The organism is Geodermatophilus sp. SYSU D01119 (assembly GCF_054049975.1).
This window is the reverse complement of the sequence record NZ_JBJGYL010000015.1, coordinates 57672-103291: the sequence shown is the minus strand read 5'-3', so window position 1 is coordinate 103291 and position 45620 is coordinate 57672. Positions and strand designations below refer to the sequence as shown.

The following is a 45620-nucleotide window of genomic DNA, read 5'->3' as shown; positions in this document are numbered from 1 at the left end:
AGAAGGTGGTGCGCCGCAGGGGCGGCTACACCTTATTACCGGGCGACGGAGGAGGGGCCGCGGGGACGTGGAGGTCCCGGCGGCCGGTCGTCGTCCCGGGGGACGGCCGCTCACCGGCCGGCACGCACCTCCGGCGGGCGCACGGGACGCCGGGCCCGCGCCAGGCCCACCCCGCCCAGCGCCGCGGCACCGAGGCCGGCCGCCGCGGCCAGCAACCCGCCCACGATCCCCGAGCCGGACCCGGGGCCGCCGTCGGCGGCGGCCACGACGACCGCGCCGACGAGCGCGGCCGCTCCCCCGGCGGCGAGGGCCGCGACGGCGGGCGTGCGGCGGGGGCCGGCCCGTGGAGCCAGGGCCCGCGCACCGGCGAGCAGTCCGGCCAGGGCCAGCGCGGCGGCCACCAGGGACCACGACCGGCCGGGAGTGAGGTACGGCGCGGTCTCGGCCAGGACCGCGGGCGGGTGCAGCGAGTGGACGGTCACGGGGCTCCTCCTCCGACGACGGACACCGCCGATCGTGTCCGCCGGCCGCGCCGCCGTCGTCGTCCCGGCGCCGACACCCTCCGCTGCTGCGGACGCCGCGGGACTACTGCCGGCGCAGTAGTCCGGGAAGCCTCCCCGCGCAGGATCCGGGCGGCGGCCGGGACCGCTAGCGTCGCCCGCATGGGCAGGGACCGGGCCGGTCTCCGGGACTGGGGCGCCGCCGTCGGCGTGACGGCCGGCGTCCTCGTCGCCGCCCTCACCCGGCCACTGCCCGAGCCGGCCCCGCTGGTGCTCGCGTGCCTGCTCGCCGGCGGGCTGTCGCTGGCGGCCCGCCGCCGGGCTCCGGGGGCCGTGCTGGCCGTGACCGCGGCACTCGCGGTCGGCCAGCAGGTCCTCGGTCCCGAGGTGCCCGCCGCGGCCTTCGTCGTCGCCGTCTACGCCGCCGTGCGCTCCGGGCGCCGTGTCGCCGCGGTGGCCGCGTCCGTCCTGGTCGTGGTCGCGCTCCCCCTCGCGCTCCTCGCGGTCGCGCCCGACGGTTCCCCCGGCGAGGCGCTCGCCCGCGCCCGGGACGTCCTGCAGGTGGCGTGGCTGGTGGCCGCGGGCGCGGCGGGCGAGGCCCTGCGGCAGGCCGAGCGCCGCGCGGAGGAGGCCGAGCGGACCCGGGAGGAGACGGCCCGCCGGCGCGCCGACGAGGAACGGCTGCGCATCGCGCGGGAGCTCCACGACTCGCTCACCGCGCAGATCTCGGTCATCACCGTCCAGGCCGAGGTCGCCACCCACCTCGCCGCCCGGCGGGGCGAGCAGGTGCCGGAGGCGCTCGTGGCGATCCGGGACGCCGCCCGGGAGGCCACCCGCGAGCTGCGCGCCACCCTGGAGGCGCTGCGCGACGACCCCGCGGACGCCGGGCAGGGCCTGTGGTCGCTCCCGGCGCTCGTGGAGCGGGCGCGGCTCACCGGCCTCGACGCGCGGCTGACGGTCGAGGGACCGGGAGCCGACGTGCCCCTCGCGGTGGAGCGCGCCGCCTACCGCATCGTGCAGGAGTCGCTGACCAACGCCGCCCGGCACGCCGCCGCCGCGACCGCGTCGGTACGGATCGAGCACCGGCCGGGCACCCTCGTCGTCCGGGTCGACGACGACGGCGACGCCCTGCCCGGCACCGCCCCCGTCCCCGGCACCGGACTGCTCGGGATGCGCGAGCGGGTCGCCGCGCTGGGTGGCCGCCTGCAGGCCGCGCCCCGCGACGGGGGCGGCTTCACCGTCCTGGCCGAGCTCCCCGTCGGGCAGCGGCCGTGATCCGCGTGCTGCTGGCCGACGACCAGCCGCTGATCCGCAGCGCCTTCCGCGCGCTGCTCGCGGTCGAGGAGGACATCGAGGTGGTGGGCGAGGCCGCCGACGGCGACGAGGCGGTGACGCTGGCCCGTCTGCACCTGCCCGACGTCGCCCTCCTCGACGTCCGGATGCCGGTCGTCGACGGGATCGAGGCGACGCGGCGGATCACCGCGGATCCCGCCCTCGCCGGCGTGCGGGTCGTCATCCTGACCAACCACGGGCTCGACGAGCACGTGTTCTCCGCGCTGCGCGCCGGCGCGACCGGCTTCCTCGTCAAGGACGTCCGGCCCGACGACCTCCTGCACGCCCTCCGGTCGGCCGCGCGGGGGGACGTGCTGCTCGCCCCCTCGATCACCCGCCGGCTGGTCGACCGGTTCGTGTCCCGGCCGTTCCTGCCGCTGGGCGCGGGCCCGTCGCCGGCCGGCCTCACCGCCCGCGAGCAGGAGGCGGTCGCGCTGGTGGCCCAGGGCCTGTCGAACGACGAGATCGCCGGCCGCATGGTGATCAGCCCGCTGACGGCCCGGACCCACGTCCAGCGCGCCATGACGAAGCTGCACGCCCGCGACCGCGCGCAGCTCGTCGTCCTCGCCTACGAGTCCGGCCTCGTGCCTCCCCGCGACCGCGACCGGTGAGCTAGAACAGGCGCTGCAGCCGCCAGGCCGCGAGCCCGAGGCCGCAGGCGAGCAGCAGGGTGGCCACCCGCACGAACCAGTAGGACACGTCCTGCGGCTCGGTGGTGTAGCCGATCTGGCTGCCCAGGTCGTCGTAGACCGCCTCGAGCTCGGCACGGGTGCGGGCCTCGTTGTACTGGCCGCCGGTCTCGTCGGCGATCAGCCGCAGCGCCTCGCGGTCGATCGGCACCGGCGTCCGCTCCCCGCCGATGTCGATGGACCCGTAGTCGGTGCCGAACGCGATCGTCGACACCGGCACGCCTGCCTCCTGGGCGGCGGCGATCGCCTGGGTGTTCTCCCGGCCGACGGTGTTGTAGCCGTCGGACAGCAGCAGGATCCGCGCCGGCGGCAGCGCGTCCTCCGAGCCGACGTCGAGGGTCGACTGGAAGGTGCTGATCGCGGTCAGCGAGGTGAAGATCGCCTCACCGATCGCCGTCGCCTCCGACAGCTCGAGGTTGGCGATGGCCCCGCGCACCTGGTCGCGGTCGGTCGTCGGGGTCACCAGTGTCGACGCGGTGCCCGAGAACGACACCAGCCCCAGGTTGATCCGCTCCGGGAGGATGTCGACGAAGTCGCTGGCGGCGTCCTTCATCGCCTCGAACCGGCTGGGCTCGATGTCCTCGGCCTGCATCGACAGCGAGACGTCGAGGGCCAGCACGACGGTGGCGGTCTCCCGCGGCACCCGCACCTCGGTGCTCGGCTGCGCCAGCGACAGCACCAGCCCGAGCAGCGAGGCGAGCGTCAGCCCGAAGGCCACGTGCCGCACCCACCCGGCCCGCTGGGGCAGCAGGCTCGCGGCCAGGCCGGTCTGGGAGAACCGCGCGGCGTAGACCCGCCGGCGCAGCTGCTTGACCACGTACAGCGCCGCCAGGGCGACGACGGGGACGAGGGCGATCAGCCACAGCGGTGACTGGAAACTCACGGGCGGGCCCTCCTGGGGTGCGGGGCGCTCACCGCGAGGCCCCGCCGCTGCCGGCGCGCCGGCGGTCGGCGACGAAACGGACGACGTCCATGAGCCAGTCGCGGTCGGTGCGCAGCTGCAGGTGCCCGGCACCCGCGCGGCGCAGGCCGGCGGCGATGGCCTGCCGCTGCTCGGCGGCGCCGGCGGCGAACCGGGCCCGGAACTCGGGGTCGCCGGTGGGCACCTCGAGCGTCTGGCCGGACTCGGGGTCGCGGACGGTGAGCAGGCCGACGTCGGGCAGCTCCAGCTCGCGCGGGTCGACCACCTCGATGGCCAGCAGCTCGTGCCGGGCGCCGAGGCCGCGCAGCGGGCGCTCCCAGTCGGCATCGCCGAGGAAGTCGCTCACCACGACCACGAGCCCGCGGCGGCGGGGCGGGCGGCGCAGGGTCTCCAGCGCCGCGGCGAGGTCGCCGCGCCGGCCGGTGGCCGCCCGCGGGGTGGCGACGACGGCGCGCAGCAGCCGGTCGGCGGCGAGCCGGCCGGGCTGCGCCGGGTAGCGGTCGACCCGCTCGCCGGTGGTGACGACGGCGCCGAGCCGGTTGCCGCCCCGCACGGTCAGGTGGCTGACCGCGGCGAGGCCGGCGATGGCGAGGTCGCGCTTGTCGCACAGGCCGGTGCCGAAGTCGAGGCTGGCCGACAGGTCGACCACCGCCCACGTCTCCAGCTCGCGGTCGGCGATCGTCTCGCGCACGTGCGGCACCTGGGTGCGCGCGGTGACCGGCCAGTCCATCCGCCGGACGTCGTCGCCCGGGTGGTAGGTGCGCGAGTCGCCGGCCTCGCTGCCCGATCCGGGGACCAGCCCCAGGTGGTCGCCCTGCAGCAGCCCGTCGAGCCGCCGGCGGACGGTGAGCTCGAGCCGCTGCAGCAGGACGTCGGCCGGGCCCTCGCCGAAGTGCGGCGGGGAGCCGTCGCCGTCGCGCGGGTCGACGCCGGAGCCCGGCGTGCCGGCGGAGCCCGGGATGCCGCCCACGCCGGCGGCCGGGGCCGTCGCCGTCGCCGTCCCGACCGCGCCCTCGGGGGTGGCGTCCTCCGCCACCCGGGCGCGGCCGCGCCGCCGGATCACGCCTGGGGGGTGCCCGGGCCGTGCCCGTTGCCGGCGGGCGCGCCGGGACCGGGCTGGCCGTTCTGCGGCTGGTGGCCGGGCTGCTGGCCGTTCTGCGGGGCGGGCGGCGGCGGGAACGGCGGGCCGTACTGGGGCGCGCCCTGCGGCGGCCCGTACTGCGGGGCGCCGGGCGGCGGCACCTGCGGGCCGCCGGGCGCGGCGGGGCCGAAGCCGCCCGCCCGCTGGCGCGGGGTGACCTGCGGCAGCGGCACGGTCTGCAGGATCCGCTTGACGACGTGGTCGGCGGGGACGCCGTCGGCGAGGGCGTCGTAGGAGAGCACGAGGCGGTGGCGCAGCACGTCGGCGGTGACGTCGAGGACGTCCTGCGGCAGCACGTAGTCACGCCCCCGGACCAGCGCCAGCGCGCGGCTGGCGGCGATGAGGCCGAGGGAGGCGCGCGGGCTCGCGCCGTAGGACACCCAGGAGGCGACGTCGTCCATGCCGTGGTCGCGCGGCTGGCGGGTGGCGACGACGAGCCGCACGACGTAGTCGACGAGCGCGTGATGCACGAACACCTGGGAGGCGGTGCGCTGCATGCGGCGCAGGTCCTCCGGGCCGAGGACGGTCTCGGCGACCGGCGGCGTCGACCCCATCCGGTAGATGATCTCGCGCTCCTCCTCGGGGCTCGGGTAGTCGACGAGCACCTTCATGAGGAAGCGGTCGCGCTGGGCCTCGGGCAGCGGGTAGACGCCCTCGGACTCGATCGGGTTCTGCGTGGCCAGCACGAGGAACGGGTCGGGCAGCTTGTGCGTGACGCCCCCGATGGACACCTGTCGCTCGGCCATGACCTCCAGCAGCGCCGACTGCACCTTCGCCGGCGCGCGGTTGATCTCGTCGGTGAGCACGAAGTTGGCGAACACCGGGCCGAGCTCGGTGTCGAAGGCGTCCTGCCCGGCCTTGTAGATGCGGGTGCCGAGGATGTCGGCGGGCACCAGGTCGGGGGTGAACTGCAGGCGGGCGAACCGCCCGCCGACGACCCGCGCCAGCGTCTCGACGGCGAGGGTCTTCGCGACGCCGGGCACGCCCTCGAGCAGCACGTGACCGCGGGCCAGCAGCGCCACCAGCATCCGCTCGACCAGCCGGTCCTGGCCGACGATGACCCGCTTGATCTCGAACAGGACCCGCTCCAGCCGCGCGGCGTCGGCCGACGGCGGCACCGGGGCGCCACTCGCGGCGGACGCGCCCGCGGGCTCGTCGAGAGGGGTGCTGGCGGCGGTGGTCACGGGGCTCCCTGGATGCCGGTCCGCGGCCGCCGGGCACCCGTTGGCCGGGTCCCGGGGAGGCCGGTGACGGGCCTCTCGCCCGTCCCGGCGCCAGTGTCCCACCCCGGCCTGGCAGGTCGTCCTGTTCGCCCGCTCGGCGCCCGCGCGCGCCGTCCGCGGCGCGCCCCGGGGGACACGCCGGGCCGCCCGGACGCGCGGAGGCGCCCGGTGCGTCCCCCTGCACCGGGCGCCTCTCGGCTGCTAGCGTGGGCGGTGCGTCGGGCAGCTCCCCCCGTGGCTGCCCGACGCCCCACTCCTCCTCCGGCCGGTGTCCCCCTCCCGGCCCGGGAAGTCCCGTCCTCAGGCGGTCGGACGCACCGCGCCGAAGTAGTCGCTGCCGAACCACATCGAGCCGGTCCGGACGACGTCGCCGCTCTGCGGGGCGTGGACGATCCGCCCGTTCCCGATGTAGAGCGCGACGTGGTAGATCGACGTGTACGAGCTGCCCGAGCCCCAGAAGACCAGGTCGCCGGGGCGCAGGTCGGCGCGGGCCACCGTGGAGCCGCGGAAGCGCCACCACTGGTCGCGGCTGGTGCCGCCGATCTGGATGCCGGCCTGCGCGTAGGCGTACTGGGTGAGCCCCGAGCAGTCGAAGCCCCAGATGCGCGTGTCCGGCGGGATGCCGTAGCTCGGGCCGCTGCTGCCGCCGCCGCCCCAGCTGTAGGGCAGGCCCTGCTGCGACAGGACGGCGTCGATCGCGGTCTCGACCGCCGAGGCCGAGGGCGCGCCGGCGGTGGTGGCCGGCGGCGGGGTCGGGTTGCCCGAGGACGCCGAGCCCGACGAGGACGAGCCGGACGAGGACGAGCCGGACGACGAGCCCGAGGAGGACGAGCGCGACGGCGTCGTCGGGGCGGCGGTCTGCGGGGCGGGCGCGGGCGCCGGAGCCGGGCGGGCGGCGGCCCGCGCGGCGGCGGCCGCGGCCTCGGCGCGGTCCTGCTCGGCCTGCAGCTGCGCGACCTCGATGCCCGCGGCCTCCGCCTGGGCGGCGACGGCGTCGCGCTGCTCGGCGACGGCGGCGGTCTGCTCGCGAGCGGCGGACTCCTGCGCCTGCGCGCCGGCCAGCGTGACGGCGGCCTCGGCCTGCAGCGTCTCGGCCTGCACGGACGCGACCCGCGCCTGCTCCTGGGCGGCGACGGCCTGCTCCTGCAGCACCTCGAGCTCGCCGACGACGTCGACGCGGTGGCTGCCGGCGGCCTCGAGCAGCGCGGCCCGCTCGATGAGCTGGGCGGGGCCGTCGGCCGACATGAGCGCGGCGGCGCCGGGCGCGGTGGTGCCCTGCATGTAGGTGGTGCGGGCGTAGGAGGCGACCTGCGCGCGGCCCTCGGCGACGTCGGCGTCGGCCTGCGCGGCGGCGGCGGTGGCGGCGTCGGCGGCGACGCGGGCGGCCTCGTAGGCGGCCTGCGTCTCCTCGTAGTCCTGCAGCGCGATCTGCGCGTTCTGGTGCGCCGTCGCGGCGGCGGCCTCGGCCTGCGCGAGCTGGGCGCTGAGCACGCCCACCTGCTGCTCGGCGGCGACCCGCTCGGCCTCGGCGGCGGCGATCTCGGCGTCGCTGGGGGCGGCGGAGGCGGTGCCCGGGGCCAGACCCAGGACGACCAGGCCGGCGACCGCCGTGCCGGCGGCGCGGATGGCCCAGTGGTGATGTCGCGTGCGCGTACCCGTTCCCACGTGCCGACCCCTCCCGGTGCGCCGGCACGCTGGCCGGGCGCTCGCTGTGCGGGCACCCGGAACCGGGCGCCACCCAGGCCGGTCATCGACCGGCCCGGGTGACCTCCGGAGTGATCTGCGGGGGATCTCCCCCCACGGGGGGAGGCCTCAGTTCACCTGGCGGCCGCCGGTGGAGGACCAGAACGGCTCGCGCAGCTTGAACTTCTGGATCTTGCCGGTGGCGGTGCGGGCGAGCTCGTCGCGGAACTCGACCCGCTTGGGCGCCTTGTAGCCGGCCAGCCGGGCGCGGCAGTGGGCGATGATCTCCTCCGCCGTCGCCGTCTCCCCCTCGGCCAGCACGACCAGGGCGGTGACCAGCTCGCCCCACTTCTCGTCGGGGATGCCGATGACGGCGACCTCCGCGACCGCCGGGTGGCTGAAGACGGCGTCCTCCACCTCGATCGAGGACACGTTCTCCCCGCCGGTGATGATCACGTCCTTCTTGCGGTCGGAGATGGTGAGGTAGCCGCCGTCGTCGAGACTGCCGCCGTCGCCGGTGTGGAACCAGCCGCCCTCCAGCGCCTCGGCCGAGGCGTCGGGGTTCTCCCAGTAGCCGGCGAGCACGGTGTTGCCGCGCGCGAGCACCTCGCCGGACTCGCTGATCTCGATGCGGGTGCCCAGCGCCGGGACGCCGGCCCGCGACAACCGCTTCGCCCGCTCCTCGGGGTCGAGGTCGTCGAACTCCGCGCGCGGCCGGTTGACGGTGAGCAGCGGCGCGGTCTCGGTGAGGCCGTAGATCTGGTTGAACTCCCAGCCGAGCTCGGCCTCCACGCGGGCGATGGTCCGCGACGGCGGCGGCGCCCCGGCGACGACGATGCGCACCCGGTCACGGCCCGGGACCTCGCCGTCCCACTCGGCGGCGGCGTCGAGGACGGCGTTCCACACCGCGGGCGCGCCGGACATCATCGTGACGCCGTGCCGCTCGACCCGGCGCAGGATCTCCGCGCCGTCGACCTTGCGCAGCACCACCTGGCGGGCCCCGACGCCGGCCATCGTGTAGGGCAGGCCCCAGCCGTTGCAGTGGAACATCGGCAGCGTGTGCATGTAGACGTCGCGGTCGCTCACCTGCATGTGCATGCCGAAGGTGACCGCGTTGACCCAGATGTTGCGGTGGGTCATCTGCACGCCCTTGGGCCGCGCCGTCGTGCCGCTCGTGTAGTTGATCGTGGCGGTGGCGTCCTCGTCGGGCTCGGCCCAGGGCCGCGGCTCGGCGTCGGAGGCCAGCAGCTGCTCGTACTCCTCACCGGTGCCGAACCGGTGCTCGGCCTGCACGCCCTTGAGCGAGGTCTCCAGGTCGGGGTCGACCAGCAGCACCTTCGCGCCCGAGTGGCCGACGATGTAGGAGACCTCCTCGGGGTTGAGCCGGAAGTTCACCGGCACCGCCACGCGGCCCGACGACGGCACGGCGAGCAGGACCTCGAGCAGCCGCGCGGCGTTGTGGCTGACGATCGCCACCCGCTCGCCCTCCCCCACACCGAGGGCGTCGAGCCCGGCCTGCAGCGCGCGGCCGCGGCGGGCGACGTCGCGCCAGGTCACCTCCCCCAGCGAGGGGGCCGGCTGGTCCGGCTCGTCGACGATCCCGACCCGGTCGCCGTAGACGAGCTCGGCGCGGTCGAGGAAGTCGCGGGTGGTCAGGGGCACGCGCATGCCGGGCTCCCGGTGGCAGGGCCGACCGCGGTCGGCCGCTCGACGTGGTCGGGGTCACGCTATCCGCTGACGAGCACCAGCCACCCGGCCACGAGCGTGCCCGCCGTCGCGGCCACCGCCCGGACGGTGTCCACCCGCAGCAGCCGGGCGAGCACCGCCCGGTCGAACGCCTGCGCCAGGTGCCGGTGCAGCGGCACCGCGAGCAGGCCGGTCACGCCCAGCACGACGCCGAGGCAGCCCGCGGCCGCGACGACCCCGGCCACCGGCGCGCCCTCCGGCCGGGCGGCGAGCAGCCACAGCACCGTGACCCCCTGCCCGGCGAACAGCGGTCCGACGACGGCCGTGACCCGCCGCTGGTGCGCCCGCTCGTACGCGGGGAACGCCCCGGGCGGCACCCGCGCGAACTGCGGGTAGACCAGCGCCCGCACGGTCCACTGGAACCCGGCGTAGGCGGCGGTCAGCGCCAGGTGGACGACGAGCAGGGTCACCGTCGCTGCGGCTTGGCAGGCTTGCCGCGCCAGGCCAGGCTCTGCGCGTCGAGCTCGCGCAGCAGCGGGTCGCCCTCGGCGAGCACCCGCTCGCCCATCGCGACCGCCCCGGCGAGCTGCTCGTCGGACAGCTGGGCGAAGGCCGGGGAGCGGCGGCGGTCGAGCACGTCGTACCAGCGCCCGCCGACGGCGTGGTCGAGCACGATCCGGCCGAAGCAGTGGTCGCTGCTCACCACCCAGCGCCCCTCGCGGGCCCGCCGCGGCAGCTCTCGCAGCACCAGCTCGCGGTAGCGGGCCTCCAGGTCGGCGCGGGTCACGCCGTCCCCAGCAGCCGCGGCAGCGCCGTCGAGATGGGCTCGCGGACGACGAGGTCGGCCAGCTCGTCGTAGGGCGTGGGCTCGGCGTTGACGATGACCACGCGGGCGCCGTGCGCCGCGGCGACCTCCACCAGCCCGGCGACCGGGTACACGACGAGCGAGGTGCCGACGGCGAGGAAGACGTCGCAGTCGGCCGCCGCCTCCGCCGCGGCGGCCAGCACCTGCTCGTCGAGCGCCTGACCGAAGCTCACGGTGGCCGACTTGAGGATCCCGCCGCAGACGCGGCACGCCGGGTCGTCCTCGCCGGCGTCGAGGCGGGCGAGGGCCTCGTCCATCGACGTCCGGTCGCCGCAGGACAGGCACTCGACGGCGTGCACGGTGCCGTGCAGCTCCAGCACCGTGCCCGGCGGAGAGCCGGCGGCCTGGTGCAGCCCGTCGACGTTCTGGGTGAGCAGCGCGCGCAGCCGGCCCTGCTCCCCCAGCCGCGCGAGCGCCCGGTGGCCGGCGTTCGGGGCGACGTCGGCGGCGCGCACGTCCGCCCGCATCCGCCACGCCTTGCGGCGGATCCCCGGGTCGGCGACGTAGTAGGACAGCGTCACGAGCTTCTCGGCGTCGGGGTCGCGGGTCCACACGCCGTTCGGGCCGCGGTAGTCGGGGATGCCGCTGTCGGTGGAGATCCCCGCGCCGGTGAGCACGGTGACCCGCCGTGCGCCGGCCAGCCACTCGGGCAGCGGGTCGGGGACGGCGCCGGTCACGCGCCCCACGGTAGGCACGCTGCCCACTCGCCGCCCCCGCGCACGATTGGCCGGACTCACCTCCGCGCGTCCTGGCTCACCGCCGGCCGTGAGCCAGGTCCCGGCACGACCAGGCGGCCTGATCGTGCCGGGACCGGCCCGTCCGCCGTGAGACCGACGTCACCGGGTGAGGGAAGGGTCGCCTCACCAGCACGTCCGTGCGGACGGCTGGGATGATGGAGGGTGGCATTCAAGCCCGATGGACTCTCGAGGGTGAGGCGCAAGCAGTGGCAGCCAGCAAGGACAGCTTCGGGGCCCGGTCGACGCTCAGCGTCGACGGCACCGACTACGACATCTACCGGCTCGACGCGGTCGAGGGCTCCGGGAAGCTCCCCTTCTCCCTGAAGGTCCTGCTCGAGAACCTGCTGCGCACCGAGGACGGCGCCGACATCACCGCCGACCACATCCGGGCGCTGGCGAACTGGGACCCGTCGGCCGAGCCCGACCAGGAGATCCAGTTCACGCCGGCCCGCGTGGTCATGCAGGACTTCACCGGCGTCCCCTGCATCGTCGACCTCGCCACGATGCGCGAGGCCATGGCGGACCTGGGCGGCGACCCGAACAAGATCAACCCGCTCGCCCCGGCCGAGCTGGTCATCGACCACTCCGTCATCGCCGACGTCTTCGGCACCCCGGAGAGCTTCGAGCGCAACGTCGAGATCGAGTACGAGCGCAACGGCGAGCGGTACCAGTTCCTGCGCTGGGGCCAGGGCGCGTTCGACGACTTCAAGGTCGTCCCCCCGGGCACCGGCATCGTCCACCAGGTCAACATCGAGCACCTGGCCCGCGTGGTGTTCCCCCGCAAGGACGGCGACCGCGTCGTCGCCTACCCCGACACCTGCGTGGGCACCGACTCCCACACCACGATGGTCAACGGCCTGGGCGTGCTGGGCTGGGGCGTCGGCGGCATCGAGGCCGAGGCCGCGATGCTCGGCCAGCCGGTGTCGATGCTCATCCCGCGCGTCGTGGGCTTCAAGCTCTCCGGCGAGCTGCCCGACGGCTCCACCGCCACCGACCTGGTCCTCACGATCACCGAGATGCTGCGCCAGCACGGCGTCGTCGGGAAGTTCGTCGAGTTCTACGGCGAGGGCGTCTCGGCGGTGCCGCTGGCCAACCGCGCCACGATCGGCAACATGAGCCCGGAGTTCGGCTCCACCGCGGCGATGTTCCCCATCGACGAGGAGACCATCGCCTACCTGCGGCTGACCGGCCGCTCGGAGGAGCAGGTCGCGCTCGTCGAGGCCTACGCCAAGGAGCAGGGCCTCTGGCACGACGCGTCGCGCGAGATCGCCTTCTCCGAGTACCTCGAGCTCGACCTCTCGACGGTCGTCCCCTCGATCGCCGGCCCGAAGCGCCCCCAGGACCGGGTCGCCATCACCGACGCCAAGCACGCCTTCCGCGCGGCGCTGGCCGACTACGTGTCCGCCGACGAGGTCGGCGGCGACGACCGCAAGCCCGGCGTCCCGCAGAACGCGCAGCCCTTCGGCGTCGAGTCCCGCGTCGACGAGGCGTCGTCGGAGTCCTTCCCGGCCTCCGACCCGGCCACCCCGGCGCCGGGCAGCGAGGGCGGCAACGGCACCGCCGGACAGCCGCACCACTACGAGGACGACCCGGTCTCCGGCCGCCCCTCGAAGCCGACCCGCGTGGTCATGGAGGACGGCACCGAGACGACCATCGACCACGGCTCCGTCGTGATCGCGGCCATCACCTCGTGCACCAACACGTCCAACCCGTCGGTCATGATCGGCGCCGCGCTGCTGGCGAAGAACGCCGTCGAGCGCGGGCTGACCACCAAGCCGTGGGTGAAGACGACGCTGGCCCCGGGCTCCAAGGTCGTCACCGACTACTACGAGAAGGCCGAGCTCACCCCGTACCTGGAGAAGCTCGGCTTCTACCTGGTCGGCTACGGCTGCACCACCTGCATCGGCAACTCCGGCCCCCTGCCGGAGCCGGTGAGCAAGGCCGTCAACGAGGCCGACCTCGCCGTCGTCTCGGTGCTGTCGGGCAACCGCAACTTCGAGGGCCGGATCAACCCCGACGTCAAGATGAACTACCTGGCGTCCCCGCCGCTGGTCATCGCCTACGCGCTCGCCGGGTCGATGGACGTCGACCTCAACAACGACCCGCTGGGCCAGGACGCCGACGGCAACGACGTCTTCCTGCACGACATCTGGCCCTCGCCGCACGAGGTGCAGCGGGTCATCGACGAGGCCGTCTCGGCGGAGATGTTCAGCAACGACTACGCCGACGTCTTCGCCGGCACCGAGCAGTGGCAGGCCCTGCCCACGCCCACCGGCGACACCTTCGAGTGGGACGCGCAGAGCACCTACGTCCGCAAGCCCCCGTACTTCGACGGCATGCAGGACCAGCCGGCCCCGGTCCAGGACATCACCGGCGCCCGCACCCTGGCGGTGCTCGGTGACTCGGTGACCACCGACCACATCTCCCCCGCCGGCTCCATCAAGGCCGACAGCCCGGCCGGCAGGTACCTGTCCGAGCACGGTGTGCAGCGCCGCGACTTCAACTCCTACGGCTCCCGGCGCGGGAACCACGAGGTGATGATCCGCGGCACCTTCGCCAACATCCGGCTGCGCAACCAGCTGGTGCCCGGCACCGAGGGTGGCGTCACCAAGAACCACCTGACCGGCGAGACGACGACGATCTACGACGCGTCGGTCGCCTACGCCGAGGCCGGGGTCCCGCTGGTCGTGCTGGCCGGCAAGGAGTACGGCTCGGGTTCGTCGCGCGACTGGGCGGCCAAGGGGACGGCGCTGCTCGGCGTCAAGGCGGTCATCGCCGAGAGCTACGAGCGGATCCACCGTTCCAACCTCATCGGCATGGGCGTGCTGCCGCTGCAGTTCCCCGAGGGCCAGAACCGGGAGTCGCTCGGCCTGACCGGCGACGAGGAGTTCACCATCACCGGGATCACCGCCCTCAACGACGGCGAGACCCCGCGCACGGTGAAGGTGAAGGCCCAGGCATCGGACGGTCGGACGACCGAGTTCGACGCCCGGGTGCGCATCGACACCCCCGGTGAGGCGAACTACTACCGCAACGGCGGGATCATGCAGTACGTCCTCCGCTCGCTGCGCAACGCCTGACCGGAGGCTGATCCCCCGATGGACCTGGGCCTGGGCGGTCGCGGGTACCTGCTCACCGGCGCGAGCCGGGGGCTGGGCCTGGCGACCGCCCGGGCCCTCGTCGCCGACGGGGCCCGGGTCCTCGTCAGCTCCCGGTCCGCCCCCTCCGTGGACGCCGCCGTCGCCGGGCTCGGCGACGGCGCGTCCGGGGCGGTGGCCGACCTCGCCGACCCCGGGGCCGCCGATGAACTGGTGACGACGGCGCTCGAGCGGCTCGGCCGCGTCGACGGCCTGCTGGTCAGCGTCGGCGGCCCCGCGCCGGGCAGCGTGCTCGAGACGCCGGAGGACGCCTGGCGCGCCGCCGTCGACAGCGTGCTGCTCGGCCCCCTGCGGCTGGTCCGGGCGCTGGTGCCGCACCTGTCCGAGGGGGCGGCGATCGCCTTCGTCCTGTCCACCTCGGTGCGCCAGCCGATCGGGCACCTGGCCATCTCCAACGGACTGCGGCCGGGCCTGGCCATGACGGCGAAGGCGCTGTCCGACGAGCTGGGCCCGCGTGGGATCCGGGTGGTCGGGCTGATGCCCGGCACGATCGCCACCGACCGGATCACCGAGATCGAGGCCGCCTCCGGCGATCCCGCCGCCGCGCGGGCCCGCACCGAGCGCGGCATCCCGCTGCGCCGCGTCGGGCAGCCCGAGGAGTTCGGCCGGGTGGCCGCCTTCCTGCTCTCCCCCGCCGCCAGTTACGTCACCGGCACGATGGTGGCCGTCGACGGCGGCGTCCTGCGCACGCCGTGAGCGGGGCTCCGGTCGCCGCCCCGGTGCTCGTCGCCTGCGCGCACGGCACCCGCAACCCCACCGGGCGCCGGCTGGTCGCCGAGCTCGCGCTCGCCGCGCGCCGGCTGCGCCCGGGCCTGGTCACGACGGCGGCGTTCGTCGACGTGCAGCCGCCGACCGTCGTCGACGTGGTCGCGGAGCTCGCCGCGGACCGGCGGCCGGCCGTCGTCGTGCCGCTGCTCCTGTCCGGCGGCTACCACGTGCACGTCGACATCGCGGGCGCGGTGGCCGCGCACGAGTCCGCCGTCGCCGCCCGCCCGCTGGGTCCCGACCCGCGGCTGGCCGCGGTGCTCGCCGACCGGCTGGCCGAGGCCGGCGCCGACCCGCGCGACCCGCTCACCGCCGTCGTGCTGGCCGCCGCCGGCTCGTCGGACCCCCGCTCGGTCGCGGACGTCGAGGACACCGCCGACCTGCTGCAGCGCTCCTGGGCGGGCCCGGTGACCACCGGCTACGGCTCGGCCGCGCAGCCCCCCGTCGCCGACGCGGTCGCCGCCGCGCGGAGGGCCGGAGCCGAGCGGGTCGTGGTCGCCTCCTACCTGCTCGCCCCGGGCCACTTCCACGGGAAGCTCGCCGAGGCCGGCGCCGACCTGGTCACCGCTCCCCTGCTGCCCGACGAGCGCATCGCCGCCGTCCTGCTCGACCGCTACGACGCCGCGCTGGGCTGACCGGGCGCGGACAGCCCACCGACCCGCGCCAGGACGGCTCCGCTCCGGTCGCACGCCCGGACGAGCTCGGTCTCACAGCAGGTGGCGACCGCTCGCACCTGCGCCGGCTGGCCTCCGCGCGGGAGCCGGTCCTCGGCCCGCGGTGGCCGCAGAGGCGCGGCGCGTCCTCGGCTGACCGGCCCGGGCCGCCACCGGTGCGGGGACGGCCCGGGCCCGGCTCCTAGACCGCGCCGGCGGCCGCGGGGAGCGCCTCGGCGGCCTGCTCCCTCGAGACCCGCACGAGCAGCGCGGCGACGACGCCGGCCGCGGCCAGGAACCCCGCCGCGACGACGAACCCGACGCCCCAGCCCTCGACGACGGCCGACACGTACCCCGGCGTCGTGGGCGGCCCCGAGGGCGCGATCGCCTCGGTGCGCGCCGTGCTGACCGCCGTCAGGATCGCCAGTCCGAGCGCGCCGCCGACCTGCTGCCCGGCGTTGAGCAGCGCGCTCGCCACGCCCGCGTCCTCCTGCGGCACCCCGGCCACGGCCGCGCCGGTCAGCGCCACGAACGTCAGGCCCATGCCGAGCGCGACCGTCACCAGCGACGGCAGCACGATGGTCAGGTAGGAGGCGCCGGGGTCCAGCCGCAGGCCGAGGACGAGCATGCCGACGGCGGCCAGCGCCGGACCGCCGACGAGCAGCGGCCGGGGGCCGACCCGCCCGAGCAGCTGGGAGGCGATCGCGGCGCCGATCACGATGGCGACGGTCATCGGGAGGAACGCGAAGCCCGCCTCCAGGGGGGACCAGCCCCTGACCTGCTGCATCCACAGCACGAGGAAGAAGAAGACGGCGAAGATCCCGGCGCCGACGAACAGCGCGCCGAGGTCGGCCCCCAGCACGGAGCGCGACCGGAAGAGCCGGAAGTCGACGAGCGGGTCGGCCGAGCGACGCTGCACCACGACGAACGCACCGAGCAGGGCGACCGCGAGGGCGAGGGTCCCGAGCGTGCGCGCGGACGCCCAGCCGAGGTCGTTGCCCTTCACCAGGGCGTAGACGAGCGCGACGAGTCCGCCGGTGACCAGGAGCGCCCCGGGGACGTCGAAGCCGCGAGCCCGCGCGTCGCGGCTCTCCGGGACCACCCGCAGCGCCCCGACGACGGCGAGGACGGCGACGGGGACGTTGACGAAGAGCACCCAGCGCCAACTGGCGTACTCGGTCAGGACCCCGCCCAGGATGAGGCCGATCGCGGCACCGCCGGCCGAGATGGCCGCCCAGATGCCGAGCGCGCGGTTGCGCTCCCGGCCCTCCTCGAAGACCACGGTGAGCAGCGACAGCGCCGCCGGCGCCATGAGCGCGCCGGCGAGGCCCTGGAGCAGCCGCGCGGCGACGAGCAGCCCGAGATCGCCGGCCAGGCCGCCGAGCAGGGAGGCGACGGCGAACAGGGCGGTGCCGATGACGAAGACGCGGCGGCGGCCGAGGCGGTCGGCCAGCTTCCCGCCGAGGAGCAGGAAGCCGCCGAAGGTGAGGGTGTAGCCGGTGACGATCCAGGACAGGTCGGCCTGGCTCGCCACGCCCAGGGAGACGGCGATGTCGGGGAGCGCGACGTTCACGATCGACACGTCGAGCACGACCATGAGCTGGCTGATGGCGAGCACGGCGAGGGCGAGGCCCTTGCGGACCTCCCGACCGTCGGGATGTGCGAGGGGACCTGGCCCGGGCGGCGAGGCGGTGGTGGTCACGAGGAACTCCTGGAGGATGGCTCAACGCTCGTGGAGCGACGACTCAACGACCGTAGAGCGACCTCCGGCAACGGTCAACGCCTGTAGAGTGAACCTGTGACCACAGCCGGTACCGAGCCCGTCCCCCGCGACGAACGCCGTCGTCGGACGGAGGCGGCGATCCTGGAGGCCGCCCGCGCGCTGTTCGCCGAGACCGGCTTCGAGCGCACGACCATCCGGGCGGTGGCAGCCGCGGCCGGGGTCGACCCGGCCCTGGTGATGCAGCACTTCGGCAGCAAGGACAACCTCTTCACCGAGGCCACCCGGTGGGCACACGACCAGGTCTCGGTCCTCGACGTCCCCCGGGAGGACGTCCCGAGCGCCGCCCTGGCCGACCTCTTCGAGACCTTCGAGGGCGCCGGTGGCCGGGCCGGCGCCATCGCCCTGATGCGCAGCTGCCTGACCCATCCCGAGGCCAACCGCACGCTGCGCGACGACGTCATGTGCTCGGTCGCCTCCGGCGTCGCGGAGCGGATCGGCGGCGAGGACGCCGAGCTGCGGGCCGGGCTGCTGGCCGCGTGCGTGATGGGTCTGGGCCTGTCCCGCTACCTGCTCCAGGTGCCGGCCGTGGCCGAGGCCTCCCGCGCCGACGTCGAGCGGCTGCTGGAGCCCGCGCTGCGCGCCCTCCTCGACCCGCCGGACCGCACGGCCGGCTGATCAGCCGGGGTCCGGGCCCGTCGCCGTGGGACGGGTCGGGTCGGCCGACCACTGCGACCACGAGCCCGGCCACAACGCCGCCTCGATGCCCGCCTCGGCCAGCGCCGCCACCTCGTGCGCGGCGGTGACGCCCGAGCCGCAGTAGACGCCGACCCGGTCCCCGGGCCGGACCCCGAGCGCGGCGAACCGGCCGGCGAGGTCGTGGCGGAAGGTGCCGTCGGGTGCCAGGTTCGCCGCGGTCGGGGCGCTCACCGCACCGGGCACGTGCCCGGCCCGCGGGTCCACCGGCTCCACCTCGCCGCGGTAGCGCTCGGCGGCGCGCGCGTCGAGCAGCACGCCACCGGACGACGGCAGCGCGGCGGCCTCGTCGGCGGTCAGGGTCGGCATGCCGCCGCCGCGGAGCACCACGTCGCCGGGCTCCGGGACGACGTCGCCGGTCTCCAGCCGCCCGCCCGCGTCCACCCACGCGTCGAGGCCGCCGTCGAGCAGCCGCACGTCGGCCAGCCCGCCCCAGCGCAGCAGCCACCAGGCCCGCGCCGCGGCGAGCCCGCCGGTGGCGTCGTAGGCCACGACGGCGTCGCCGGCCCGGATCCCCCACCGCCGGGCCGCGGCCTGCAGGCCGGCCACCGCGGGCAGCGGGTGCCGGCCCTCCGCGGGCGAGGGCGGCGCGGCGAGCTCGGTGTCGAGGTCGGCGAACGCCGCGCCGGGCAGGTGGCCGGCCAGGTACCGCTCGCGGCCGTGCGGGTCGCCGAGCGCCCAGCGGACGTCGAGCAGCACCGGGCGCGGGCCGGCCAGCAGGTCGGCGGCCCGCACGAGCACGCTCACCGGGGGGCGGCCAGCAGCCCGCGCAGCTCGGCGGTGAGGGCGTCGCGGGCGTCGCGGCGGCCCAGCCACGCGGCCGGCGTCGCCTGGAACAGCGTCGTCTTCCACCGCCCGCCGCCCTCGTCGACGGCGACCAGCGTGTGGATGCTGTGCAGCCCCGGGTCGATGTCGTCCTCGCCCGGCGGGATCATCCCGGCGTGCGCGTGCAGCACCGCGACGCCGGCGGCCACCGCGCGCACCGACCGGACCAGCGCCACGTAGCGGGCGGTCGGGTGGCTGCCGAAGACGCGCCGCAGGTCCGAGGCGATCGACAGCCGGCCGTTCACCGTGGTGCCGTCGTAGCCGACCATGTCGCCGTCATCGGCGAACACCGCGGCGACCGCCGCCCCGCTGCGCTGGTTCCAGCCCTCGATGAACGCGGCGTAGAGCGCGCGGATCTGGGCGTCGTGCGGGTGGGCGGACGTCACGGAGCTCCTCCTGGTGCAGCTGGGGCAGGAGGAACGCTAGTTGCTACGCGACGGGGACCGTTCGACGCTCGCCGTCGGCGAACTGGGTCCGGTAGAGGTCGGCGTAACGCCGCCCGAGCGCCAGCAACTCCTCGTGAGTGCCCGACTCCACGACGCGACCGTCGTCGACCACGAGGATCTGGTCGGCGCTGCGGATCGTGGACAGCCGGTGCGCGATCACCAGCGACGTCCGTCCGGCCAGAGCGGTGTCCAGCGCGTGCTGCACCGCCACCTCCGACTCGCTGTCGAGGTGCGCGGTCGCCTCGTCGAGGATGACGATCCCCGGCGCCTTGAGCAGCACCCGGGCGATCGCCAGCCGCTGCTTCTCCCCGCCGGAGAGGCGGTAGCCGCGGTCGCCGACGACGGTGTCCAGCCCGTCGGGCAGCGAGGCGACCAGCGCGGCGATCCGGGCGCCGGTCAGCGCCGACCACAGCTGCTCCTCGGTGGCGTCGGGCCGGGCGTAGAGCAGGTTGGCGCGGATGGTGTCGTGGAACAGGTGCGCGTCCTGGCTGACGACGCCGATCGCGTCGCGCAGCGAGGCCAGCGTGGCCTGCCGGACGTCGACCCCGCCGACCCGCACGGCGCCGCCGGTGACGTCGTACAGCCGCGGCACCAGGTTGACGATCGTGGACTTGCCGGCGCCGGAGTGTCCGACCAGCGCGACCATCTGCCCGGGCTCCACGCGGAACGAGACGTCGTGCAGCACCGCCGTCGGCCCGCCGTGCTCGGGCAGCGACACGTCCTCCAGCGACGCCAGGGACACGTCGGCCGCGGCCGGGTAGCTGAACGAGACGCCGTCGAACTCGACCGACCGGTCCCCGGCCGGCACCGGGACGGCGTCGGGCGCCTCGGCGATCATCGGCGGCAGGTCGAGCACCTCGAAGACGCGGTCGAAGCTGACCATCGCGCTCATCACGTCGACCCGGACGTTGGACAGCGCGGTCAGCGGCCCGTACAGCCGCGACAGCAGCAGGGCCAGCGCGACGACGTCGCCCGGCGACAGCGACCCGTCGAAGGCCAGCCACCCGCCCAGGCCGTAGACCAGCGCGGTGGCCAGCGCCGCGACGAGGGTGAGCGCGGTGAAGAAGGTGCGGCCGTACATCGCCGACAGCACGCCGATGTCGCGCACCCGCGCCGCGCGGCCGCGGAAGCTCTCGGCCTCGGCGTCGGGCCGGCCGAACAGCTTGACCAGCAGGGCGCCGGCCACGTTGAAGCGCTCGGTCATCGTCGCGTTCATCGACGCGTTGAGCCCGTAGGACTCCCGGGTGATCTCCTGCAGGCGCCGGCCGATGCGGCGGGCGGGCAGCACGAACAGCGGCACCATGACCAGCGACAGCAGGGTGATCTGCCACGACAGGGAGAACATGACGCCGGCGGTGAGCACCAGGCCGATCACGTTGGACACGACGCCGGACAGGGTCGAGGTGAACGCCTGCTGCGCCCCGACGACGTCGTTGTTCAGGCGGCTGACCAGCGCGCCGGTCTGCGTGCGGGTGAAGAACGCGACCGGCATGCGCTGCACGTGCTCGAAGACGCGGGCGCGCAGGTCGTAGATGACGCCCTCGCCGATGCGCGCGGAGTACCAGCGGGTGGCCACCGAGATGAACGCGTCGACGACGGCGAGGCCGGCGATGAACAGCGCGATGCGGACGATCCCGCCCGCGGTGCCGTCGAGCCGGGCGATGCGGTTGACGATGTCACCGGCCAGCAGCGGGGTGACCACCCCGATGACCGAGGACAGCACCACGAGCAGCAGGAAGCCGGTGAGCTCCCGCCGGTAGGGCCGGGCGATGCCCAGGATGCGGCGCACGGTGCCCTTGGGCAGCTCGCGCGAGGTGACCGACGGGTCGCGGCGGAACGAGCGCATCGCCGCCATGGAGGTCATGGGACTGCTCATGCGGTGACCTCCTCGGGCAGGGACGGGGAACCGGCGGCAGCGTCAACAGCCACCGGTCCCCCGCTGTTCCGGTCGCTCAGCCCCCGGCCAGCTCGGTGAGCCGGCGCACCTGGGCCGCGCGCTCGGCGGCGTCCTGGGTGTCGGGGTCGTTGCGGACGGCGGCGCGCACCAGCGCCGCGGTCTCCCGCACCGCGCCCGCGGGCGGGGCGGTGACCGCCGCGACCAGCGCGGCGACCGCGCCGTCGAGCTCCGCCGCCGGGACGACGGCGTTCGCGAGCCCCCACGACAGCGCCTCGGGCGCCGTCACCGGCCGGCCGGTCACGCACATCTCCAGCGCCCGCCCGTAGCCGACGAGCTCGGCCAGCGTGCTGGTGCCGGTGAGGTCGGGCACGAGGCCCAGCGTCGCCTCCGGCAGCCGGATGGAGGCGTCGTCGGTGAGCACCCGCAGGTCGCAGGCGAGCGCCAGCTGGGCGCCCGCCCCGATCGCGTGGCCCTGGACCGCCGCGATCGAGACGATCCCCGGCGACCGCAGCCAGCGGAAGCCGGCCTGGTAGCCGCGGATGCGCTCCTGCGCACCCTCGGCGCCGAGCCCGCTCAGCTGGCCGAGCCCGCCGGGCGTCGACGGGTCGGTGCTGAACAGGCTGCGGTCGAGCCCGGCGGAGAAGGAGCGGCCCTCGCCCCGCACGACGACGACGCGGACGTCGTCGTCGAGGGAGTCGCCCACCGCCTGCAGCGCCGCCCACGTGGCCGGCGTCTGCGCGTTGAGCTGGTCGGGCCGGTCGAGCGTGACGGTGAGGACGGCGCCCTCCCGGCGGGTGCGGACCCAGCCGTCGGCGTCGGCCGCCGTCACGCGGTCTTCTTGCTGTTCCGGTTGGCGCCGCCACGGCTCCGCAGGGTGGCACCGGACTCCGACAGGAGCCGGTGCACGAACCCGTAGGACCGGTTGGTCGAGGTGGCCAGGGAGCGGATGCTCTCGCCGCCGTCGTAGCGCTTCTTCAGCTCGTCCGCGAGGGACGTGCGGTCCCCTCCGGTGATCCGCTTGCCCTTGCCCAGGTCCGCCGTGCTCGAGTCGGCCATGACTCCCCTCCGTCGCCGCCGTCGCGCCGGCCGGAGCCGGCGTGCCCGGTGCTGGTCCGCGTGGTGCCGCCGTCCCCGTGACGCCGGCCTCCCACAGCGATGATCACCCAGCCCCGGCGACCCGGCCACGCGAATGACAACTTCCCTGGCGAGCCGGGCGGAGCACCTCGAGACGGTGAGCGGCAGGCGATCCGCCCCTGCGGAGGACGGCGAACCGGTCGCGGGGCCGCAGGCTCCCGACCGGCACGCCGTGGCAGGGCTCCACGCCACAGGGGGACGGCACCCGGCCGCGGTGCGGTCCGGTAGGACCGCGGTGACTACGCCAGCTCGACCAGGTCGGCGAGGTCCTCGCTCCAGGCGTCCTCGGTGCCGTCGGGCAGCAGGATCACCTTGTCGGGGTCGAGGGCGCGGACGGCGCCCTCGTCGTGGGTGACCAGCACGATCGCGCCGGTGTAGGTGCGCAGCGCCTCGAGGACCTGCTCGCGGCTGGCCGGGTCGAGGTTGTTGGTCGGCTCGTCGAGCAGCAGCACGTTGGCCCCGGAGACGACGAGCGTCGCCATGGCCAGCCGGGTCCGCTCGCCGCCGGACAACGTGCCCGACCGCTGGTCGACGGTGTCGCCGGAGAAGAGGAAGGCGCCGAGGATCCGCCGCAGCTCGGTGTCGGTGCTGTCGGGGGCGGCCGAGCGCATGTTCTCCAGCAGCGACCGGTCCATGTCGAGGGTCTCGTGCTCCTGCGCGTAGTAGCCGATGCGCAGGCCGTGCCCGGGCCGGACCTCGCCGGTGTCGGGCATCTCGGTGCCGGCCAGCATCCGCAGCAGCGTCGTCTTCCCCGCGCCGTTGAGGCCGAGGACGACGACCCGCGTGCCCCGGTCGACGGCGAGGTCGACGTCGGTGAACACCTCGAGCGAGCCGTACGTCTTGGACAGACCCTCGGCGGTGAGCGGCGTCTTCCCGCACGGCGACGGCGTCGGGAACCGCAGCTTGGCCACCCGGTCCTGCTGGCGCACCGCCTCCAGGCCCGAGGCCAGCCGCGCGGCCCGCTTGTCCATGCTCTGCGCGGCCTTGGCCTTGGTGGCCTTGGCGCGCATCTTGTCCGCCTGCGAGGTCAGCGCGTCGATCTTGCGCTCGGTGTTGGCGCGCTCCTGCTTGCGGCGGCGCTCGTCGGTCTCGCGCTGGGCCAGGTAGGCCTTCCAGCCGAGGTTGTAGACGTCGACCGTGGCCCGGTTGGCGTCGAGGTGCCACACCTTGTTGACGACGGCGTCGAGCAGCTCGACGTCGTGGCTGATGACGATCAGGCCGCCCTTGTGCGACGCGAGGAAGGTCTTGAGCCAGGCGATCGAGTCGGCGTCGAGGTGGTTGGTCGGCTCGTCGAGCAGCAGCGTCTCGGCGTCGGAGAACAGGATGCGGGCGAGCTCGACGCGGCGGCGCTGACCGCCGGACAGGGTCCGCAGCGGCTGGCCCATGACCCGGTCGGGCAGGCCGAGCGCGGTGCAGATGCGGGCGGCGTCGCTCTCCGCGGCGTACCCGCCCAGCGCGGCGAACTGGTCCTCCAGCCGGCCGTAGCGGCGCACCGCGCGGTCGCGCTCGGCGTCGTCGGCGGGCTCGGCCATGGCCACCTGGGCCTTGACCAGCTGTGCCTTGAGGCTGTCCAGGCCGCGACCGGACAGCACCCGGTCGGTGGCGGAGATGTCGAGGTCGCCGCTGCGCGGGTCCTGCGGCAGGTAACCGATCTCGCCGGTGACCTCCACCTTGCCCGCGTGCGGCAGCCGCTCGCCGGCCAGCGTGGTGAGGGTGGTGGTCTTGCCGGCCCCGTTGCGCCCGACCAGGCCGATGCGGTCACCGGCCTGCACCCGCAGGCTGATGTCGCTGAGGAGGATGCGGGCGCCGGCGCGCAGCTCCAGGCCGGTCGTCGTGATCACTGATCCCAGGATAGGCGCTCCGAGGACGGATCCCGAGTGGATTACCGGGTGACGTCCACAGCAGCCCCGTCCGTCCACAGCCGGGGTGAGATCGGTTCCGCGGACGCCGGAGGCAGGTCACCATCCCGGCATGAGCACGCCGACCTGGGCACCGCCCTGTCCCGTCTGCGGCACCCCGGCGGTCCCGGCGCCCGCGCCGTGCCCGGTCTGCGGGCTGCCGGCGGTGGCGCAGGCCGCCTCCGTGGTGGCCCGGATGGGTGCCACGATCGACGAGTTCGCCCGCGAGCGGGACGCGCTGCTCGCCACGCTGCGTGCGGCGGCCCGCCCGGGGACGACGACGGTGCCCGCGCCGGCGCCGCCGGTCGTGTTCCCCGCCGTGCTCCAGCCGGTCCCCGTCCCCCCGTCCCCCGCGCCGCCGGCACCCCCGCGCGTCCCGCCGCCGTTCCCGCCGCCGTTCCCGTCGCCGTTCCCGTCCGCCGCGGGCCCCCTCCCGCCGCCTCCCCCGCCGCCTCCCCCGCCGCCGCGTCCGCGCCGGCGGTTGAGCCCGCAGCAGGTGCTGCTCGGGTTGGGCGCCCTGCTGGTGGTCGCGGCCGGCGTGGCGTTCGTGGCGGTCGCCTGGACGCGCCTGGGCGTCGGCTTCCAGGCCGCGGTGATGGCCACGGTCACCGCGGCGGCCGGAGGCGCGTCGGCCTGGGCGGCGCGGCGCGGCCTGCGGGCCACCGAGGAGGCGCTGGCCGCGGCCGGTGCGGCGCTGCTCGCCGTCGACCTGGCCGCCGCGCACGCGCTGGGGCTGGCCTCCGCCGACGCGGTGCCGCTGCGGCTCTGGGCCGGGCTGTCGTGCGTCGTCGTCGCCGCGGTCGCCCTGGTGGCCGGCCGGGCCACCCGCAGCACCATCGCCTGGCCGCTCGTCGCGCTGCTCGCGGTCCAGCCGGCCGGCTGGCTGCTGCTCCCCGCCGGGCTCGGCGAGGCGCCCGCGGCGGTGGCGGTCCTGCTCGGCACGGCACTGCTCGACGTCGTGCTGCTGCTGGTCCTGCGCCCGGAGCTGCACCGGGTCGCCAGCGCGCTCGCCGCCCTCGCCACCGTGGCGGGCGCGCTGCTCGGGATCCCACTGGCCTGGTCCGGCGGCCCGGCCGACTCGTGGGTCGCCACGGGTGTCCTCGCCCTCGCGGCGGGCGGCGCGGTGGCGCTGCTGCGCGAGCCGCGGCTCGCTCCGCGCCTGCCGGAGCCCTCCGTGGTGGCTCCGGTCGCCGCGGGCATCGCGGCCACCGCCCTCACCGGGTCGCTCACCGGCGCCGGCCTCGCGGGCACCGTGCTCGCCGGCGGGCTCGGCCTGGTGCTGCTGACCGCGGCGGCGCCGACCACGGGAACCGGCCCGGTCGCGGGCGCGCTGACGGCCGCCGGCGCCGTCCTGGCCGGCGGCGGCGCCGCGGTGCTGACCGACGGGGAGCACGTCGCCCCCCTGGCCCTGCTGGTGCTGGCCGCCGCGGTCCCCGCCGGCCTGGCGGCGGTCCTGCGCCCGGTCCTGCGACCGGCCGCCACCGCGGCGGCCCTCGCGGCGCCCCCGCTGGCGGCGCTGGTCGCGATGGCGGGCGGGCTGCTCGGCGAGGTCCCGGCCGCGCTGCTGATAGCGCTCGCCGGTGCCGCCGCCTTCGCGGTCGCCGCGCTGCGCGCCGGGCACCCCGAGGAGTGGGCCGCGGCGGTCACCGGGACGCTGGCCGGCGTGGTGGCCGGCCTGGTCACCGTGGAGGTCGGCGCGTGGGGTCAGGTCGCGGTCGACCTCGCCGTCGTCGGTGCCGCGGCCGGCTGCTACGCCGTCGTCGCGCGGCGCCGCCCGGTGGCCGTGCTGGCGGTGGCCGACCTCGTCGCGGCCGGCTGGATCGCCGCGGCCGGGGCGGAGATCACCACGCCCGAGGTCTACACGCTGCCCGCGGCTGCGGGGCTGCTGCTGCTCGCGGTCCCGGCACTGCGCACCGGCGCCGCCTCCTGGGCCGCCGAGGGCCCGGCGGTGGCCGTGGCGCTGCTGCCCTCGGCGCTGGCGGTGGTCGACGAGCCGACGGCGCTGCGCCTGGCGCTGGTGGTCGCGGCCGCGGCCGGGCTGACCGTCGGGGGCGCGCTCACCCACCGGCAGGCGCCCTTCCTCGTCGGGGCCGGGGCGCTGGTCCTGGTGGTGCTCGGCCGGCTGGCGCCCTACGCGCCGCTGGTCCCCCGCTGGGTCACCCTGGCCACCGCCGGGCTGCTGCTCCTGGTCGTCGGCGCCACCTACGAGCGACGGCGCCAGCAGGCGCGGGAGGCGGTCGCCTGGGTCGCGCAGATGCGCTGACCTGCCCCTAGCGTGAGAGCGCAGGCCGAGTGGAGGGGGACGGCGATGACCGGTGCACCGCGGCCGCCGCTCCCCTACGCCGGTCCGCCGGCGCCCGTGCCCGCGGGGCCGGTCGCCACGTCGCTGGAGGCCCGGCTGCGCCCGCCGCAGGTGCTCCTGGGCGTCGGCGTGGTGTTGCTCGTGGCGGCGGGCCTGGCCGGGCCGTCGCTGGCCGGCGGCGCCGCCCGCCTCGGCGTGCTGCTGCTCGCCCCGGTCGCCGGGTGCGCCTCGGCCTGGGCGGCCCACGCGCGGCTGCGCAGCACCGAGGAGGCGTGCGCGGCGGCCGCGGCGGCGCTGGCCCTCACCGGCGCCGCGTCCGGCGACCGGCCGCTCGAGGGTGGACCACTCGGGGCGCTGGTCGTGGCAGCCGTGTTCGTGTGCCTGCGGGTGCTGCTCCCCCGCCCGCTGAGCTGGCCGCTCGCCGCGTGGGCGGCGGTCCAGGTGGCCGCGCTGCGCTCGCTGGAGCTCGCGCCGGCCGGGCTGCCCCGCACCGCATTGCTGCTCGGCGTCGCGCTGGCCGGGATCGCCGTCGCCCTGGCCGCGCGCCGGCCGCTCGCGCGCGTCGCCCTGGTCACCACCGCGCCGTGGCTCGCCGCGGGGGTCCTCGGCGGGCTCGGGACCGCGGCCGGCGCGGACGGCCCGGTCCGCTGGGTGTCGGCCGGGCTCACCGTCGTCGCGGCGGCCGCGCTGCTGCTGGTCCGGCTGGAGCGGGCGGTCGAGCCACTGCTCGGGCCGCCGCGGCTGGTCCCGGTGGTCGCCGGGCTGGTCGCCGGCGGGGCGGTGGCCGCGGCGCTGTCCACCGACGGTCCGGTACCGCTGCCGCTGGCCGGCTGGCTGGGCGTGCTGCTGATGAGCGCCGCCGCGGCGCTGCTCACCGGCTGGCGGCGCGGGCTGCTGCTGCCCGCCGCGTACGGCGCCGGAGGCGTGCTCGTGGGGGCAGCGGTGGCGCAGTTGGTCGCGTCCGCGCGGTGGCAGGCGCTGGTCGTGCTCCTGGTGCTCACCGCGCTGCCGGCCGCCGGGGTCGCCGCGGTCCGCCGCGACGAGCGCCCGCAGGCGGTGCCCTCGGCGGTCGCGTGCGTGGCGGGAGCCGCGCTCCTCGCGATCCCCGCCGGACTGCTCTCCCCGGGGGGCTCGGCCGCGGCGCTCACCGGCCTCTACGCCGTCACGCTGGCGGCGCGTCCCGGGATGGCCGCCGACCTGCGGGGGCCCACCGGCACGGTCGGCGCGCTCTCGGCGGCCGCCGCCCTCGTCGTGGCCGCCGCCGGTGCCGAGTGGGGCCTGCTCGCCACGCACCTCGCCGTGCAGGGCGGCCTCACCTGCGGGTGGGCGGCGTTCCTCACCCGCGCGCGGGGAGACGCCCGCGAGGAGCGGGTCGCCTGGCGCACCGGCGCCGCGGAGCTCGTGGCTGCCGCCTGGACCGTGGCCGCGCTGACCGGCGCGCCCGCGGTGGAGGCCTGGACGCTGCCGGCCGCGGCGGGTCTGTGGCTGGCGGCCGGCCCGCGACTGCTCGACGGGCCGTCCTGGCCGGCGTGGGGCCCGGGCCTGGTGGTGGCGGCCGCGCCGTCGACGGTGGCCGCCGTGGTCGCGCCCGGCGCGCTGCGGCCGGTGCTCGTGCTCGTCGTGGCCGCGCTCGCCATGGCGTTGGGCGCCCGGACGGCGGTGCGCGCGCCCCTGCTCACCGGCGCGGTCACCGCGGTGGCGCTGGCCGCGGGGCTCGCCGTCCTCGCGCTGCCGCTGCCGGTCGTGGGCGCGCTCGCGGTCGGGGCGGCGCTGCTGGCGCTCGGGGCCCGGCGGGAGCTGCGGCCGGTGGCCGGCTTCGGGGCGCGGCTGTCGGAGATGCGCTGAAGGGTCAGGCGCCGAACAGCGACTCCGCGCCCACCGGCCGGTAGCCCGCGCCGAGGAAGGCGCGCAGCGAGGCGGTGTTGGCCGGCGCCACCTGCGCCCACAGGGGCGCCCCGCCGGGCACCAGCGACGGCGCCGCGGCCACCAGGGCCGTGCCCAGGCCCCGCCCGCGGGCGGACGGGTCGACCTCCACGCTGACCTCCCACCGGCGGGCCACGCCACGGCCGAGCACCAGCACGCCGCAGCCGTCGGGCGTCGTCCACACGCGCACGTCGGTGCGGTGCAGCAGCGCCCGGTCCACCCGCGGGTGGTCGACCTCGGCGGGCGCCAGCTCGAGCCCGGGCCCGGCGGCGGCCGCGGGCGGCGCCACCAGGACGGCGTCGACCACGCCCGGCTCGACGCCGGTCCGGTCGGCCAGGGCGGCGAGGAACCGGGCGCCGAGCGGCGCGGCCAACGGGTCGTGTGCCGTCCGCGCGGCCACCCAGTCGGGGTCGACGTCGGCGGCCACCACGTGCCACGCGGTGCCCCCGACGACGACTGCCCGCGCCCCGGGGGGCGCGGGCAGTGTCACGACGCTCGCGTCGGCCGGCGGGTCGTCCCCGGCGGCCAGGCGATCGAGCAGCTCGGCGAGGGTCCCGTTCAGACCCGGAAGCCGAGCGCGCGCAGCTGCTCGCGCCCGTCGTCGGTGATCTTGTCCGGGCCCCACGGCGGCATCCAGACCCAGTTGATGCGGATGTCGTCGACCAGGCCGGGGCCGGGGCCGCCGGTGAGCGCCTGGCGGGCCTGGTCCTCGATGACGTCGGTCAGCGGGCAGGCCGCCGAGGTGAGCGTCATGTCCAGGATCGCCACGTTGTCGTCGTCGACGTCGATGCCGTAGACGAGGCCCAGGTCGACGACGTTGACGCCGAGCTCCGGGTCGACGACGTCGCGCATGGCCTCCTCGACGTCCTCGAGCAGCGCCGACTTGTACGGCGGCAGCTCCGGGGTCGCGTTCTCCGTGGTCTCGCTCATGCCTGTCCTCCAGTGGGGGTGGCGGCCAGCGCGCGGGCGGAGGCGTCCTTGAGGGCCATCCAGCTCATCAGCGCGCACTTGATGCGGGCGGGGTACTTCGACACCCCGGCGAAGGCGATCGCGTCCTCGAGCTCGTCCTCCAGGCCCTCGGCCACGGCCGCGTCGCCCTTGGACTGCATGAGCGTCATGAACGAGTCGCCGGTGGCGAGGGCGTCGGTGACGGAGCGGCCGACGACGAGGTCGTACATCGCCGAGACCGAGGCCTGGCTGATCGAGCACCCCATGCCCTCGTAGGACACGTCGGCGATGGTCTCGCCGTCCAGGTGCACCCGCAGGGTCACCTCGTCCCCGCAGGTCGGGTTGACGTGGTGCACCTCGGCCTCGAACGGGTCGCGCAGGCCGCGGCCGTGGGGGTTGCGGTAGTGGTCCAGGATGATGTCCTGGTACATCGACTGCAGCTGCATCAGGCGGTTGCCTCCTCCGGCGTCACTCCGAAGAAACGCTGCGCGGCCCGCACACCTTCCACGAGCGCGTCGACGTCGTCGTAGCCGGTGTGCACGTAGAAGGTGGCCCGGGTGGTGGCCGGCACGCCGTAGCGGCGGACCACCGGCCACGCGCAGTGGTGGCCCACCCGGACGGCGATGCCGAGGTCGTCGAGGACCTGGCCGACGTCGTGCGGGTGGATGCCCTCGACGGTGAAGGAGACCGCGCCGCCGCGGGCGACGGTGTCCGGCGGGCCGATCACCGTGACGCCGGGGATGGCCTGCAGCTGCTCGAGGGCGTAGGCGGTCAGCGCCTCCTCGTGCGCCTGCACCTTCTCCATGCCGAGCGCCTGCAGGTAGTCGACGGCGGCACCGAGGCCCACGACCTGCGCGGTCATCGGGACGCCGGCCTCGAAGCGCTGCGGCGGCGGCATGAAGGTGCTGCCCTCCATGCGCACGACCTCGATCATCGAGCCGCCCGTCAGGAACGGCGGCAGCGCGTCGAGGACGTCGTAGCGGCCCCACAGCACGCCGACGCCGGTGGGCCCGAGCATCTTGTGGCCGGAGAACACGAGGAAGTCCGCGCCGAGGGCGGTCACGTCGACCGGCTGGTGCGGCACCGACTGGGCGCCGTCGACCAGGACCAGCGCGCCGACCTCCCGCGCGCGGGCCACGATCGGCTCGAGCGGGTTGATGGTGCCCAGGATGTTCGACTGCTGGGTGACGGCGACCAGCTTCGTCCGCTCGGTGACCACGGTGTCGAGGTCGGAGAGGTCGAGCCGGCCGTCGTCGGTGAGGCCGAGCCACCGCAGCGTGGCGCCGGTGCGCTCGCACAGCTGCTGCCAGGGCACCAGGTTGGCGTGGTGCTCCATCTCGGTCACGACGATCTCGTCGCCCTGGCCGACGGCGTACCGGCGGAAGGACGGCTCCTTGGCCGTGGCGGCGTTGGACAGCGCGTAGGCGACGGTGTTGACCGCGTCGGTCGTGTTGCGGGTGAACACGACCTCCTCGACGGCGGCGCCGATGAACCCGGCGATCTTCGCCCGGGCCGCCTCGTAGAGACCGGTGGCCTCCTCGGCGAGCTGGTGCGCGCCGCGGTGCGGGGCGGCGTTGTGGTTCTCGTAGAAGTCGCGCTCGGCGTCGAGGACGCTGCGCGGCTTCTGCGAGGTGGCCCCGGAGTCGAGGTAGACCAGCCGCTTCCCGTCGCGCACGGTGCGCGACAGGATCGGGAAGTCCGCCCGGATCGCCTCGACGTCCAGTGGCAGGGGCGTGTGCGCCCCGGCACCGGGACGCGAGACGGTCTGGGTCATGCCTTCGCGGTCTCCTTCGAGTCCTTCACGTAGGCCGCGTAGCCCTCGGCCTCGAGCTTGTCGGCCAGCTCCTTGCCGCCCTCGTCGACGACGCGGCCGCCCACGAACACGTGCACGAAGTCCGGCTGGATGTAGCGCAGGATCCGCGTGTAGTGCGTGATCAGCAGGACGCCGACCTCGCCCTCGGCGCGGGTGCGGTTGACGCCCTCGGAGACGACGCGCAGGGCGTCGACGTCGAGGCCGGAGTCGGTCTCGTCGAGGATCGCCACCTTCGGCTTGAGCAGCCGCATCTGCAGGATCTCGTGGCGCTTCTTCTCACCGCCGGAGAAGCCCTCGTTGACGTTGCGCTCGGCGAACGCCGGGTCCATCTCCAGGGCCGACATCTCCTCGCGGACGTCCTTGACCCAGGTGCGCAGCTTCGGCGCCTCGCCCTTGACGGCGGTGGCGGCGGTGCGCAGGAAGTTCGACACCGAGACGCCGGGGACCTCGACCGGGTACTGCATGGCCAGGAACAGGCCGGCGCGGGCGCGCTCGTCGACGCTCATCGCGAGGACGTCCTCGCCGTCGAGGGTCACCGTGCCGCCGGTGATCGTGTACTTCGGGTGCCCGGCGATCGAGTAGGCGAGGGTGGACTTGCCCGACCCGTTGGGGCCCATGATCGCGTGGGTCTCGCCCGACCGGACGGTCAGGTCGACGCCGCGGAGGATCTCCTTGACGTCGTCGCCCTCACCGACCGTGACGTGCAGGTCGCGGATCTCCAGAACCGACACTTCTTCTCTCGCTCCTCAGTTGCCGGACGCCAGGGGCAGGCGGCCGTCCGCGTCGATGTCGACGAGCACGTCCTCCCCCTCCACGCGCACCGGGTAGACGTCGACCGGCTCGGTGGCCGGCAGGTTGGTGGGCTCGCCGGTGCGCAGGTCGAAGCAGGACCCGTGCAGCCAGCACTCGATCGTGGGGGCGCCGTCGAAGGTCTCGACGTCGCCCTCGGAGAGGGGCACCTCGGCGTGGGAGCAGAGGTCCTGCAGTGCGTAGACCTGCCCCTCGAACCGGACGACGGCGACGTCGACCTCCGCGAGCTCGACGCGCAGGGCGCCGTCCTCGGGGACCTCGGACAGGCCGCAGACCCGCTCGAACGCCATCGGTCAGGCCACCTCGACCGGCTGCTCGTCGAGGCCGGGCAGGGCGCCCAGGCGCGTCTCGATGGAGCGCATGATCCGGTCCTGCAGCGCGTCGACGCCGATGAGCTGGACGACGTCGGCGAAGAAGCCGCGCACGACCAGGCGGCGGGCGGTCTCGGCGTCGATGCCGCGCGAGCAGAGGTAGAACAGCTGCTCGTCGTCGAAGCGGCCGGTGGCGCTGGCGTGGCCGGCGCCGACGATCTCGCCGGTCTCGATCTCGAGGTTGGGCACCGAGTCGGCGCGGGCGCCGTCGGTGAGCACCAGGTTGCGGTTGAGCTCGTAGGTGTCGGTGCCGGTGGCCGCCGGGCGGATCCGGACGTCGCCGACCCACACCGTGCGCGCACCCTCGCCCTGCAGCGCGCCCTTGTAGAGCACGTTGCTGGTGCAGTTCGGGACGGCGTGGTCGACCCAGAGCCGGTGCTCCTGGTGCTGCGTCTCGTCGGAGAAGTAGACGCCGAACAGCTCCGCGGTGCCGCCGGGGCCGGCGTACTGCACGTTGCTGACCAGCCGGACGAGGTCGCCGCCGAGGGTGACCACGACCTGCTTGTAGCTGGCGTCGCGGCCGACGACGGCGTCGAACTGGCCGCCGTGCACCGCGCCGGGCGCCCAGTCCTGCACCGACACGACGGTCACCTGGGCGCCGTCGCCGACGAGCACGGACACGCCGCCGGCGTAGCGGGCGAGGCCCGAGTGGTCGAGGACGACGGTCGCCTTCGCGAACGCGCCCACCTCGACGACCAGGTGGCCCCAGACGACGTCGTCGGACCCGGTGCCGGCCAGGCCCAGGGTGAGCGGGCGGTCGAGCTGCGCCTCGGCGGCCACGCGGACCACCGCGGCGCCGCCGCTGCGCGCCCGGGCGAGCGCGGCGAGCCGGTCGACCGGCTCGGGCAGGCCCTTGAGCAGCGGGTCGTCGGCGTCGACGCTGGTGAGCTCGGCGCCCTCGGGCAGGTCGGTCGTCCAGGCCAGGTGCGCGTCGGACGCGGCGCCGTCGAGCAGCGCGCGGACGCGGCGCAGCGGGGTGAACCGCCACTCCTCCTCGCGACCGGTGACCGCGCCGAAGGCGTCGGGGTCGGTCGAGGTGAACCGCTCGGCCGGCGAGCCGGTCGGGGCGGTGCCCCCGTGCGAGTGCGACCCGGGGCCGGCCTGCCCGGCGGTGCCCGTGCCGGCCGCGGGGACGGCCGGCGGGCCCGCCTGGGTGCCCACCCCCTCGCCGAACAGCTCGCCGGCGAGGGTGGCGGACTCCGTGGTGAGACCGGTGGTGCTGGGGGTGTTCTGCTCCGGCATCAGCCGACGGCACCTTCCATCTGCAGCTCGATGAGCCGGTTGAGCTCGAGGGCGTACTCCATGGGCAGCTCGCGGGCGATCGGCTCGACGAAGCCGCGCACCACCATCGCCATGGCCTCGTCCTCGGACAGGCCGCGGCTCATCAGGTAGAAGAGCTGGTCCTCGCTGACCCGGGAGACGGTCGCCTCGTGACCCATGGCGACGTCGTCCTCGCGGACGTCGACGTAGGGGTAGGTGTCCGAGCGGCTGATCGTGTCGACGAGCAGGGCGTCGCACTTGACCGTCGACTTCGAGCCGTGCGCGCCCTCGTCGATCTGCACGAGACCGCGGTAGGACGTGCGGCCACCGCCGCGGGCCACCGACTTCGACACGATGGTCGAGGAGGTGTTGGGGGCGGCGTGCACCATCTTGGCGCCGGCGTCCTGGTGCTGGCCCTCGCCCGCGAAGGCGATGGACAGGACCTCGCCCTTGGCGTGCTCGCCGGTCATCCAGACGGCCGGGTACTTCATGGTGACCTTGGAGCCGAGGTTGCCGTCGATCCACTCCATGGTCGCGCCCTCGTGGGCGATCGCCCGCTTGGTGACCAGGTTGTAGACGTTGTTCGACCAGTTCTGGATGGTCGTGTACCGGCAGCGCGCGTTCTTCTTGACGATGATCTCGACGACCGCGGAGTGCAGCGAGTCCGACTTGTAGATCGGCGCGGTGCAGCCCTCGACGTAGTGCACGTAGGCGCCCTCGTCGACGATGATCAGCGTCCGCTCGAACTGGCCCATGTTCTCGGTGTTGATCCGGAAGTAGGCCTGCAGCGGGATCTCGACCTGCACGCCCTTCGGCACGTAGATGAACGAGCCACCCGACCACACCGCGGTGTTCAGTGCGGCGAACTTGTTGTCGCCGGACGGGATGACCGAGCCGAAGTACTCGCGGAACAGGTCCGGGTGCTCCTTGAGGGCGGTGTCGGTGTCGAGGAAGACGACACCCTGCTCCTCGAGGTCCTCGCGGATCTTGTGGTAGACGACCTCGGACTCGTACTGGGCCGCGACGCCGGCGATGAGCCGCTGCTTCTCCGCCTCGGGGATGCCCAGCTTGTCGTAGGTGTTCTTGATGTCCTCGGGCAGCTCGTCCCACGAGGCGGCCTGGGCCTCGGTCGAGCGCACGAAGTACTTGATGTTCTGGAAGTCGATCCCGGACAGGTCCGAGCCCCAGTCGGGCATCGGCTTGCGGTCGAAGAGCTTGAGCGCCTTGAGGCGGCGCTCGAGCATCCACTCGGGCTCGTTCTTCCGCGCCGAGATGTCCCGGACGACGTCCTCGTCCAGGCCGCGGCGGGCGGAGGCCCCGGCGACGTCGGCGTCGGCCCAGCCGTACTGGTAGCGGCCGAGCTGCTCGATCTGCTCGTCCTGCGTCAGCGGCGTGCCGGTCACCGGCTGCTGGGTGCTGGTCATGCGGGCGTCCTCTCCCGGTCGCTCGTGGGGGTGGTGCTGGTGGACGGGGCGGGGCCGGGTCGTGGTCGGACGACCCGCGCTGCTCGCTCACCGGGTACAGGGCGCGCGGGGGTCGTTCTGTTCCCCGCACGGGTGTGGTCCCGGACGCCGTGGGGCGGCCCGGGGATGTGGGTGGTGCAGACGCCGTCGCCGTGGGCGATCGTCGCCAGCCGCTGCACGTGGGTACCCACCAGCCGGCCGATCACCGCCGTCTCGGCCTCGCACAGCTGCGGGAACTCCGCGGCCACGTGCGCCACCGGGCAGTGGTGCTGGCACAGCTGCCCGCCGCTGGCGATCGCGGAGGCCGAGGCAGCGTAGCCCTCGGCGGTCAGCGCCCCCGCCAGCGCCCGGGCCCGCTCGACGGGTGCCCCGCTGGTGCGGGCCACGGCGTCGGAGGCCCGCCGCTCGAGGCCCGCGAGCTGGGCCTCGGCGACGGCGCGGACGGCGTCGGGCCCGCCCGAGGCGGCGACGTAGCGCAGCGCGGTGAGCGCCAGGTCGTCGTAGGCGTGCGCGAAGCCCGAGCGGCCGGCGTCGGTGAGGTGGAAGCGCCGGGCGGGCCGGCCCCTCCCCCGCTGCGTGCCGGGCGCCGCGCGCTCCTCCACGCGGCCGCGGGCGGCGAGCGCGTCGAGGTGGCGGCGGACGGCGGCGGGGCTCACGCCCAGCCGTGCGGCGAGCTCGCTCGCGGTCTGGGGACCGTGCTCGAGCAGCAGCGCGGTCACGCGGTCACGGGTGCGGACGTCGTCGGCCCGCACCGCCCCCGCCTGTCCCGCGCTGGTTTCCACAACACGATTGTGTCCTATTTCGGGGCGCCCGCAAGGAAGGTCGCCCTAAGTCACCCGGCCCCTGACCACGCAGGTCAGGGGCCGGGTGAGGGAGATCACCAGCCGGTGGTCAGGCCTGGCCGGCCGGGACGGCCGCCTCCTCGACGCGGAGGTCCAGCGCGCCGTCCCGGACGTCGACGACGACGGACCGGCCGGGGCCCGCGCGGCCGTCGAGCAGCAGCCGGGCGAGCGGGTTGTCGACCTCGCGCTGGATGGCCCGGCGCAGCGGCCGCGCCCCGAACGACGGCTCGGAGCCGCGGTCGGCGATCCAGGCGACGGCGTCGTCGGTGAACTCCACCGCGATGTCCTGGGCCGCCAGCCGGCGCCGCGTCTCGTCGAGCAGCAGCCGGGTGATCTGCTGCAGCTGCTCGCTCTCCAGCTGCTGGAAGACCACGATCTCGTCGATCCGGTTGAGGAACTCCGGCCGGAAGGACTCCCGCAGCCGCCGCATGAGCCGCTCGCGCAGGCCGGCGTCGGCCGAGGCCGCGTCCCCGGTGCCGAAGCCCAGCGGGGTGTTGCGGCCCTGGATCAGCTCCGACCCCAGGTTGCTGGTCATGATCAGCACGGTGTTCTTGAAGTCGACCGTGCGGCCCTGGGAGTCGGTGAGCCGGCCGTCGTCGAGCACCTGCAGCAGGGTGTTGAAGACGTCGGGGTGCGCCTTCTCGATCTCGTCGAGCAGCACCACCGAGTAGGGCCGGCGGCGCACCGCCTCGGTCAGCTGCCCGGCGTCCTCGTAGCCGACGTAGCCGGGCGGGGAGCCGACCAGGCGGCTGACGGTGTGCCGCTCCTGGAACTCGCTCATGTCCAGCCGGATCATCCGGTCCTGGTCGCCGAACATCGCCTCGGCCAGGGCCCGGGCCAGCTCGGTCTTGCCGACCCCGGTCGGGCCGAGGAACAGGAAGCTGCCGATCGGCCGGTCGGGGTCACCGAGGCCCACGCGGGACCGCCGGATCGCCTCGCTGACCACCCGGACGGCGTCGTCCTGGCCGACCACCCGCTCGTGCAGGCGCCCCTCCAGGTCGAGCAGCCGCTGCATCTCCTCCTGGGTCAGCTGCGCCACCGGGATGCCGGTCTGCCGCGACACCACCTCGGCGATGTCCTCGACGCCGACCTCCGGGACGCCGGGCTGGCCGCCGCCGCTGCGGGCCTCCTCCAGGCGGGCCTGCGCCTGCGCGAGCTGATCGCGCAGCTCGACGGCGCGCTCGTACTGCTCGGCGGCCACCGCCTGGTCCTTCTCCCGCTGCAGCCGGTCGACCTCCTGCTCGAGGCCGCGCAGGTCGGTCGGCGGGGTCTTCACCCGCCGGCGCACCCGGGCGCCGGCCTGGTCGATGAGGTCGATCGCCTTGTCGGGCAGGTGCCGGTCGGTCACGTAGCGGTCGGACAGCTCGACGGCGGCGCGCACGGCGTCGTCGGTGAAGCGCACCTGGTGGTGGGCCTCGTAGCGGTCCCGGAGGCCGCAGAGGATCGACACGGTGTCCTCGACGCTCGGCTCGGACACGAGGATCGGCTGGAAGCGCCGCTCGAGGGCGGCGTCCTTCTCGATGTTGCGGCGGTACTCGTCGAGCGTCGTGGCGCCGATGATGTGCAGTTCGCCGCGGGCCAGGGCCGGCTTGAGCATGTTGCCCGCGCCGCCGGAGCCCTCGGACGCGCCCGCGCCGACGACGGTGTGCAGCTCGTCGATGAAGACGATCACCTCGTCGGAGTGCTCGCGGATCTCGTCCATCACCTTCTTGAGCCGCTCCTCGAAGTCACCGCGGTAGCGGGTGCCCGCCACGAGGCCGGTGAGGTCGAGCTCCACGAGGCGCCGGCCGCGCAGCGTCTCGGGGACGTCGCCCTCGACGATCTGGGCGGCGATGCCCTCGACGATGGCGGTCTTGCCGACGCCGGCCTCGCCGATGAGCACCGGGTTGTTCTTGCGGCGCCGGGAGAGGACCTCGACGGTCTGCTCGATCTCGGACTCGCGGCCGATCACCGGGTCGATCTGGCCGTTGCGGGCCATCGCCGTCAGGTCGCGGCCGTACTCGTCGAGCGTCGGCGTGTTCGACGGACCGCCCTGGCCGGGGCCGCCGGGACGCCCGCCGGCGGGCTGCGGGGCGCCGGTGGCGGCCTGCTGCAGGGCCTCCGGGGTGACGCCGCGCTCCCGCAGCACCCGCCCGCCGGGCGAGTCGGGGTTCACGGCGAGGGCGAACAGCAGGTGCTCGGGGCCGATGTAGGTCGAGCCGAGAGCCCGGGACACCCGGTGGGCGTCGAGCAGCGCCCGCTTGGCGGCGGGGGTGAGCGACGGCGCCTCGTCGCGGGCCTCGCCGCGCAGCATCTGCTCCCCGAGCTCGGTGCGCAGCCGGTCGGGGTCGGTGCCGGTGCGGGACAGGAAGGTGCGCGCGGTCTCGTCGCCGGTCATCGCCCAGAGCAGGTGCTCGGTGTCGAGGTCCGCGCTGCCGGTGGCCACGGCCTGGTGGGCCGCGGCGTTCACCAGCTCGCGGGCCTGCTGGCTCAGGAACTGCGTGATGTCGACCCGCTGCCGCGGCGCGCGCTGCTCGCCGCCGAGGTACCGGGCGAAGAAGTCGTCGAACGGGCTCCCGTAGGGGCCCGGGAAGAACGGGCTGGTCATACCTCACGTCCAAGGGGGAAGTCGGGGCGTCGGACGGCTCCGCGGAGGGCTCCCGCTGGGGGCTCCGGTACCCGCGGGGCCGTTCCGACACCAGGTCGGCGCGTCGGCCGCCTGCGTCCTGCTCAGCGCCGGACGCCGTCGCCGGCTTCCCCCGCCCGCTCCGCCCTGAGCGAACCGGACGGGTCGCTCCCCGCGGCTAGCATCGGGCCGTGCAGGTCCTGCCCCGCTCGTTCTCCCCCGCCGTCATCAGCCGCCTGGCGCTGGCGAACGTGGTCGCCAACGGCGCGATCGTCGTCACCGGCGGGGTGGTCCGGCTGACCGGCTCGGGCCTCGGCTGCCCCACCTGGCCGCGGTGCACCGAGGAGAGCTTCGTCACCACGCCGGAGATGGCCGGCCACGGCCTCATCGAGTTCGGCAACCGGCTGCTCACCTTCGCGCTGACCGCCGTCGCGATCGCCACGCTCGTCGCGGTGTGGCGCTCGGCCCGGCGCGACCTGCGCCCGCTGGCGGTGCTCACCTTCCTCGGCATCCCGCTGCAGGCCGCGATCGGCGGCGTCACCGTCCTCACGGGCCTGAACCCGTGGACCGTCGCCGTCCACTTCCTCGTGTCGATCGTGCTGGTCGCGCTGTCGACGGTGCTGTGGCTGCGCTCCCGCGAGCCGGGCGTGGGACAGCCGCTGGTGCGCCGCCCGCTGGCCCCGCTCGTCGGCGGGATCGCCGCGGTCACCGGCGCCGTGCTGGTGCTCGGCACGCTGGTCACCGGCAGCGGGCCGCACAGCGGCGACGTCGACGAGGACGACGTGCCGACCGGCGACCGGATGGGCTTCGACCCGGAGACCGTGAGCCAGGTGCACGCCGACGCGGTGTTCCTGCTGGTGGGCCTGACCATCGCGCTGCTCGTGGCGCTCCACGCCACCGACGCCCCGGGCCGGGTGCGCCGGGCCGCGCGCGACCTGCTGGTCGTGCAGCTGCTGCAGGGCGTCGTCGGCTTCGTGCAGTACTTCACGCACCTGCCGGTCGTGCTGGTGCTGCTGCACATGCTCGGCGCGGTGCTGACCACCGTCTACACCGCGCGCCTGGTGTGGTCGGTCCGCGGCCCGGCCAGCGAGCAGCCCCTGGACGCCCCCTCCGCCCAGGTCCCCGCCGCCCGCTGACCCACCGGCCCGGCCAGATGCGCCGGACGGTCGTCACCGCACCCCTGATGACGACCGCCGTCCGCGGCTCGGCGCGCTGACCGCCGAACGTCGACCCGTGGCGGTCCCATCGGCCCCGGGAGAGCAGCAGGTCGGCGACGGACACACACCGCCCGCGCCACCGGCGAGACCCGCTCGCGCGCGGGTCCGGGCTCGCGGCGGACCAGCGGTCGGACGAGGACGGACGGCGGAGATGCGCCGGAGGGTCGCCACCGCATCCCGGATGACGACCACCACCCGCACCTCAGCGCCCCCGGGACCACTCGACGCGCTGACGACCCCACGAACGCCCGCGAGCCCGGACCCCGGGCGGGGGTCCGGGCTCGCGGCCGGAGCGGGCGGGTCAGACGAGGACGTCGATGGCGATGGCGATCGACAGCAGCGTCATGTGCGTGATCGACACCGAGAACAGCTTCATCGGCCGGTCGGGCACGCCGGCGCGGATGCGGTCGAGCCACTGGTGGGACTCGGCCACGTACCAGGCGCCGAGCAGCCCGCCGCCGATGGCGAAGGCCCAGTCGAGGACCGGCGTGATCGAGCCCATGAGCAGCGTGGCGCCGAGCGTCGCCCAGGCCCACGCGACCGACTGCCGGCCGACGCTCTCCGGCCCCGCGACCACCGACAGCATCGGGACGCCGGCGCGGGCGTAGTCCTCGCGGAAGCGGCTGGCCAGCGCCCAGAAGTGCGGCATCTGCCAGCAGAAGACGACGGCGAAGAAGGCCAGCGCCGGCCAGTCGAGCGAGCCGGTCACCGCCGCCCAGCCGATGAGCACCGGCGCCGCGCCGGGGAACGCCCCGAAGACCGTGTTGTGCCGGGTCCGGCGCTTGAGCACCATCGTGTAGACGACGGAGTAGGCCAGGATCGCGACCGCCGCGAGGGCCGTGGCCAGCGGCGTGGTGGCCACCCAGAGCAGGGTCAGCGACGCCGCGGCGAGCAGCAGGCCGAAGACCAGCGCCGCCCGCGGCGACACCACACCCGACGGGATGGGCCGATCGGCGGTGCGCGACATGAGCCGGTCGATGTCGCGGTCGTACCAGCAGTTGAAGACGTTGGCCGCGCCCGCGGCGAACATCCCGCCGACCATCGTGGCGCCCACGAGCCGCCAGGACGGCCAGCCGTCGGCGGCCATCATCATCGCCGGCAGCGTGGTGACGAGCAGCAGCTCGACCAGCTTGGGCTTGGTCAGCGCGACGTAGGCCCCGACCAGGCCGGACAGCCGGCGGGCGGAGACGGCCGGTCGCTCGGCGAGCGCCGTCACCTGGCGGCCTCGCCCGCGTGTGCGCGCGGGCGGCAGGGCACCACCGGGCACGAAGACAGCACGGGGGTCCCTTCGAACCGTGGATGAACGGACCCACTGTAGCCCTCGGGCACACCGTCGACCGGCCGGGATGACTAGGGTCTGATCACGTTGACGCCGCGCGGACAGCGGGTAGGGCCGTCGCCGACGACGGAGGGTCTCGGGCCATCGACGCCCCGGGGGCACCCGGGCCCAGCCGACCACCGCGCCCGCGTCGCCCGCCCGGGAGCACGGGACACCGGTCCCCGGACGGCCCCGCAACGGCCGATCCTCGAGGAGCAGCGCCCGACATGACCAGCGACACCAGGAGCACGGAGTCCGAGGCCCCGGCCGAGGCCGCCACCGACGCCCCCACCGGCGACCCCCGCCAGCCGCACCCCACGCTGCCGGACGACTTCGGCGACCTCGACCGCCGCGCCATCGACACCGCGCGCGTGCTCGCGATGGACGCGGTGCAGAAGGTCGGCAACGGCCACCCCGGCACCGCGATGAGCATGGCGCCGACCGCCTACCTGCTCTTCCACAAGTGGCTCACGCACGACCCGAGCGCCCCGAACTGGGTCGCCCGCGACCGCTTCGTGCTCTCGATGGGCCACTCCAGCCTGACCCTCTACGTGCAGCTGTTCCTCTCCGGCTACGGCCTGGAGGTCGAGGACCTGCAGGCGCTGCGCACCTGGGGCTCGAAGACCCCGGGCCACCCCGAGGTCAACCACACCCCCGGCGTCGAGACCACCACCGGCCCGCTGGGCCAGGGCGTGGGCAACGCCGTCGGCATGGCCATGGCCGCCCGCCGCGAGCGCGGCCTGCTCGACCCCGACGCCCCCGAGGGCGAGAGCCTGTTCGACCACACCATCTGGGCCTTCGCCTCCGACGGCGACCTGGAGGAAGGCGTCAGCGGCGAGGCGTCCTCGCTGGCCGGCACCCAGAAGCTCGGCAACCTGGTCCTCGTCTACGACGACAACCGGATCTCCATCGAGGACGACACGACCGTCGCCTTCACCGAGGACGTCGGCAAGCGCTACGAGGCCTACGGCTGGCACGTGCAGCACGTCGACGACGGCGAGGACCTGGCCGCGGTCGACGCCGCGTTCGCCGCCGCCAAGGCGGAGACCTCGCGCCCGTCGATCATCGTGCTGCGGACGATCATCGCCTGGCCGGCCCCGAACAAGCAGAACACCGGCGCCTCCCACGGCTCGGCGCTCGGCGACGACGAGGTGCGCGCCACCAAGGAGGTGCTCGGCTTCGACCCCGAGCGCACCTTCCAGGTCGACGACGACGTCCTCGCCCACGCCCGCTCCGTCGTCGAGAAGGGGCAGCAGGCGCACGCCGAGTGGCAGCAGCGCTTCGACGCCTGGGCGCAGGCGAACCCCGAGCGCGCGGACCTGCTGGCGCGCATGCGCGAGCGCCGCCTCCCCGAGGGCTGGGCCGACGTGCTGCCCTCCTTCGACGCCGACCCCAAGGGCGTGGCCACCCGCAAGGCCTCGGGCAAGGTGCTCGCCGCGCTGTACCCGGCGCTGCCGGAGCTGTGGGGCGGCTCGGCCGACCTCGCGGAGAGCAACAACACCGCCGTCGAGGGTGAGCCGTCGTTCCTGCCCGCCGACCGCCAGACGAAGATGTGGAGCGGCGGCCCCTACGGCCGCACCCTGCACTTCGGCGTCCGCGAGCACGCCATGGGCGCGATCATGAACGGCATCGCGCTGCACGGCGGCACCCGCGTCTACGGCGGCACGTTCCTCACCTTCAGCGACTACATGCGCGGCGCGGTCCGCCTGGCCGCGCTCATGCAGCTGCCGGTCACCTACGTGTGGACGCACGACTCGATCGGCCTGGGCGAGGACGGCCCGACGCACCAGCCGATCGAGCACTTCGCCGCGCTGCGGGCGATCCCCGGCCTCGACGTCGTCCGCCCGGCCGACGCCAACGAGGTCTCCGTCGCCTGGCGCACGATCCTGGAGAACAACGACCGGCCCGCCGGCATCCTGCTGTCGCGGCAGAACCTGCCGGTGTTCGACCGCGGCGAGTTCGCCTCGGCCGAGGGCACCGCGCGCGGCGCCTACGTGCTGGCCGACGCCTCGAACGGGCAGCCCGAGGTCATCCTGCTGGGCACCGGCTCGGAGGTGCAGATCGCCGTCGCCGCCCGGGAACGGCTCGAGGCCGACGGCGTCCCCACCCGCGTGGTCAGCGTGCCCTGCGTCGAGTGGTTCGCCGACCAGGACCAGGCGTACAAGGACGAGGTGCTCCCGCCCACGGTCCGCGCCCGCGTCAGCGTCGAGGCCGGCGTGCCGATGGGCTGGCGCGAGTTCGTGGGCGACGCCGGGCGCATCGTGGGCCTGACCCACTACGGCGCCAGCGCGGCCTACTCGGTGCTCTACGAGGAGTTCGGCCTGACCGACGAGGCCGTCGTGGCCGCCGCCCGGGAGAGCATCGAGGCCGCCCGCTCCGGGAACGCCGTCCCCGCCGGCCCGGTTGCAGCCACCGGCGGGCTCCCCCACCCCACCGGCGACCGCTGAGGCCCCGGCCGGTTCCAACGGAAGGCACTGACATGGCACAGAACGAGAAGCTGGCCGAGCTGTCGCAGGCGGGGGTCGCCGTCTGGCTCGACGACCTCTCCCGCGACCGCATCCGCACCGGCAACCTGCAGTCGCTGGTCGACGAGCGCTCCGTCGTCGGCGTCACCACCAACCCGACGATCTTCGCCGCGGCGATCAGCGGGTCGGAGTCCTACGACGACCAGCTGCACGCCCTCGCCGTGCGGCAGGTGAGCGTGGAGGAGGCGCTGCGGACCATCACCGCCGCCGACGTCCGCGACGCCTGCGACCTGCTCGCCCCGGTCGCGCAGCGGCAGCCCGGCGACGGCCGGGTGTCGCTCGAGGTGGCCCCGGGCCTGGCCCACGACACCGACGCGACGGCGGCCGAGGCGGCCCACCTGTGGTGGCTCGTCGACCGGCCCAACCTGTTCATCAAGATCCCGGCGACCGTCGAGGGCCTGCCGGCCATCACGACGTCGATCGCGCGGGGCATCAGCGTCAACGTCACCCTGATCTTCAGCCTCGAGCGGTACCGCGCCGTCATGGACGCCTACCTCTCCGGCCTGGAGCAGCGGCTGGCCGACGACGCCGAGGCCGACCTGTCCCAGATCGCCTCGGTCGCGTCGTTCTTCGTGTCCCGCGTGGACACCGAGATCGACAAGCGGCTGGAGAAGCTGGGCGCGGAGGGCCTCAAGGGCAAGGCGGCCCTCGCCAACGCCCAGCTGGCCTACCAGGCCTACGAGGAGGTCTTCTCCTCCGACCGCTGGAAGGCGCTCGAGGCCAAGGGCGCCCGTCCGCAGCGGCCGCTGTGGGCCTCGACCGGCGTCAAGGACCCGTCCCTCCCGGACACCCTCTACGTCAGCGACCTCATCGCCCCCGGCACCGTGAACACGATGCCGGAGAAGACGCTGCAGGCCTACGCCGACCACGGCGCCGCCGGCACCCCGGTGCAGCAGACCTACGACGACGCCGCCGCGGTCATGAAGGCCGTCGCCGAGGCCGGCGTGGACCTCGACGACGTCTTCCGCGTCCTCGAGGAGGAGGGCGTGCAGAAGTTCGTCGACTCCTGGGACGAGCTCACCGCCTCGGTGAAGAGCGAGCTCGAGGACAAGGCGTGACGCTGCTGGTCCAGGGCTCCTTCGACGCAGACCCCTTCGACGCAGACCCCTTCGACGCAGGCTCCTTCGACGCGCTCGGCTGACAGTCCGCCCGGCCGGCACACCCGTGCCGGCCGGGCGGCTGCGTCCCCCACAGGAGGGCACATGATCCCCAACCCGCTGCGCGACCCGCGGGACCGGCGGCTGCCCCGCGTCCCGGAGCCCTGCGCGCTCGTGGTCTTCGGCATCACCGGCGACCTGGCCCGCAAGAAGCTGCTCCCCGCGGTGTACGACCTGGCCAACCGCGGCCTGCTCCCCACCAACTTCGCCCTGCTCGGCTTCGCCCGCCGGGACTGGGGCGACCAGGACTTCGCCGAGCTGGCCCGCGACGCCGCCCGCAACGCCGCCCGCACCCCGTGGCGGGAGGAGGTGTGGGAGCGCCTGGCGAGCAGCGTCCGCTTCGTGCAGGGCTCCTTCGACGACGACAACGCCTTCGACGAGCTCGCCGCCGCACTCGGCGACCTCGAGAGCAGCCACGGCATCGGCGGCAACGCCGCGTTCTACCTGTCGATCCCGCCGGCGATGTTCCCGGTGGTGCTCAAGCAGATGCAGCGCACCGGCATGGCCGAGAGCACGCCCGACCGCTGGCGCCGCGTCGTCGTCGAGAAGCCCTTCGGCACCGACCTGGCCTCCAGCCGCGAGCTCAACGAGCTGGTCGACTCGGTGTTCAGCGCCGACGACGTCTTCCGCATCGACCACTACCTGGGCAAGGAGACCGTCCAGAACCTGATGGCGCTGCGGTTCGCCAACGAGCTGTTCGAGCCGGTCTGGAACGGCCACCACGTCGACTCGGTGCAGATCACCATGGCCGAGGACGTCGGCATCGGCGGCCGGGCCGGCTTCTACGAGAAGACCGGCGCCGCCCGCGACGTCCTGCAGAACCACCTGCTGCAGCTGCTGGCGCTCACCGCCATGGAGGAGCCGGTCGAGTTCTCCGCCGACGAGATCCGCACCGAGAAGCTGAAGGTGCTGCGGGCGGTGTCGCTGCCGGAGGACATGCGCAGGTTCGCGGTCCGAGGCCAGTACCAGCAGGGCTGGCTGGCCGGGCAGCGCGCCAAGGGCTACCGGCAGGAGGAGGGCGTCGACGAGGCGTCGC

Annotated in this window: 39 protein-coding genes (1 of these 39 only partly in view); 12 read left to right on the top strand and 27 right to left on the bottom strand. The window is 75.2% G+C overall.

The annotated features are described in order from the left end of the window. Positions 1 to 110: 110 nt before the first annotated feature. A complete protein-coding gene (locus tag ACI79X_RS13595) occupies positions 111 to 482 on the bottom strand; it encodes a DUF6223 family protein (protein WP_457025936.1) in 372 nt (123 codons plus the stop codon). Between the two features lie 180 nt (positions 483 to 662). Between ACI79X_RS13595 and ACI79X_RS13590 the strand changes: the two genes are divergently transcribed. Next, entirely contained in the window at positions 663 to 1775 is a 1113-nt protein-coding gene (locus ACI79X_RS13590; RefSeq protein ID WP_457025935.1) for a sensor histidine kinase, read from the top strand. After that, positions 1772 to 2443: a response regulator gene (locus tag ACI79X_RS13585; protein WP_457025934.1), complete on the top strand. Its 672-nt coding sequence runs from the start codon at positions 1772 to 1774 to the stop codon at positions 2441 to 2443. Before ACI79X_RS13590 ends, ACI79X_RS13585 begins: the two co-directional genes overlap by 4 nt. A gap of 1 nt (position 2444) precedes the next feature. Here the strand turns inward: ACI79X_RS13585 and ACI79X_RS13580 are convergent, their stop codons facing one another. The 8 genes from ACI79X_RS13580 to ACI79X_RS13545 form a co-directional block, all read right to left on the bottom strand. Continuing rightward, on the bottom strand, positions 2445 to 3404 hold the full coding sequence (locus tag ACI79X_RS13580) for a VWA domain-containing protein (RefSeq protein ID WP_457025933.1): 960 nt from the start codon (positions 3402 to 3404) through the stop codon (positions 2445 to 2447). A gap of 28 nt (positions 3405 to 3432) precedes the next feature. After that, positions 3433 to 4506 (bottom strand): DUF58 domain-containing protein, encoded by a 1074-nt coding sequence (locus tag ACI79X_RS13575; RefSeq protein WP_457025932.1) that lies wholly within the window; start codon positions 4504 to 4506, stop codon positions 3433 to 3435. Continuing rightward, positions 4503 to 5768, bottom strand: coding sequence for an AAA family ATPase (locus ACI79X_RS13570; RefSeq protein ID WP_457025931.1), 1266 nt, complete (start codon positions 5766 to 5768; stop codon positions 4503 to 4505). Before ACI79X_RS13570 ends, ACI79X_RS13575 begins: the two co-directional genes overlap by 4 nt. A 339-nt stretch (positions 5769 to 6107) precedes the next feature. Further along, positions 6108 to 7472, bottom strand: a complete 1365-nt coding sequence (locus ACI79X_RS13565; protein WP_457025930.1) for a C40 family peptidase — start codon at positions 7470 to 7472, stop codon at positions 6108 to 6110. A gap of 147 nt (positions 7473 to 7619) precedes the next feature. Next, a complete protein-coding gene (locus ACI79X_RS13560) occupies positions 7620 to 9158 on the bottom strand; it encodes an AMP-binding protein (protein WP_457025929.1) in 1539 nt (512 codons plus the stop codon). A gap of 59 nt (positions 9159 to 9217) precedes the next feature. Beyond that, the gene (locus ACI79X_RS13555) at positions 9218 to 9646 is read right to left on the bottom strand and encodes a DUF1772 domain-containing protein (RefSeq protein WP_457025928.1); all 429 of its coding nucleotides are present in this window, start codon (positions 9644 to 9646) and stop codon (positions 9218 to 9220) included. Next, positions 9643 to 9963: a hypothetical protein gene (locus tag ACI79X_RS13550; RefSeq protein WP_457025927.1), complete on the bottom strand. Its 321-nt coding sequence runs from the start codon at positions 9961 to 9963 to the stop codon at positions 9643 to 9645. Before ACI79X_RS13550 ends, ACI79X_RS13555 begins: the two co-directional genes overlap by 4 nt. Then, entirely contained in the window at positions 9960 to 10718 is a 759-nt protein-coding gene (locus tag ACI79X_RS13545; RefSeq protein WP_457025926.1) for an SIR2 family NAD-dependent protein deacylase, read from the bottom strand. The genes ACI79X_RS13550 and ACI79X_RS13545 overlap by 4 nt, the downstream gene beginning before the upstream one ends. Positions 10719 to 10984: 266 nt before the next feature. On the opposite strand from ACI79X_RS13545, the gene ACI79X_RS13540 reads away from it, so the two are divergent. Genes ACI79X_RS13540 through ACI79X_RS13530 form a run of 3 tightly spaced genes read left to right on the top strand, consistent with a single transcriptional unit; the run spans position 10985 to position 15336 of the window. Next, complete coding sequence (locus ACI79X_RS13540; protein ID WP_457025925.1) at positions 10985 to 13858, top strand: aconitate hydratase; 2874 nt, start codon at positions 10985 to 10987, stop codon at positions 13856 to 13858. Positions 13859 to 13876: 18 nt separating this feature from the next. Further along, positions 13877 to 14632, top strand: a complete 756-nt coding sequence (locus ACI79X_RS13535; protein ID WP_457025924.1) for an SDR family oxidoreductase — start codon at positions 13877 to 13879, stop codon at positions 14630 to 14632. Further along, complete coding sequence (locus ACI79X_RS13530) at positions 14629 to 15336, top strand: sirohydrochlorin chelatase (RefSeq protein ID WP_457025923.1); 708 nt, start codon at positions 14629 to 14631, stop codon at positions 15334 to 15336. Before ACI79X_RS13535 ends, ACI79X_RS13530 begins: the two co-directional genes overlap by 4 nt. Before the next feature lie 220 nt (positions 15337 to 15556). On the opposite strand, the gene ACI79X_RS13525 is transcribed toward ACI79X_RS13530, so the two are convergent. Next, positions 15557 to 17056, bottom strand: coding sequence for a DHA2 family efflux MFS transporter permease subunit (locus ACI79X_RS13525; RefSeq protein ID WP_457025922.1), 1500 nt, complete (start codon positions 17054 to 17056; stop codon positions 15557 to 15559). A 96-nt stretch (positions 17057 to 17152) separates the two neighbouring features. Here ACI79X_RS13525 and ACI79X_RS13520 point away from each other — a divergent pair, with 96 nt between their 5' ends. Next, a complete protein-coding gene (locus ACI79X_RS13520; RefSeq protein ID WP_457025921.1) occupies positions 17153 to 17752 on the top strand; it encodes a TetR/AcrR family transcriptional regulator in 600 nt (199 codons plus the stop codon). Here the strand turns inward: ACI79X_RS13520 and ACI79X_RS13515 are convergent, their stop codons facing one another. The 6 genes from ACI79X_RS13515 to ACI79X_RS13490 form a co-directional block, all read right to left on the bottom strand. After that, the gene (locus tag ACI79X_RS13515) at positions 17753 to 18577 is read right to left on the bottom strand and encodes a sulfurtransferase (protein ID WP_457025920.1); all 825 of its coding nucleotides are present in this window, start codon (positions 18575 to 18577) and stop codon (positions 17753 to 17755) included. It abuts the gene before it with no gap. Beyond that, the gene (locus tag ACI79X_RS13510; protein WP_457025919.1) at positions 18574 to 19041 is read right to left on the bottom strand and encodes an SgcJ/EcaC family oxidoreductase; all 468 of its coding nucleotides are present in this window, start codon (positions 19039 to 19041) and stop codon (positions 18574 to 18576) included. Before ACI79X_RS13510 ends, ACI79X_RS13515 begins: the two co-directional genes overlap by 4 nt. Positions 19042 to 19084: 43 nt before the next feature. Further along, positions 19085 to 20977: an ABC transporter ATP-binding protein gene (locus ACI79X_RS13505; protein ID WP_457025918.1), complete on the bottom strand. Its 1893-nt coding sequence runs from the start codon at positions 20975 to 20977 to the stop codon at positions 19085 to 19087. A 76-nt stretch (positions 20978 to 21053) separates the two neighbouring features. Then, entirely contained in the window at positions 21054 to 21827 is a 774-nt protein-coding gene (locus ACI79X_RS13500) for an enoyl-CoA hydratase/isomerase family protein (RefSeq protein ID WP_457025917.1), read from the bottom strand. Then, on the bottom strand, positions 21824 to 22054 hold the full coding sequence (locus tag ACI79X_RS13495; RefSeq protein WP_073420258.1) for a helix-turn-helix domain-containing protein: 231 nt from the start codon (positions 22052 to 22054) through the stop codon (positions 21824 to 21826). Before ACI79X_RS13495 ends, ACI79X_RS13500 begins: the two co-directional genes overlap by 4 nt. Before the next feature lie 317 nt (positions 22055 to 22371). Beyond that, complete coding sequence (locus ACI79X_RS13490; protein ID WP_457025916.1) at positions 22372 to 23973, bottom strand: ABC-F family ATP-binding cassette domain-containing protein; 1602 nt, start codon at positions 23971 to 23973, stop codon at positions 22372 to 22374. Between the two features lie 130 nt (positions 23974 to 24103). On the opposite strand from ACI79X_RS13490, the gene ACI79X_RS13485 reads away from it, so the two are divergent. Continuing rightward, positions 24104 to 26293, top strand: a complete 2190-nt coding sequence (locus ACI79X_RS13485) for an SCO7613 C-terminal domain-containing membrane protein (protein ID WP_457025915.1) — start codon at positions 24104 to 24106, stop codon at positions 26291 to 26293. A 45-nt stretch (positions 26294 to 26338) separates the two neighbouring features. Continuing rightward, positions 26339 to 28177 carry an SCO7613 C-terminal domain-containing membrane protein gene (locus ACI79X_RS13480; protein WP_457025914.1) on the top strand — a complete coding sequence of 613 codons (1839 nt, stop codon included), beginning with the start codon at positions 26339 to 26341 and terminating at the stop codon, positions 28175 to 28177. 4 nt (positions 28178 to 28181) lie between these two features. On the opposite strand, the gene ACI79X_RS13475 is transcribed toward ACI79X_RS13480, so the two are convergent. The 10 genes from ACI79X_RS13475 to ACI79X_RS13430 form a co-directional block, all read right to left on the bottom strand. Beyond that, positions 28182 to 28745 (bottom strand): GNAT family N-acetyltransferase, encoded by a 564-nt coding sequence (locus tag ACI79X_RS13475; protein WP_457025913.1) that lies wholly within the window; start codon positions 28743 to 28745, stop codon positions 28182 to 28184. 68 nt (positions 28746 to 28813) lie between these two features. Next, on the bottom strand, positions 28814 to 29185 hold the full coding sequence (locus ACI79X_RS13470; protein ID WP_457025912.1) for a metal-sulfur cluster assembly factor: 372 nt from the start codon (positions 29183 to 29185) through the stop codon (positions 28814 to 28816). Beyond that, a complete protein-coding gene (sufU, locus tag ACI79X_RS13465; protein WP_457025911.1) occupies positions 29182 to 29649 on the bottom strand; it encodes a Fe-S cluster assembly sulfur transfer protein SufU in 468 nt (155 codons plus the stop codon). Before sufU ends, ACI79X_RS13470 begins: the two co-directional genes overlap by 4 nt. After that, the gene (locus ACI79X_RS13460; RefSeq protein WP_457025910.1) at positions 29649 to 30977 is read right to left on the bottom strand and encodes a cysteine desulfurase; all 1329 of its coding nucleotides are present in this window, start codon (positions 30975 to 30977) and stop codon (positions 29649 to 29651) included. Before ACI79X_RS13460 ends, sufU begins: the two co-directional genes overlap by 1 nt. Next, the gene (gene sufC / locus ACI79X_RS13455) at positions 30974 to 31747 is read right to left on the bottom strand and encodes a Fe-S cluster assembly ATPase SufC (protein ID WP_457025909.1); all 774 of its coding nucleotides are present in this window, start codon (positions 31745 to 31747) and stop codon (positions 30974 to 30976) included. The genes ACI79X_RS13460 and sufC overlap by 4 nt, the downstream gene beginning before the upstream one ends. Positions 31748 to 31762: 15 nt before the next feature. Next, on the bottom strand, positions 31763 to 32116 hold the full coding sequence (locus ACI79X_RS13450) for a non-heme iron oxygenase ferredoxin subunit (RefSeq protein WP_457025908.1): 354 nt from the start codon (positions 32114 to 32116) through the stop codon (positions 31763 to 31765). A gap of 3 nt (positions 32117 to 32119) precedes the next feature. After that, complete coding sequence (sufD, locus tag ACI79X_RS13445; RefSeq protein ID WP_457025907.1) at positions 32120 to 33439, bottom strand: Fe-S cluster assembly protein SufD; 1320 nt, start codon at positions 33437 to 33439, stop codon at positions 32120 to 32122. Then, positions 33439 to 34881, bottom strand: coding sequence for a Fe-S cluster assembly protein SufB (gene sufB, locus ACI79X_RS13440; RefSeq protein WP_457025906.1), 1443 nt, complete (start codon positions 34879 to 34881; stop codon positions 33439 to 33441). The genes sufD and sufB overlap by 1 nt, the downstream gene beginning before the upstream one ends. Further along, positions 34878 to 35702, bottom strand: a complete 825-nt coding sequence (locus ACI79X_RS13435) for a helix-turn-helix transcriptional regulator (protein WP_457025905.1) — start codon at positions 35700 to 35702, stop codon at positions 34878 to 34880. Before ACI79X_RS13435 ends, sufB begins: the two co-directional genes overlap by 4 nt. A 109-nt stretch (positions 35703 to 35811) precedes the next feature. Further along, positions 35812 to 38349 (bottom strand): ATP-dependent Clp protease ATP-binding subunit, encoded by a 2538-nt coding sequence (locus tag ACI79X_RS13430; protein ID WP_457025904.1) that lies wholly within the window; start codon positions 38347 to 38349, stop codon positions 35812 to 35814. Positions 38350 to 38558: 209 nt separating this feature from the next. On the opposite strand from ACI79X_RS13430, the gene ACI79X_RS13425 reads away from it, so the two are divergent. Next, positions 38559 to 39503: a COX15/CtaA family protein gene (locus ACI79X_RS13425; RefSeq protein ID WP_457025903.1), complete on the top strand. Its 945-nt coding sequence runs from the start codon at positions 38559 to 38561 to the stop codon at positions 39501 to 39503. Positions 39504 to 39885: 382 nt separating this feature from the next. Here the strand turns inward: ACI79X_RS13425 and ACI79X_RS13420 are convergent, their stop codons facing one another. Further along, a complete protein-coding gene (locus ACI79X_RS13420) occupies positions 39886 to 40800 on the bottom strand; it encodes a heme o synthase (RefSeq protein WP_457025902.1) in 915 nt (304 codons plus the stop codon). 329 nt (positions 40801 to 41129) lie between these two features. Between ACI79X_RS13420 and tkt the strand changes: the two genes are divergently transcribed. The 3 genes from tkt to zwf form a co-directional block, all read left to right on the top strand. Next, positions 41130 to 43349, top strand: a complete 2220-nt coding sequence (gene tkt, locus ACI79X_RS13415) for a transketolase (RefSeq protein ID WP_457025901.1) — start codon at positions 41130 to 41132, stop codon at positions 43347 to 43349. A 32-nt stretch (positions 43350 to 43381) separates the two neighbouring features. Further along, positions 43382 to 44485 (top strand): transaldolase, encoded by a 1104-nt coding sequence (tal, locus tag ACI79X_RS13410; RefSeq protein WP_457025900.1) that lies wholly within the window; start codon positions 43382 to 43384, stop codon positions 44483 to 44485. Between the two features lie 144 nt (positions 44486 to 44629). After that, positions 44630 to 45620 carry the 5' portion of a glucose-6-phosphate dehydrogenase gene (zwf, locus tag ACI79X_RS13405; RefSeq protein ID WP_457025899.1) on the top strand. Its footprint extends 527 nt past the window's final position, so 991 of the gene's 1518 nt are visible here — the first part of the coding sequence; the start codon lies at positions 44630 to 44632; the stop codon falls past the right edge of the window.

Coding starts and splice junctions, on each gene's coding strand:
- ACI79X_RS13590 (WP_457025935.1), top strand. CDS start 663: ATGGGCAGGGACCGGGCCGGTCTCCGGGACTGGGGCGCCGCCGTCGGC.
- ACI79X_RS13560 (WP_457025929.1), bottom strand. CDS start 9,158: ATGCGCGTGCCCCTGACCACCCGCGACTTCCTCGACCGCGCCGAGCTC.
- ACI79X_RS13535 (WP_457025924.1), top strand. CDS start 13,877: ATGGACCTGGGCCTGGGCGGTCGCGGGTACCTGCTCACCGGCGCGAGC.
- ACI79X_RS13505 (WP_457025918.1), bottom strand. CDS start 20,977: ATGAGCAGTCCCATGACCTCCATGGCGGCGATGCGCTCGTTCCGCCGC.
- ACI79X_RS13495 (WP_073420258.1), bottom strand. CDS start 22,054: ATGGCCGACTCGAGCACGGCGGACCTGGGCAAGGGCAAGCGGATCACC.
- ACI79X_RS13485 (WP_457025915.1), top strand. CDS start 24,104: ATGAGCACGCCGACCTGGGCACCGCCCTGTCCCGTCTGCGGCACCCCG.
- ACI79X_RS13480 (WP_457025914.1), top strand. CDS start 26,339: ATGACCGGTGCACCGCGGCCGCCGCTCCCCTACGCCGGTCCGCCGGCG.
- ACI79X_RS13470 (WP_457025912.1), bottom strand. CDS start 29,185: ATGAGCGAGACCACGGAGAACGCGACCCCGGAGCTGCCGCCGTACAAG.
- sufU (WP_457025911.1), bottom strand. CDS start 29,649: ATGCAGCTGCAGTCGATGTACCAGGACATCATCCTGGACCACTACCGC.
- ACI79X_RS13460 (WP_457025910.1), bottom strand. CDS start 30,977: ATGACCCAGACCGTCTCGCGTCCCGGTGCCGGGGCGCACACGCCCCTG.
- ACI79X_RS13450 (WP_457025908.1), bottom strand. CDS start 32,116: ATGGCGTTCGAGCGGGTCTGCGGCCTGTCCGAGGTCCCCGAGGACGGC.
- sufD (WP_457025907.1), bottom strand. CDS start 33,439: ATGCCGGAGCAGAACACCCCCAGCACCACCGGTCTCACCACGGAGTCC.
- sufB (WP_457025906.1), bottom strand. CDS start 34,881: ATGACCAGCACCCAGCAGCCGGTGACCGGCACGCCGCTGACGCAGGAC.
- ACI79X_RS13430 (WP_457025904.1), bottom strand. CDS start 38,349: ATGACCAGCCCGTTCTTCCCGGGCCCCTACGGGAGCCCGTTCGACGAC.
- tkt (WP_457025901.1), top strand. CDS start 41,130: ATGACCAGCGACACCAGGAGCACGGAGTCCGAGGCCCCGGCCGAGGCC.
- tal (WP_457025900.1), top strand. CDS start 43,382: ATGGCACAGAACGAGAAGCTGGCCGAGCTGTCGCAGGCGGGGGTCGCC.